Source organism: Mesorhizobium sp. CA8, assembly GCF_020164955.1.
Lineage (GTDB): Bacteria > Pseudomonadota > Alphaproteobacteria > Rhizobiales > Rhizobiaceae > Mesorhizobium.
This window is the reverse complement of sequence record NZ_JAIUHG010000017.1, coordinates 1-56,954: the sequence shown is the minus strand read 5'-3', so window position 1 is coordinate 56,954 and position 56,954 is coordinate 1. Positions and strand designations below refer to the sequence as shown.

General features: G+C 63.1%; 51 protein-coding genes and 5 pseudogenes (1 of these 56 running past the window's edge). 28 read left to right on the top strand and 28 right to left on the bottom strand.

From position 1 onward, the window contains the following. The 5 genes in view from LB553_RS18935 to LB553_RS18915 are tightly spaced (at most 50 nt apart) and all read right to left on the bottom strand, a layout consistent with a single transcriptional unit that may run on beyond the window. Positions 1-252, bottom strand: the 5' portion of a protein-coding gene (locus tag LB553_RS18935) for an acyl carrier protein (RefSeq protein WP_224515733.1). The gene continues 24 nt to the left of window position 1, outside the view; 252 of the gene's 276 nt are visible here — the first part of the coding sequence; its start codon is at positions 250-252; its stop codon lies off the left edge, out of view. A 50-nt stretch (positions 253-302) separates the two neighbouring features. Continuing rightward, a complete protein-coding gene (locus LB553_RS18930; RefSeq protein WP_224515732.1) occupies positions 303-1,856 on the bottom strand; it encodes a class I adenylate-forming enzyme family protein in 1,554 nt (517 codons plus the stop codon). Further along, positions 1,853-3,874: an asparagine synthase (glutamine-hydrolyzing) gene (gene asnB, locus LB553_RS18925; RefSeq protein WP_224515731.1), complete on the bottom strand. Its 2,022-nt coding sequence runs from the start codon at positions 3,872-3,874 to the stop codon at positions 1,853-1,855. The genes LB553_RS18930 and asnB overlap by 4 nt, the downstream gene beginning before the upstream one ends. 5 nt (positions 3,875-3,879) lie before the next feature. After that, the gene (nadE, locus tag LB553_RS18920) at positions 3,880-4,863 is read right to left on the bottom strand and encodes an NAD(+) synthase (RefSeq protein WP_224515730.1); all 984 of its coding nucleotides are present in this window, start codon (positions 4,861-4,863) and stop codon (positions 3,880-3,882) included. Then, positions 4,860-7,508, bottom strand: a complete 2,649-nt coding sequence (locus tag LB553_RS18915; RefSeq protein WP_318011511.1) for an AMP-binding protein — start codon at positions 7,506-7,508, stop codon at positions 4,860-4,862. The genes nadE and LB553_RS18915 overlap by 4 nt, the downstream gene beginning before the upstream one ends. 233 nt (positions 7,509-7,741) lie before the next feature. Between LB553_RS18915 and LB553_RS18910 the strand changes: the two genes are divergently transcribed. From LB553_RS18910 to LB553_RS18895, 4 genes and pseudogenes are all read left to right on the top strand, one after another. Further along, entirely contained in the window at positions 7,742-8,761 is a 1,020-nt protein-coding gene (locus LB553_RS18910) for an NAD-dependent epimerase (protein ID WP_224515728.1), read from the top strand. Positions 8,762-8,984: 223 nt separating this feature from the next. Then, a pseudogene (locus LB553_RS18905) lies at positions 8,985-9,098 on the top strand (FCD domain-containing protein); the annotation flags it as partial. Between the two features lie 82 nt (positions 9,099-9,180). After that, a complete protein-coding gene (locus tag LB553_RS18900; protein ID WP_224515725.1) occupies positions 9,181-9,453 on the top strand; it encodes a hypothetical protein in 273 nt (90 codons plus the stop codon). 12 nt (positions 9,454-9,465) lie between these two features. Next, positions 9,466-9,720: a hypothetical protein gene (locus LB553_RS18895; protein WP_224515723.1), complete on the top strand. Its 255-nt coding sequence runs from the start codon at positions 9,466-9,468 to the stop codon at positions 9,718-9,720. Positions 9,721-9,748: 28 nt separating this feature from the next. Here LB553_RS18895 and LB553_RS18890 read toward each other — a convergent pair whose 3' ends face one another. Then, positions 9,749-10,867: a P1 family peptidase gene (locus LB553_RS18890; RefSeq protein ID WP_224515721.1), complete on the bottom strand. Its 1,119-nt coding sequence runs from the start codon at positions 10,865-10,867 to the stop codon at positions 9,749-9,751. A 7-nt stretch (positions 10,868-10,874) separates the two neighbouring features. Next, positions 10,875-12,440: an exodeoxyribonuclease VII large subunit gene (xseA, locus tag LB553_RS18885; protein WP_224515719.1), complete on the bottom strand. Its 1,566-nt coding sequence runs from the start codon at positions 12,438-12,440 to the stop codon at positions 10,875-10,877. A gap of 72 nt (positions 12,441-12,512) precedes the next feature. Here xseA and LB553_RS30570 point away from each other — a divergent pair, with 72 nt between their 5' ends. Further along, on the top strand, positions 12,513-12,644 hold the full coding sequence (locus LB553_RS30570; RefSeq protein WP_263484127.1) for a hypothetical protein: 132 nt from the start codon (positions 12,513-12,515) through the stop codon (positions 12,642-12,644). A gap of 2 nt (positions 12,645-12,646) precedes the next feature. On the opposite strand, the gene LB553_RS18880 is transcribed toward LB553_RS30570, so the two are convergent. Then, positions 12,647-13,603 carry a LysR substrate-binding domain-containing protein gene (locus tag LB553_RS18880; protein WP_224515716.1) on the bottom strand — a complete coding sequence of 319 codons (957 nt, stop codon included), beginning with the start codon at positions 13,601-13,603 and terminating at the stop codon, positions 12,647-12,649. Positions 13,604-13,785: 182 nt separating this feature from the next. On the opposite strand from LB553_RS18880, the gene LB553_RS18875 reads away from it, so the two are divergent. Then, entirely contained in the window at positions 13,786-14,076 is a 291-nt protein-coding gene (locus tag LB553_RS18875; RefSeq protein WP_224515713.1) for a DUF1127 domain-containing protein, read from the top strand. Between the two features lie 266 nt (positions 14,077-14,342). Here LB553_RS18875 and LB553_RS18870 read toward each other — a convergent pair whose 3' ends face one another. From LB553_RS18870 to LB553_RS18845, 6 genes are all read right to left on the bottom strand, one after another. Beyond that, positions 14,343-14,567: a type II toxin-antitoxin system HicB family antitoxin gene (locus LB553_RS18870; RefSeq protein ID WP_224515710.1), complete on the bottom strand. Its 225-nt coding sequence runs from the start codon at positions 14,565-14,567 to the stop codon at positions 14,343-14,345. An 83-nt stretch (positions 14,568-14,650) separates the two neighbouring features. Beyond that, entirely contained in the window at positions 14,651-14,803 is a 153-nt protein-coding gene (locus LB553_RS18865) for a hypothetical protein (protein WP_224515708.1), read from the bottom strand. Between the two features lie 29 nt (positions 14,804-14,832). Next, positions 14,833-15,852, bottom strand: coding sequence for a DUF937 domain-containing protein (locus LB553_RS18860; RefSeq protein WP_224515706.1), 1,020 nt, complete (start codon positions 15,850-15,852; stop codon positions 14,833-14,835). A gap of 101 nt (positions 15,853-15,953) precedes the next feature. After that, the gene (locus LB553_RS18855; RefSeq protein WP_224515704.1) at positions 15,954-17,327 is read right to left on the bottom strand and encodes a glutamate--cysteine ligase; all 1,374 of its coding nucleotides are present in this window, start codon (positions 17,325-17,327) and stop codon (positions 15,954-15,956) included. Between the two features lie 207 nt (positions 17,328-17,534). After that, a complete protein-coding gene (locus tag LB553_RS18850; protein WP_224515702.1) occupies positions 17,535-18,269 on the bottom strand; it encodes a 16S rRNA (uracil(1498)-N(3))-methyltransferase in 735 nt (244 codons plus the stop codon). Positions 18,270-18,402: 133 nt separating this feature from the next. Then, positions 18,403-19,050 (bottom strand): hypothetical protein, encoded by a 648-nt coding sequence (locus LB553_RS18845; RefSeq protein WP_224515701.1) that lies wholly within the window; start codon positions 19,048-19,050, stop codon positions 18,403-18,405. Between the two features lie 86 nt (positions 19,051-19,136). Between LB553_RS18845 and LB553_RS18840 the strand changes: the two genes are divergently transcribed. Together LB553_RS18840 and LB553_RS30565 are read left to right on the top strand one after the other, a co-directional pair. Then, positions 19,137-19,835, top strand: coding sequence for a type 1 glutamine amidotransferase (locus LB553_RS18840; RefSeq protein WP_224515700.1), 699 nt, complete (start codon positions 19,137-19,139; stop codon positions 19,833-19,835). A gap of 292 nt (positions 19,836-20,127) precedes the next feature. Continuing rightward, on the top strand, positions 20,128-20,259 hold the full coding sequence (locus LB553_RS30565) for a hypothetical protein (protein ID WP_263484136.1): 132 nt from the start codon (positions 20,128-20,130) through the stop codon (positions 20,257-20,259). Between the two features lie 49 nt (positions 20,260-20,308). Here LB553_RS30565 and LB553_RS18835 read toward each other — a convergent pair whose 3' ends face one another. From LB553_RS18835 to LB553_RS18825, 3 genes are read right to left on the bottom strand one after another with little or no spacing between them, the layout of a single operon-like run. Then, positions 20,309-21,079 (bottom strand): metallophosphoesterase, encoded by a 771-nt coding sequence (locus tag LB553_RS18835; RefSeq protein WP_224515699.1) that lies wholly within the window; start codon positions 21,077-21,079, stop codon positions 20,309-20,311. Between the two features lie 59 nt (positions 21,080-21,138). Continuing rightward, the gene (locus tag LB553_RS18830; protein WP_224515698.1) at positions 21,139-22,275 is read right to left on the bottom strand and encodes an alpha-hydroxy acid oxidase; all 1,137 of its coding nucleotides are present in this window, start codon (positions 22,273-22,275) and stop codon (positions 21,139-21,141) included. A gap of 23 nt (positions 22,276-22,298) precedes the next feature. Continuing rightward, positions 22,299-23,102, bottom strand: coding sequence for a FadR/GntR family transcriptional regulator (locus tag LB553_RS18825; protein ID WP_224515697.1), 804 nt, complete (start codon positions 23,100-23,102; stop codon positions 22,299-22,301). 208 nt (positions 23,103-23,310) lie between these two features. On the opposite strand from LB553_RS18825, the gene LB553_RS18820 reads away from it, so the two are divergent. The 5 genes from LB553_RS18820 to glcF all read left to right on the top strand — a co-directional run bounded on the left by LB553_RS18820 (position 23,311) and on the right by glcF (position 29,695). Next, positions 23,311-24,633, top strand: a complete 1,323-nt coding sequence (locus tag LB553_RS18820; RefSeq protein ID WP_224515696.1) for a DUF3422 family protein — start codon at positions 23,311-23,313, stop codon at positions 24,631-24,633. Positions 24,634-24,900: 267 nt separating this feature from the next. After that, positions 24,901-26,397, top strand: coding sequence for an FAD-linked oxidase C-terminal domain-containing protein (locus tag LB553_RS18815; RefSeq protein ID WP_224515694.1), 1,497 nt, complete (start codon positions 24,901-24,903; stop codon positions 26,395-26,397). 47 nt (positions 26,398-26,444) lie between these two features. Further along, entirely contained in the window at positions 26,445-26,909 is a 465-nt protein-coding gene (locus tag LB553_RS18810; RefSeq protein WP_224515692.1) for an endonuclease domain-containing protein, read from the top strand. Positions 26,910-27,123: 214 nt separating this feature from the next. Continuing rightward, positions 27,124-28,341 carry an FAD-binding protein gene (locus tag LB553_RS18805; protein WP_224515690.1) on the top strand — a complete coding sequence of 406 codons (1,218 nt, stop codon included), beginning with the start codon at positions 27,124-27,126 and terminating at the stop codon, positions 28,339-28,341. Between the two features lie 64 nt (positions 28,342-28,405). Then, on the top strand, positions 28,406-29,695 hold the full coding sequence (gene glcF, locus LB553_RS18800; protein WP_224515688.1) for a glycolate oxidase subunit GlcF: 1,290 nt from the start codon (positions 28,406-28,408) through the stop codon (positions 29,693-29,695). 36 nt (positions 29,696-29,731) lie between these two features. On the opposite strand, the gene LB553_RS18795 is transcribed toward glcF, so the two are convergent. Beyond that, the gene (locus tag LB553_RS18795; protein WP_224515685.1) at positions 29,732-30,652 is read right to left on the bottom strand and encodes a bifunctional 5,10-methylenetetrahydrofolate dehydrogenase/5,10-methenyltetrahydrofolate cyclohydrolase; all 921 of its coding nucleotides are present in this window, start codon (positions 30,650-30,652) and stop codon (positions 29,732-29,734) included. A gap of 367 nt (positions 30,653-31,019) precedes the next feature. Then, a complete protein-coding gene (locus LB553_RS18790; protein WP_224515683.1) occupies positions 31,020-31,760 on the bottom strand; it encodes a L,D-transpeptidase in 741 nt (246 codons plus the stop codon). A 209-nt stretch (positions 31,761-31,969) separates the two neighbouring features. Here LB553_RS18790 and LB553_RS18785 point away from each other — a divergent pair, with 209 nt between their 5' ends. The 7 genes from LB553_RS18785 to LB553_RS18750 all read left to right on the top strand — a co-directional run bounded on the left by LB553_RS18785 (position 31,970) and on the right by LB553_RS18750 (position 40,358). Beyond that, complete coding sequence (locus LB553_RS18785) at positions 31,970-32,608, top strand: DNA-3-methyladenine glycosylase I (RefSeq protein WP_224515682.1); 639 nt, start codon at positions 31,970-31,972, stop codon at positions 32,606-32,608. A gap of 588 nt (positions 32,609-33,196) precedes the next feature. Beyond that, positions 33,197-34,699: a histidine--tRNA ligase gene (gene hisS, locus LB553_RS18775; RefSeq protein WP_224515680.1), complete on the top strand. Its 1,503-nt coding sequence runs from the start codon at positions 33,197-33,199 to the stop codon at positions 34,697-34,699. A gap of 174 nt (positions 34,700-34,873) precedes the next feature. Next, positions 34,874-35,992: an ATP phosphoribosyltransferase regulatory subunit gene (locus LB553_RS18770; protein ID WP_224515678.1), complete on the top strand. Its 1,119-nt coding sequence runs from the start codon at positions 34,874-34,876 to the stop codon at positions 35,990-35,992. Continuing rightward, a complete protein-coding gene (gene hisG, locus LB553_RS18765; RefSeq protein ID WP_224515676.1) occupies positions 35,989-36,690 on the top strand; it encodes an ATP phosphoribosyltransferase in 702 nt (233 codons plus the stop codon). The genes LB553_RS18770 and hisG overlap by 4 nt, the downstream gene beginning before the upstream one ends. An 85-nt stretch (positions 36,691-36,775) precedes the next feature. Continuing rightward, positions 36,776-38,536 carry an AMP-binding protein gene (locus LB553_RS18760; RefSeq protein WP_224515674.1) on the top strand — a complete coding sequence of 587 codons (1,761 nt, stop codon included), beginning with the start codon at positions 36,776-36,778 and terminating at the stop codon, positions 38,534-38,536. A 10-nt stretch (positions 38,537-38,546) separates the two neighbouring features. Then, the gene (locus tag LB553_RS18755) at positions 38,547-39,170 is read left to right on the top strand and encodes a poly-gamma-glutamate hydrolase family protein (protein WP_224515671.1); all 624 of its coding nucleotides are present in this window, start codon (positions 38,547-38,549) and stop codon (positions 39,168-39,170) included. An 84-nt stretch (positions 39,171-39,254) separates the two neighbouring features. Then, entirely contained in the window at positions 39,255-40,358 is a 1,104-nt protein-coding gene (locus tag LB553_RS18750; RefSeq protein WP_318011510.1) for a calcium:proton antiporter, read from the top strand. 176 nt (positions 40,359-40,534) lie between these two features. On the opposite strand, the gene LB553_RS18745 is transcribed toward LB553_RS18750, so the two are convergent. From LB553_RS18745 to LB553_RS18725, 5 genes are all read right to left on the bottom strand, one after another. Continuing rightward, a complete protein-coding gene (locus tag LB553_RS18745) occupies positions 40,535-41,368 on the bottom strand; it encodes a hypothetical protein (protein ID WP_224515667.1) in 834 nt (277 codons plus the stop codon). Between the two features lie 6 nt (positions 41,369-41,374). After that, positions 41,375-41,839 (bottom strand): AAA family ATPase, encoded by a 465-nt coding sequence (locus LB553_RS18740; RefSeq protein ID WP_224515665.1) that lies wholly within the window; start codon positions 41,837-41,839, stop codon positions 41,375-41,377. After that, the gene (locus LB553_RS18735; protein WP_224515663.1) at positions 41,824-42,297 is read right to left on the bottom strand and encodes a hypothetical protein; all 474 of its coding nucleotides are present in this window, start codon (positions 42,295-42,297) and stop codon (positions 41,824-41,826) included. Before LB553_RS18735 ends, LB553_RS18740 begins: the two co-directional genes overlap by 16 nt. Positions 42,298-42,472: 175 nt before the next feature. Further along, positions 42,473-42,925 carry a hypothetical protein gene (locus tag LB553_RS18730; protein ID WP_224515661.1) on the bottom strand — a complete coding sequence of 151 codons (453 nt, stop codon included), beginning with the start codon at positions 42,923-42,925 and terminating at the stop codon, positions 42,473-42,475. A gap of 197 nt (positions 42,926-43,122) precedes the next feature. After that, complete coding sequence (locus LB553_RS18725) at positions 43,123-44,031, bottom strand: hydrogen peroxide-inducible genes activator (RefSeq protein WP_224515659.1); 909 nt, start codon at positions 44,029-44,031, stop codon at positions 43,123-43,125. A 173-nt stretch (positions 44,032-44,204) separates the two neighbouring features. Between LB553_RS18725 and katG the strand changes: the two genes are divergently transcribed. Beyond that, on the top strand, positions 44,205-46,412 hold the full coding sequence (katG, locus tag LB553_RS18720; RefSeq protein ID WP_224515657.1) for a catalase/peroxidase HPI: 2,208 nt from the start codon (positions 44,205-44,207) through the stop codon (positions 46,410-46,412). A 66-nt stretch (positions 46,413-46,478) separates the two neighbouring features. On the opposite strand, the gene LB553_RS18715 is transcribed toward katG, so the two are convergent. Further along, positions 46,479-47,156: an MIP family channel protein gene (locus LB553_RS18715; RefSeq protein WP_224515654.1), complete on the bottom strand. Its 678-nt coding sequence runs from the start codon at positions 47,154-47,156 to the stop codon at positions 46,479-46,481. Between the two features lie 331 nt (positions 47,157-47,487). Here LB553_RS18715 and LB553_RS18710 point away from each other — a divergent pair, with 331 nt between their 5' ends. The 5 genes and pseudogenes from LB553_RS18710 to LB553_RS18690 all read left to right on the top strand — a co-directional run. Further along, a complete protein-coding gene (locus LB553_RS18710) occupies positions 47,488-48,780 on the top strand; it encodes an RsmB/NOP family class I SAM-dependent RNA methyltransferase (protein ID WP_224515652.1) in 1,293 nt (430 codons plus the stop codon). Positions 48,781-48,872: 92 nt separating this feature from the next. Then, positions 48,873-49,334, top strand: coding sequence for a PaaI family thioesterase (locus LB553_RS18705; RefSeq protein WP_140635058.1), 462 nt, complete (start codon positions 48,873-48,875; stop codon positions 49,332-49,334). Positions 49,335-49,337: 3 nt separating this feature from the next. Then, a complete protein-coding gene (locus LB553_RS18700) occupies positions 49,338-49,976 on the top strand; it encodes a 5'-methylthioadenosine/S-adenosylhomocysteine nucleosidase (protein WP_224515650.1) in 639 nt (212 codons plus the stop codon). Between the two features lie 70 nt (positions 49,977-50,046). After that, the gene (guaA, locus tag LB553_RS18695; RefSeq protein ID WP_224515648.1) at positions 50,047-51,612 is read left to right on the top strand and encodes a glutamine-hydrolyzing GMP synthase; all 1,566 of its coding nucleotides are present in this window, start codon (positions 50,047-50,049) and stop codon (positions 51,610-51,612) included. A gap of 294 nt (positions 51,613-51,906) precedes the next feature. After that, positions 51,907-52,670: pseudogene (locus LB553_RS18690) on the top strand (tyrosine-type recombinase/integrase); the annotation flags it as partial. On the opposite strand, the gene LB553_RS18685 reads toward LB553_RS18690, so the two are convergent. Beyond that, on the bottom strand, positions 52,598-53,521 hold the full coding sequence (locus tag LB553_RS18685; protein WP_224515646.1) for a site-specific integrase: 924 nt from the start codon (positions 53,519-53,521) through the stop codon (positions 52,598-52,600). The pseudogene LB553_RS18690 and the gene LB553_RS18685 overlap by 73 nt on opposite strands. 91 nt (positions 53,522-53,612) lie before the next feature. Beyond that, positions 53,613-53,861: pseudogene (locus LB553_RS18680) on the bottom strand (hypothetical protein). A 935-nt stretch (positions 53,862-54,796) separates the two neighbouring features. On the opposite strand from LB553_RS18680, the pseudogene LB553_RS18675 reads away from it, so the two are divergent. Both LB553_RS18675 and LB553_RS18670 read left to right on the top strand, forming a co-directional pair. Further along, positions 54,797-55,865 (top strand): annotated as a pseudogene (locus tag LB553_RS18675) (cyclic nucleotide-gated potassium channel). 87 nt (positions 55,866-55,952) lie between these two features. Then, positions 55,953-56,143: pseudogene (locus tag LB553_RS18670) on the top strand (magnesium chelatase domain-containing protein); the annotation flags it as partial. A 293-nt stretch (positions 56,144-56,436) separates the two neighbouring features. On the opposite strand, the gene LB553_RS18665 reads toward LB553_RS18670, so the two are convergent. Continuing rightward, positions 56,437-56,954 (bottom strand): transposase (locus LB553_RS18665; RefSeq protein ID WP_224515644.1); only part of this gene is annotated, 518 nt, incomplete at its 5' end.

Genomic DNA, 56,954 nt, shown 5'->3' with positions numbered 1-56,954 from the left:
CTGCGCTATTCCCTGGATGGAATCGAGGTTCTCCGGGAGGAGCTCGCTGTCTTCGACAATGACGCCAAAGGTCTCTTCGATGAAGCCGATGACCTCGAGCACGCCGGTGGAATCGACGATGCCCTGATCGAGCAGCGATTCCGTGGCGCTGAGCGATTTCACGTCGGCGATGTAGAAGTTCGAAGCCAGGAAATCGCGAATTTGCTTGATGTAAATGTCGCCCGCCGGGTTCGTTGCCAAGATCGTATCCATAACCCACCCTCCGATAAAAGCTAAATACTGTGCGCGCGGTCCAACAGGCGCTACGAAAGAGCCACCTTCTTGAGTTTTCCTGTATCGGTCCTCGGCAGGCTGGGCACGATGACGATGGACTTCGGGACCATGAAGTTTTCAAGCCGCTTCTGGCATTCCATCTGAAGCTGCCGCTCGCCGACGATGCGGCCTTGCTCGATCACGACGAAGGCCTTCACGGCCTGGCCGAGAAGCTCGTCAGGCACGCCGACCACCGCGGCCTCCTTGACGCCGGGGATATTCACCAGCACGTTTTCGACTTCCTTCGGCGCAACCTTCTCGCCCCGGGACTTTATGATCTCGTCGCCGCGGCCGATGAAGTAGAGATAGCCCTCCGCGTCCATTCGGCAGTAGTCGCCGGTGTAAAGCACCTGCTCGCCCGGCAAGGGGCCGGGCTTGAGCTTCCTGGCGGTCGCTTCCGGTTTGCCCCAGTAGCCCTTCATCACCGTCGCGCCACGGATGACGAGCTGGCCGACGGTCCCGGGCTTGACGCGTTGGTCATTGTCGTCGACGATCCACATCTCGGTGTTCGGGATCGCGATCCCCACGCTCAGCGGTTTTCGTTCGAGATCTTCCGGCGGCAGATAGGTGCAGCGCTTGCACTCGGTGAGGCCATACATCGAATAGATTTGGGCGCCCTTAAACAGATCCCTGAGCATGGTGATGTGCTTGAGCGGCAAGGCGGCGGCGGTGTTGGTGACATAGCGGATGCTCGAGAAGTCGTGATCCTTCAGCGACTTGAGCTCCGCCAGTGAGGCGAAGATGGTGGGCACGCCGGGAAAGCCTGTGATCCTCTCATCCTTGATGATTTGAAGGATTTGCGCCGGAAACGCGAACGAGCGTCCGAGAACCAGCCGGGCGCCGGTGCGGAACGCCATCAGCATCTGATAGAGACCGTAGTCGAAGGCGAGGGGCAGGACGTTGAGGATAACCTCGTCTTCCCGAAGCTCTAGATAGGACGCAATTGAGGTGCACGCCGCCATCATGTTGCGGTGTGTCAGCATCACGCCTTTGGGCTCGCCCGTGGATCCGGACGTGTAGATGATGGCGGCGAGATCGATGTCGATCGATTTGCGCGCAGGCGCAGCAGGATTTCTCACGGCGGCCGTTTCCCAGCGTATCGCGTGCGGCAGCCGGCTGAGCTCGTCGTCCTCCATCGGCCCTGACACGATCACCTGGCGTAGCGAATGACAATTTCGCGCCGGCTCGCCGAACACGGAGCGCAGATGCCGGTCGGTCATCAGTGCCGCCGGCCGGCAATCATTCAGCAGGTATTCGAGCTTCTCGCTTTTTGTGAGCGGGTTGACGATGCACACGACTGCGTTTGCCTTCAGCACCGCCCAGAAGCTGACAACCGTCTCGACCGTGTTGTCGGCGAAGATCATCACCCGATCGCCGCGTTGCACGCCGGCTGTTGCCAGACAGTGTGCGACCCCGTTGGAACGCTCGTCGATTTCGGCGTAGGTGACGCGTCGCCCGCTGCAGACCAACGCCACCTTGTCGCCGAGCCGGCCGGCTGAGTGGATCAGATAATCATGCAGGAGCGGTACGGCGCCGTGGATCATGCCAACTCCCTTTCGCGATGCTCATAATCGACATCGATGCTGAGATCCGGCTCTGTCACACCGGCAGGGCGGGTCGCGACAAACTGCTGATGGAGAAGCTGCGTCGAGAGCACCCCGACCAGGGCCATGTTGTCGGAATTCGACATGTCTCCCTCGCCGGTTCGAGCTCGGCACTTCCCGACCAGCCGGGTTACCGCTTGGGGATCGAAGACGCCGGCCGCCCGCACTGCCGTCTCCGACAAGGCATCACCAATGTAAGCCGGCGCGCCGTCGGCAAAGAAACTCATCGCATTCGGCGCCCGATAGGGCTGCTTCTTCCGGGCGACGACCTGCGGCGGCAGGATCGGCGCCGCGACGCGCTTCAGCACGTGCTTCTCGTCGAGGCCGCGCAGCTTGTAGGCATCCGGAAGCGCATTCGCCAAGGTAACGACGTTGTCGTCGAGGAAGGGAAAGCGGCCCTCGATCGAGTGAGCCATCAGCATCCTGTCGCCTTGCGAAGAGAGCAGATAGCTCGACATCAGAGTCCGGATCTCCAGATACTGGTCCTGGGCGAGGGGGCTCCAGCGTGGAAATTCGGCCGGCAGCGTCGAGATCAGTTCGCTCACCGCGTCGCGGTCTTCGGAGGCAGCCCGCATATCGGGGCAGAACAAGCGCTTGATCGCGCTGGTCGTGCGCCAGCGCGTGTCATGTGCAAATCCGGCCGCGGCGTGGGCCTCAATATTGCGGCCGAAGAACTGCCGGGCCAGTGCCTGCTGATGAACCGGTGAGCGCGAGAGGTAAGGATAGAGCCGCTCAAGCAAGCGGGCGCGCCTTGTCGACGCCGGCTGACGTCCCCAGAAGCGGCGTACCTTGCCCTCGCGGAACAGGTCATAACCGGCAAACATCTCGTCAGCGCCTTCGCCGGTCAGCACCACTTTGATGCCGCGTTCCCGCACGAGCCTCGACAGCAGGAAGAGCGGTGCCGGGGCGGTCCTGAGGATTGGCCGCTCGGTGTGGCGGATCACCTCGGGAAAGGCTGCGGCTATATCGCCGCGAGAAACGACTATCTCGTGGTGCTCGCTGCCAGTCGCGTCTGCGACGAGCCGTTGGAATTCGGTCTCGTCATATTCGGCGTCGGCAAAACGCAGCGAGAAGGTCTGGAAACGCTCGCCGGCGAAGCGCCTTCCGAGCGTGGCGACAAGGGAGCTGTCGAGCCCGCCTGACAGATAGCAGCCGACCGGCACATCGGCCTGCACGATTCGCAAGGCCGTGGCGCCTTCCAGCATCAGCCGCACTTCCTCCACAGCCTCGTCCAGGGAGCCGCTAAACCGGCCATGGTCCTGATCCTGGATTTCCGGAAAGCGCGGCTGCCAGAACGGGTATTCTCGCGCCGCGCCTTTCTCGTAAAGGCGCACGTGTCCGGGCGGGAGTTCCCGGATGCCCTGGAACACGTTCTGCGGAGCAACAGCCGTCCACAGGGTGAAGGTCTGATCGATGCCAGCCGGATCGAACGCGCGCGGGATAGCGGCCTCGGCCGCGAAAATCGCTTTGACTTCGCTCGCAAAGAACAGGCGGCCGCCATGCTCGCAAAAATGCAGCGGGCAAATGCCGTAGCGATCGCGCGACAGCACCAGCCGGCCTATAGCCGGATCCCAGATCGCCAGCGCCCATTGGCCGTTCATACGCTCGAAGGCTGCCTGACCCCACTCCCGATAGGCGTGCAGGACGACTTCGGTATCGCTGCGGGTGCGGAACCGATGGCCGAGGGCGAACAGCCTGTCGCGCAGCTCGAGGTAGTTGAAGATCTCGCCGTTGAAGACGATCCACGCCGGACTATCAGAGTCGGCGAGCGGCTGCTGCCCGTGTTGAACATCGACGACTGACAAGCGGGCATGCGCCAGACCGGCGCGTCTGTCGCGGTAAAGCCCCCGTTCGTCGGGGCCGCGATGCGCAAGCGCGCCAGCCATGCGCAATAACGCCTCGCGCGAAGGCGGTTCGGCGTTGGCGTTCAGCGCCAGTATCCCGGCGATTCCGCACATCGTCGTCAGTCCACATCCATCGGCACGGAGGGCAAGGGTCGCGCATGCAGATAGCGTGCTGCCCGACGCTTCGCTTCGATGTCCTTGAAGACCTTCTCGACCTGGCCGCCGGTGAGGCCCGCCGCAGCTGCGACCTCGTCGGCGCATAACCCATGGTTGACGCCATAGAGGCATAGATCCGTCAGGTGGTAAGGCAGCGCGAAGTAGAATTCCTCCTGGCTTTGCGCCATGGAGAATGTGTCGGTGGTCGGCGGCCTGCGGCGGATTTCTTCGTCCACCCCGAGATATTCAGCCAACTGATAGACCTGTGTTTTGTACAGGTGCACGATTGGCATGACGTCGGCGATGCCGTCGCCTTGCTTGACGAAGAAGCCCTGGTCATATTCGAGCCGGTTCGGCGTTCCGGCAACAGCGTAGCCGAGGCGATCCGCATGATAATATTCGGTCATCTTGCGGATGCGCTGCTTGTAATTGGTCGCGGCGACGATCTGCAGATAGGCCGTCAGGGGCAGCCGAACCGTGTTGACCTTGCCCTCCGGATCCTGAACCGTAAGACGGGTGATGTTGAGACCTTGGCTCTCCAGAACCGAGGTCAGCACCAGCTTGCATTTCCATCCTTCGTCATATTCTGGAACGACGGCGCGGATGGCCTCGATCTGCCGGCGATAGGCGCCGATGGCATCGAGCGCCGGGGCGATGTCTTCGACCAGAGTATCGATGCCGAGCTGGGCCGCAACGACACGTCCGAGCCTTAGCGAGTCTCCCGAGGAGTCCCGCTCCGGCATGAAGAGCCCTAGCACCTTATCTTTGCCGAAGGCGCGCACGCACAAGGATGCGACGACGGAACTGTCGATGCCGCCAGACAGTCCGACCACCACGCCGCGCCGCCGAAGCGTGACCAGGACCTGCTCGCGCGTCGATGACACGATGCGGTCCGCCTCCGCGGCTGCGTCCAATGCCAGCACTTCCCTGGTGAATCGCGAGATCACGCTGTTTGGCCCTCCAATTGCAAGGATTCGGCCCGCGTATACGTTTGCAGGACCGCCTTTTCGATCAGCGGACGGTTGGTCGCGACGTGGGGCTCCACGACGAGATCGATATGGGTGCCCACGATCGGGATCACCTGCAGGTCGCGAAACACCTGATCCCACCCGATGGCGCGGGACATGCCCGGGCGAGCGCAGCGAAACAGGGTCCCTTGGATCGGGAGCGCGACCTTGGGCTCCGCCAACCAGCGGAAAAACGCCTGCGCCCTCAACACTTCCTGCAATTCCAGCTTGACCCGGAAGCACGCCCCGTTGAACTGGCCTTCGGTGTAACGGTCGATGGCGCGCGCGAGACGGACTTCGCAACCCATTCTGACCGCGATCTTTGCCAGCGCGCGGCAGGCGACGCGCTGGAACGATATGCGGTTGGACCGGAGCCGGCGCATTGTGCGGGTGACCGTGTCCCACAGGCGGCTGCGCTCGCCCTCCAGGCTTGTGTCGAGGATGCCGATGAACTTGACCGACCGCCCGGCCTCGAGCAGGCGCACCGCGACCTCCAGCGCAACCGCGCCGCCGAGAGAGTGGCCCAGAAGCCTGACATGCCCGGACGGCTGAGCGCGGTTGATTTGCTGGACCGCGGCGTCTGCCATGCTCGCGAGATCGCTCTGTCCGCGCAGGATGAGCGCGAGGCTGGGATACCTGATTGGAACCACTTTCGCGGTTCTTCCCATGGCGGAGGAGAAGGCGGCAAGGCTTGGACCGTAGCCGACGGATCCGGGAAACAGGAAAAGCAGTGGCGGATTGTGCTCCGGAGCGGCTTTGCCGGATGCCGCTGCCTGCGCCGCGACGACAGCCTTCACCATCTCGGCCGCGCTCATTTCGACGGTGAAACTCTCAAGCCCGAGTTCCTGGCCGATGAGGTTCTCGATCTCCATCACGCAGTGCAGCAGCTTCAGCGAGTCTCCTCCGGCCTCGTCCCACCTGCCGGTGGCTGCTCTGGTGTTGAGAACCTTGCTCCATGCCTTCTCCACCACCTTGCCCACCGCCGAATCGGCATCCGAAACTGGCGGGTCGGCGACGGCAACCGGCCTCCTGGCGAGAAGATCCATTTTACTGAGTTTGACGAGGTCGATCTTTCCGCTATCGAGGTAGGGGATCTCGCTTACGCGGTGGAGCCGCAGGGGCCGCAACGCCGGGGGCAGCGTGTCGGCAATCAGCCGGCGCAGGTCCTCCACGAAGTCCGGACCCGCGGCCTCGCCCGGAATGGCGAATGCGACAAGTTCAGTTGCCTCCGTAACGATCGCTACGGCGTCCTGAACCGAGGGGGCGGATCGCAGCACTCTTTCGAGCTCAGCCGGCTCGATGCGTCGACCGTTGATCTTTATCTGGCGCCCCTTCCGGCCGATGATCCTCAACAGACCATCGCTGTCCAGGCGCACGAGATCGCCGGTCGGAAAAATCCGCGCATGCGGGTTGTCGGGGTCGGCGTCGACAGGGATGACGGCGCTATTTTCCCAATGTCCAAGCAGGACATAGGGGCTCTTGATCACGAGCTCTCCCGTTTCGCCGGGGGGAACGCTGTGTCCTTCCTCATCGACGATAGAGAACGCAATACCCGGCAAAAGGCGCCCAACCGGCACGTCGGGCTCGGTGTTCGGTGGTTCCGACGGCACGAACCACTGCGATCCTGTCGTTTCCGTGGACGAATAGCCTATCTGGATCAGGCAATGCGGCGGGACGGCTTTGCGCAGAAGGGCAATGTCGGTCCACAGCACTTTCTCGCCGCCGACGCGGACGACCCGGAGCGATCTGAACGTATCGGCGCAGTCATCCGCCATTAGCGTTCGAAGCAAGGCGGGCACAAGATAGGTGATGGTCGTGCCTTGGTCCTGCATTCGCGCGCGGACGCCGCGCAGCCCCACTGCCTCCAGTTCAACGAGTTGCAAGGTGGCCCCGGTGAGGACGGCCGCCAGGATCTCGCGGCAGCCGGCTATCGTGGCCAGGCCCGACAAGGGGAGAAAAATATCGTCCGAATTGATGTGACACGCCTCGACATATTGTTGCACGCGCCACAGCAAGCTGCGCTGACTGTTGACAATGCCCTTGGGGCGCCCTGTGCTGCCCGAGGTATAGAGAATTATGGCCGGCTTATCGACCGAAGGCTGCGGCAGGGGCTTCGCCAACAGGCCTTGCTGCGAGGCCGAACTTACGCCGACGTCGATCCATTGAATTTCCGGAGGCAGATCGCTGGGCCTGTCGCCGCTGCCCAGCATGGCCGAGAGCTTGGCCGCGGACACAATCTCGCTGATCCGGGGACCGGGATCTCTCGCGTTAAGCGGAATCGAGATCCGTCCGGCTGCCATCGTGGCGAGCATGGCGACAACGCTCCAGACGGAGCATGGCTGGCAGATTCCGACCGGCCTGCCTTCCGGAACGGCATCCGCAATGCGGCGCGATAAGATATCGACGGCGGCGCCAAGCGCCGAATAGGAGAGTTCGTCCGTGCCGTCATTGATGGCGATCCTATGCGGATGTCGCTCTACAACCGTTTCCAGAAGGGGACCGATCCCGATATCCGCGAAATCGGCTGGCAAAGGCCGATACGACCGCAGGGCAGGTCCGCCCTGGTCCAGAGCATAGTTACGCACCTCTACCCATCCGGGCGGGCTCTGCGGAAGAGGAGCCTCATCAAGATCCTGGTCCGCTGCTTGTGCCTTCACATATGCCGGGAGCATGGCGTGCCTGAGCTAGAGGTGAGGTTCAGTTATGGCTCCGCCGGGCAGATGTTTCATCGATCATTCTGATGATGCTTCCCGGGATAAAGGGAGGCGAGTGTGGAGGCGGGTGTGAATCTGGTCACAGCTAACATTAGGGACGTGCCGTGACGTCAAACAGGCCTGTTCTTGTCACCGGAGCAGCCGGGTTCATCGGCTTTCATCTATGCCGGAGACTGCTTTCCGACGGCTGGCAAATTGTCGGCCTCGATTCCATGAATGAATACTACGACGTTAATCTAAAGCGAGCCCGACTCGATCAGCTGGAAGAATTTCCGCATTTCCGGTTCGAGCATGTCGATCTGGCCGACCGGGACCGCGTTTCAGCGCTCTTCACCTCGGCCGATCCGGAAATCGTGGTGAATCTGGCGGCCCAAGCCGGCGTTCGTCATTCGCTGACCAATCCCTATCCCTACGGGGACAGCAATCTAAGCGGATTTCTCAATGTGCTGGAAGGATGCCGCCGCGCCCGCGTCGATCACCTGGTCTATGCATCCTCGAGCTCGATCTATGGCGGCAGCACGCGAATGCCGTTCTCCGTTCACGATTCCGCCGATCACCCGCTCAGCCTCTATGCCGCTAGCAAGAAGGCCAACGAGTTGATGGCGCATACTTACAGCCATCTTTTCCGACTGCCGACGACGGGATTGCGCTTCTTCACCGTTTACGGGCCATGGGGTCGGCCGGATATGGCCTTGTTCATCTTCACCAGGGCCATACTTGCAGGCGAGCCGATCGACGTTTTCAACCACGGCAACATGCAACGTGATTTCACCTATATCGATGACATCATCGAGGGCCTGGTCCGCATCATGCGACTGCCCGCAACGGCCAACAAGGAATGGAGCAGTGCCGCGCCTGACCCCGCGACCAGCAGCGCGCCGTTCAGGATCCATAACATCGGCGGCGGTTCGCCGGTTGAGCTGAACCACTTGATCGAACTGCTCGAAGACGCGCTGGGCAAAAAGGCGAAGCGCAACTACATGCCGCTCCAGCCGGGCGACGTGCCTGCGACCTGTGCCGATGTCAGCTCACTTGAGCAAGCGACCGGCTTCAGGCCGAGGATCCCGATCGAGATCGGGGTCCGGCGTTTCGTGGAATGGTATCGGGAATATTATCGGGTATGATCGGACTGCTCCGGTGTCCCGATATCGCAGTTCTCGACACCGGCCGAAGACCACGCCTTCCCAACCATCCCACGCGCGACAGAGACCTTCGCAGCTCGACATGGGCATCGTGACAAGCGGCGTCTTACGCCGAGCCGACGCTCAAATGGTCGGGGAATCCTGGCGATAGGATTGCCGCCCATTTTCTGAGCCTGCTTGCGGATCGACGCCTGGCGCCACCTATTGCAGCGAGCACCAACTCGTCCTGGATGCCCTGCTGGCGCGCGACTCCGAAGGCGCCAGCGATGCCATGCTGACGCATCTGAGGACCGTCGAGCGCAATCTTCTGGGGAGGTAGCCGCCCGGATGGCGGACCCCGAGTCGACATTGCATGAGGATGCCACTATATAGCGCCTGCTCCGGCTGAGGCCGGGGCAGCATTGGCCGGGAAGCTGCGATGCGGTTTTGATACGAATGCGCCGTCAAAGTTAGAAAAAGCAGGCAAAAACAACAACGGTTACCGTTTTTCCATCCCGACCAACGATCCCATCATTCTCAATGATCTGAACGTGCACCTCGAACCCTTCCATTCCTTCGGCTTCGCATTCCATTGGCAAGATGTCTTGCCGATCGAGGCCGACTCGGCTCGAATGGGCATGCATCCTCTGCAAGGGGTGCCGAGGTTCATGGCTACCAACCGGCTTGGCCGCTAGGGAAGAAGCAGTATGAGTGAACATGCGATCGAGTTTTTGCGCGGATGGATTGGCGAGAAAGTCCAATGCCAGCATTTGCCGATCAAGATCGACAAGCAGGCCGAGACCCTTGCCAAGGAATGCTGCGCCAAGGCCGCCGAGGCAGGCATTCTGCTGGAGGATATCCAGGAAGAGGTCGGCGATATCCAGGAACTGATCGCGTCGCGCCTCGAGGAAGCCGTTGAAGAGGGCAGCAGCGAAGCAAGGCCCGACAAGCCGGCGGAATAAATACCCGCTGGCATGGGCCGGCGGCGCTCTATCCGAATTTTTCCTTCAGCCATTCTTTGGGCAGCGTCGGCACGAAATTGCCGTCGCGTCCCGTCATGTCTTCATTGGCGGTGAGCGCGTTGAGGATCGCTTCCTCCACCGCTTGCACGACCGCGTCGAAGAATGGGTCAATGTCGACGTCCGGGATGAAATCCGCGTGGGCGATGCGGCCTGAAGGCGCCAGCGCGGCCTCGGCATTGGCGGTCGAGAAGGCGAGAAAAATATCGCCAGAACTATGGTAGCCATAGCCGCCGGTCATGGCGATGCCGAGCGGCACGCGCCGGGCGAGCCGCTTCATCTGATGCGGCAGCAATGGCGCGTCGGTGGCGACGACGGCGATGATCGATCCCTTTTCAGCCCGCGGCGTGCCCTCGCGGATGGCCGGCTGGGCCAATTCCGGGCCGACACGCCGGCCGCGAATGGTGAAATTGTGCCTTTTGCCGAAATTCGCCTGCACGAACACGCCGAGCACGTGGCGTTTGCCCTGCCATTCGACGATGCGCGAGGCGGTGCCGGACCCGGCCTTGAAGCCGAAGCTTATCATGCCGGTGCCGCCGCCGACGCTGCCTTCCTCGATGGCGCCGCCGCTGGCGCTGTCGAGTGCCGCGGTCACATGGTCGACGCTCACATGATGGCCGTTGATGTCGTTGAGGAAGCCGTCATAGGTCTCGGCCGCCACCGGCAGGCCCCAGCCTGTGTCGAGCGCGGCCGGCAACACTTTGTGCATCCAGCGCAGCGAGGCGTCGCGGGCGACGCCGCAGGAATGCGTGTTGGTGACGGTGACCGGGAAGTTGAAGGCACCGGTCTCCTCGATAATGTGCGTGCCCGTCAGCTCGCCATTGCCGTTCTGGCTGAACACGCCGGCGAAGACCGGCGTCGCGAGCTCTTGAACCGGCCTTGGCAGGATGGCGGTCACACCGGTGCGCACCGGGCCGTTGCCGACCTGCAGCGGGCCTTCGCCGGAAATCAAAGTCGTGTAGCCCACCGACACGCCCGGCACATCGGTGATGGCGTTGAAAGGGCCCGGCGTGCCGTCGAGCGCGATGCCGAAGGCGCGCAGGCGCGGCTTGCCCGACGGGGTGCGAAGATGCGGGTCGTGGTTGCTCATGCGATCCTTAGAACAACGAGCCCTGGTTGCCCGGCTCCTTGGCCTTGGCGGGCGATTTCGCGGCCAGCTTCGGCCGCGCGCCGCCGGAGGTCGCGATGGCCTCGGCAGTGCCGTCCGCGAATTCCAGCTGCAGCGCCGCGCCCGGCGCCAGCTCCGCGACCCCTTTGACGACGGCGCCTTCGGCATCCTTGACCAGCGCGAAGCCGCGCGCCAGCACGGCCTTGTGCGACAGCGTCGACAAGAGACGGTCGGCCTGGGTCAGCGCCGCGCGCAGCCGATCGAGACACCGCGCCAATGCCTGGTCCTGTCTGCGGCCCAGCCCGGTCAGCGTATCGGCCCGCAGCTTCTGCCGCCGGACGATCGGCCCCGGCGACAGGCGCATCGAATTGCGCTGGAAGCGCGCGCGCCGCTCGCGCACGATGGAGAAGAACGCCGCGCGGGCACGCGCGATGTCGCGGCCGGTCAGCGTGCGCGCCTCATTGAGGCGCCGCGACAGGGTCGCCGGCGTCAGCCTTTGCCGCTCCAGCGTCGCCCGCTTGCGCTCGATATTCACCGTCAGCCCGCGGCCGAGGCGGCTGGTCGCATCGTCGAAACGGCGGCGCGGCAGCGCCAGCAACTGGTCGGGCGAGGGGAGCGCGCGCGCCGCCGCGCGCACCGCCTGGCGCTTGCGCTCCAGGTGCCGCGAGGCGCAGGCGTTGAGCCGCGCGCCGAGGCTGGCCAAGGTTGCCTCCAAGTCCGCCCTGACCGGTACGGCGATCTCGGCTGCGCCCGTCGGGGTGGGCGCGCGCATATCGGCAACAAAGTCGATCAGAGTCGTATCGGTCTCGTGCCCGACGGCCGAGATCACCGGGATGGCGGACGCCGCAACGGCACGCGCCAGCCCTTCGTCGTTGAAGCCCCAGAGGTCCTCGAGGCTGCCGCCGCCGCGTGCCACGATCAACAGATCGGGCTGGCGGATGGGTCCGTCCCATGTCAACGCGTTGAAACCGTTGACGGCCGCGGTCACCTCCCTGGCCGTCGTGTCGCCCTGGACCCTCACCGGCCACACCAGCACATGGAGCGGAAACCGGTCCTTGATGCGATGGATGATGTCGCGGATCACCGAGCCGGTCGGCGAGGTGACGACGCCGATGACTTTGGGCATGAATGGCAGCCGCCGCTTGCGGCCTGCATCGAACAAGCCTTCGGCCTGCAGCCGGCGCTTGCGCTCTTCGAGCAGCGCCATCAGCGCGCCCGCGCCTGCCGGCTCCAGATTGTCGATGACGATCTGATAGTTGGATTTGCCGGGGTAGGTCGTCAGTCTGCCGCTGGCGATCACCTCCATACCTTCCTCGGGGCGGAATTTCAGCCGCGCCATGGCCGTCTTCCAGACAACCGCATCGATCCGCGCGCGGTCGTCCTTCAAGGCGAAGTAAGCGTGGCCGGAGGAATGCGGCCCGCGATAGCCGGAAATCTCGCCACGCACCCGCACATTGCCGAAAGCATCCTCGACAGTGCGCTTCAGCGCGCCGGAAATCTCGCTCACCGTGTATTCGGTGGCGTTGCTGCGTGATTCGGTTGCTGTTTCACTCATTTGGCGATTGGGGGACGCTTATCGGCCGGCGTCAAGCTGCGACAAACATCACTAATATTATACAGCAGCTCGTTGACGCGTCAGGTCACGCTGACCGTGCTGACGCTCGCCGCTTTGCTGTCGCCGCCGCTGGAGCCCGGCCAGTTGCTTGCGCTGCCGGGTGTCTCGTCAGCCGATCAGGAGCGCTCCGCCGCTCGGGCCTGACTTTACCATCCAGGCATGATCTGGTTTGCCTTGACCCGTTTCATCTTGGCAAAGGCGAGCGCGGCGAAGTCGAAGCTTCCCGCCTCTTCGCCGACCGGCACGGAAATGTTGTCGAGGCTTTCGGCGATGTGACGGGCCAAAGCGTCGACGATCTCCGGCTGCGAGGTCTGGCCGCGCATGATGCCGATGCGGCAATCCGGCAACTGGCCGAAGCCGTCGGCCTCGCCGAGCACGCGCATGCCGGGCCGAAGCGCGCATTCCGGCAGCACCGAGACCGCCAGGCCGGAAAGCACGGCCGCGGTAATGACGGTGGCCGAGAAGCTGGAAAACAGCACACGATACTCGCGGCTCTGGCGGTCGAGCACGTCGACCGCGGCGCGCCGCCAGATGCAGTTCGGCCGTCCGAACGCCATCGGCAGGATCTCCTGTTCATGCGTAGCGTGGTTGGCTGAGGTGACCCACAAAAGCGGCTCGCGCCGCACCACTTCCGACTGGCCGCGCGTGTCGTTATGCGTCACCAGCGCCAGGTCGAGATTGCCGCGCTTGATGTGCTCGACCAGCCCCGGCGTCGGCTCGCAGACGACCGTCAGCTCGACGCGCGGGTTGGAGCGCGAGAAGCGCGCCATGATCTCGGGCAGGAAGCGGTCGGCATAATCATCCGGCGTGCCGATGCGGATCGTGCCTTCCAACCGCTGGTCGTCGAAGGCGGCAAGCGTCTCGCGGTTGAGGTAGATCAGCCGCCGCGCATAGGAAAGCAGCCGGTCGCCCTCCTCGGTCAGCTTGTTGGTGCGGCCGTCTTTTTCGAACAGCGGCTTGCCGATGCGCTCCTCCAGCCGCCGCATCTGCATCGACACGGCTGACTGTGTCCGGTGCACCTCTTCGGCCGCGCGGGTGAAGCTCCCTGTGTCGGCGATCGAGATGAAGGTCTGCAACTGATCGAGGTCGAGCGGCGCTTTCATCGGTCCAACCTATCATTGATGTTGATGTTAGAGATTAAAAACATTCGTTGGATTAATCAATCGCGCGATGGCAAATTGGCATTGTCCACATGACAGCATGTGAATGGAAACCGGAACGGCGCTTCTCCCAAGGCGCCGATTGCCTGATTTCGTCCGCTCGACTCCTGGAAGGAGAGACTGACATGACCACGATTGAATTCGCTTCCGAGACCCCGCGCATCACCACGCGTCCGGCCGTTGCGACGCGTGTTCTCAATGCTCTCGCCAACGCCTATGTCGCGTGGAAAAACCGCCGCGCCTTCTATCGCCTGGGCGAGATGTCGGACGCCGAGCTTGCCGATATCGGCCTGACGCGCTCCGACCTTCATGTCGCCGTCGCCGTGCCCTTCGGTCGCGATCCGACGGTGAAGCTGCGCGCCATTGCCAGCGAGCGCGCCGACACGATCGAGGATCTTGCTCGTCAGGTAGCGTGAACGGTCTCGTCGAACCTTTTCACGGCTCGGCGCGACCAAGTTTCATGCAGGCTCCCACACTCCCTGCCGGTTCCCCGCCGGCCAGCCTGCACATTGCCCGGTTCCCCTCCAGGACCGGGCATTTTTTTGACCGCGCCTCTCTCCACACCGCCACCCTCAATTCCACCCCAAAGCCAAGACGGAGCGAGGCCTCGCGACTAAATCGCTCCGCGAGCCTGTCCTCGCTAACTGCGCAACAGGCCCTCTCTGGGAGGCGTCTCAGGGGATCAGGCGAAAGCCAATTTTCTCGACGGTCTTGGCACTGACCGGCCAAGTTCATGCGCAGCTTCTATCCAAGCCGCGATGGCATCCTGAACATTCGCGATGGACTCTTCGGGAGTTTCGCCATCGCTCACGCAGCCGGGAAGATCCGGGACATAAGCGGAGAACCCGCCACCGTCCTCAATCGAGAGTGGTGCGATGACGACAGGATATTCAAGCTTGTCCGTCATGCTTTTTTGCCTCGTCAATAAACGATACGAGTTTTCGGATATATACGGGCTTGATCGGGCGTATGAAAGACACCGTCAAAATGTCAGCCATTGTCGTGTGGTAGATTTTGTAATGCGAACCGCCCGATCTCGGCGGCACTCATTGAATGCCGGCCTTCGTCGCAAACTGCTTTAACATCTCGCATCGACCAGTCGCCGCGGGGATTGCGGCGCATTTGTTCGAGTCTCTTGCTCACGCAAGTCGTTCCGGGGGGCGTTCGACAACTCACCGCCGGTCCATGTCGCGCTTGAACTGGTCGAAGATCGTGCTGACGCTCTTCTCATATTCGTCGCGCTGCTGAGCGCCGGTCTCGAACATCTTGCCGAAGATGTCGTCGAACGGGTTTCGCGGCCGGCCGCTCGGGTTGGTCTGCGGCTGTTGCGGGGCGCTCTGTCGCGGCTGCGGTGCCGGCTGTCCCCCGGGCAGGCCGAAGCCGCCGCCGCCTTGGCGCAGCATCTCTTCGAAGATCTTGCCGAGCGGGTTGTCGCCATAGGGGCTTTGCGTCTGTGGCGGTTGAGTCTGCTGCGGCTGCTGCGTCGTACCGCCGCCGAACATATCCTGCAGCACCTTGCCGAGGGGATTTTCGCCATAGGGGTTGGGCGATTGCTGCGGTTGGGACTGGGACCCACCGCCGCCGAACATATCCTGCAGCACTTTGCCGAGCGGGTTCTCGCCATAGGGATTGGGCGCCGGCTGCGGCGCCTGGCGTTGCTGCGGCGCCGGCGCGACGCCGCTTTGCCGCATCATCTGCTCGATGATCTCGCCGAGCGGATTGTTGCCGCCACCGAAACCGCCGGCGGCCTGCATCTGCCCCCCACTCAATTGAGTGTTGGTCTGCTTGAACAGCCCGCCCATCATCATCGAGGCCATGGCCGGCAGCATCTGTTGCAGCACCTGCTGGCTCAATCCCGTCGCCTGCGCGGCCTGGCTCGCCACGGCGCGCGACAAATCCTTCGAGCCGAACAGGTGGCCGAGAATGCCGTTGCCCTCATCGATGCCTTGCGGCGAAAAGGCCCTGGTAGCGTCCTCGAAATACTTGGCGTGCTGGCCGCTTGCCATCGCCGTCATGAAGGCGCCGAGACCGTAAGGGTCGGCCGTGTTGCGCTGCAACCCTTGCGAGAAGGCGGGCAGAAGTGCCTGCACCGCGGCCTGCGTCTGCTGCATCGAAAGCGCGTATTGCTGTGCCAGCGCCTGCATGCCGGCGCCGTTCTGGGCCTGGGTGAAAATATCGAACAGGGAAGGCATTTGGGTTCTCCTCCGAGAATATCCTCGTGAGGAGCCTAGTTCGTTTCCATCACCGATTGAAGCGGCTTTCGGTGGCCAACTCCTCGGCGCATGCCTGACAGTTAATACGCATACTCCATGAACACCGGCTCGATCGAGCCGCCCCAGCGCGTGTGGTAGGCCGACAGCATCTCCTCGGCGCTGGTGGTGCCGCGCGCCACGACCTCGTCCAGCGTGTTCAGGAACGACGTCTCGTCATAGCCGTCGCGGTTCTTCTTGCCGCGGTTCTTGAGGCCCGTGCGGGAGATGGCCAGCACGTCTCGGGCGACGTCGCGCAAGGTGGCATTGCGGAACGGTGCGGAAATGCCGAGCTCCGGCACGGCGTTGCGCATTGCGAGCGCCTCTTCATAGGTCCAGCTCGAAGTCAGCGCCTCGGCGGCGTCCAGCGCCTGCTCGTCATAGAGCAGCCCGACCCAGAAGGCGGGCAGGGCGCAAATGCGCCGCCACGGCCCGCCGTCGGCGCCGCGCATTTCGAGGAAACGTTTCAGGCGCACGTCGGGGAACAAGGTCGAGAGATGGTTCGCCCAGTCGCCCATCGTCGGCAGGCCGTCGGGGATTTCATTGCGCGCAGCGCCCGCCATGAACTGGCGGAAGGTGTAGCGCGTCATGTCGTGATAATGGCCGTCGCGGATGACGAAATACATCGGCACGTCGAGCGCCCATTCGACATAGTCGGCAAATCCGAAATCGGGCGAGAAGCAGAATTCGAGCATGCCGGAGCGCTGGTTGTCGGTGTCGCGCCAGATATCGCCGCGCCAGCTCTGCAGCCCGTTCGGCCGGCTCTCGGTGAAGGGCGAGTTTGCAAACAGCGCCGTCGACAGCGGCTGCAGCTTCAGCGACACCTGCATCTTGCGGCGCATGTCGGTCTCGCTCTCGAAGTCGAGATTCACCTGGATCGTGCAGGTGCGGTACATCATGTCGAGGCCCTTGGTGCCGACCTTCGGCATGTAGCGCGTCATGATCTCGTAGCGCGACTTCGGCATTTTCGGCGTGTCGGCCAGCGACCATTTCGGGCTGCCGCCGAGGCCGAGAAAGCGGATGCCGAGCGGCTCGGCGATCTCGCGCACCTGCGCCAGATGCGCGTTGCCTTCGCGGCAGGTCTGGTGGATCGACTCCAGCGGCGCGCCGGAAAGCTCGAACTGACCACCGGGCTCCAGCGAGATCGCGCCCTGGCCGGTCGGCTCGACCAGGCCGATGATGCGCCCGGCATCCATGATCGGATCCCAGCCGAGCTTTTCCTGCATGCCTTCCAGGATGGCGCGGATGCCGCGCTCGCCTCCATAGGGCACCGGCGCGTTGCCGTCGATATAGAAGGGGAATTTCTCATGCTCGGTGCCGATGCGCCATTTTTCGCGCGGCTTGTTGCCGGCGGCCAGGTAGCCGACCAGTTCGTCGACGCCTTCGATGGGCTGGGTATCTGTTGTGTCGCGCGCCATCTAGCCCCTCCGTGCGCATGATCTCCGAAAACCGATACCGATTTCCGCTGGACGTCCTGCGCAAGTCTTTAAGTGTTACAGCGCCCTTTGCTCCAGGAAAAGGTGGCGCGGGTGCTGCAGAGGCCGGACGGCCGCCGGCGCTAGATGGACGAAATGTCAGTAGCCGATCAAGCAAAAAATCCTGAGCCAGGCCTCAACAGGATTTGATCACCAGTCGCCGATCGTCGCCTGGATCACCGCCAACGCCGCCACCGCTGCGGTGTCGGCGCGCAGGATGCGCGGCCCGAGCGGGATGGCGGTGACGAAAGGCAAGGCCCTCAGCATCTTGCGCTCGTCCTCGGAAAATCCACCTTCCGGGCCAACCAGAAGCGCAAGTTTCTTCTCACTGACCGCTTGCAGGGCCGGCAGCGGATTGTTGGTCGAGGCATCCTCGTCGCAGAAGATCAGCCGCCGCTCCTTGTCCCAATTGGCAAGCAACCGTTCCAGCTTCTCCGCTTCTCGCATTTTCGGCACCGCCAGGATGCCGCATTGCTCGGCCGCTTCAACCACATTGGCGCGCAGCCGATCGATGCCGGGCTTCGCCACCTGCGTGTGCTGGGTGATGACCGGCTGCAGGGTGCCGGCGCCCATCTCGACAGCCTTCTGCACGAGGTAGTCGAGCCGGCCCTGCTTCAGCGGTGCAAAGCAATAGACGAGATCGGGCAGCGGCGGCTGCGGCCGCTGCAGTTCGAGCACCCTCAGCCGGACCGCTTTTTTGGACTTCTCGGCGATCGACGCCGACCATTCGCCGTCGCGGCCGTTGAAAAGCAGGACTTCGGCGCCTTCGCCGAGCCGCAGCACATGGGCGAGATAATGGCTTTGCTGTTGCCCGGCATCGAATTCGAGACCCGAGCCCAGATCGTCCGGCACGAACAGCCGCTGCATTTTGTAGTTGGCGCGCATGGCTCAAGCAGGTTCCGCAAAAGTGTCCCGCGGTTTTGCGATCAGAACCTGCGAAAAACAAGGGAATCTAAGCAGATATTCGTGGGACATCCCACGGATATCCGCTTGGCAATGAGCGAGGCCGGCTGCGGCGTCAAGCATCGGCGGTTGGATGCCAGACCGGTGCAAAGCCTTGCCGCAGCACCGCGATGGTGGTCGCCGGCGTCAGCAGGCGCAACGGTCGGTCGTCCAGGCGATCGAAGGCAATTGGACTGGCGTAGCCCGCGAACGACCATTTGCGTGCCGTACCGGCACGCAGCACATAGGCAGCGTCGCCGTGCGCGATCATCGTTCCGTCCGGCAAGCCGCCGAGCTCCGGTGCGGCCACGGCAGGCGGGCATCCGCCTGAGGCCAGCCGCTCCTTGTGGAGCCTTTTATCGACCATCGGCGCGCGCGGCTCAGCAATGCCGAACGCCTCGCCGAAGCGCTTGACGAACTCGGTCGCTCGTTCGCGTTGGCAGAAGAAGCAGGGCCGGTGGCCGGCAGTCAAAGCCGTCACCTCGTCGAGGAAGAACAATTCGGTCCAGCCGGCTTTTCCTCCCGGCCTGTTGCGGCCCATCGGCTCGCGCCGCACGTTGCGGAACTGGCAGGCGCAGATGATCCAGGCCGGCAACGCCCAGCGCTTCCTCAGCAGCGTCTTGGTCTCGGGATCGTGGATGATGCCGCGGTTGCCGGTGAACAGGCCGCGTTCTGGCACGGCATGGATGGCGCCGAAGGGGTCGATCCGGTTCTGCAGTGGCATAGCTTTCTCTCCGGCACGTATCTTGGCTGAAATACAAGCTGCATGATATCGCTCGCCCCAGCGTTTTCATGTCAGCAGGATTCTAGATGCGCGTGCTGGTGGTCCAGAACTACGACAATACCGGCCTCGGTCAGGTCGGTGCCGCTCTGGCCGAAGCGGGCGCCGATCTCGACCTGCGGCGCCCCTACCAGGGCGATCCGTTGCCGGAGGATGCAGGCGGGCATGATGCGATGGTCTTGCTGGGCGGCGGGCAGAATGCGCTGGCCGACGAGGACTATCCCTATTTTCCGGCGCTTCTCGAGCTGACGCGCGATTTCGCGGACAAGGGCCGCTCGGTGCTCGGCATCTGTCTGGGAAGCCAGCTTCTTGCCCGCGCGTTCGGGGGCGACAACCACATCGGCGGCGCCACCGAGTTCGGCTGGCACAAAGTCTCGCTGACGCCGGCCGCCAAGTCGGACCCGGTGCTGGCGGCGCTGCCCGAGAAATTTCCGATCTTCGAATGGCATGACGACACCTTCGCGCTGCCGGAAAACGCCGTGCGGCTGGCCGGCAGCGAGGTGGCCGAAAACCAGGCCTTCCGCCTCGGCCGCGCTGTCTATGGCTTCCAGTTCCACTTCGAGGCGGATACGCCGATGGTGCGCGACTGGAGCACGTCCTTCGCGGCCACGATCGCCGAGCGCCATCCCGACTGGAACGATCGCCTCGGCGACGAGCTGGCCCGCAATGGCGCCGACGCGGACGCTGCCGGGCTGGCGATTGCCCGCGCCTGGGTCGCTACGATCTGATCATCCAGGCCGTCCTCGCCGGGCGTGGCATAATTGACACGCCCGGGGGCTTCCGCCTGGGGATAACATTCTTCTTTCTTGGTTTGTGTCCGGCCGCTCTTCTAAGAGGGCGCGCTTCGTATCGTCGGTGCAACCGCCATGAACCTTTTGTGTGATCCAGCCGACACACCGGTGATACAGAATCTGCTTAGAAGCGCGAAATCGTCGAAAGATTGAGACGCATTTTATCGTTTCAACGCATTGGTAACCGCCTCGTGCCCAGATGCAGAAACCTTAACCAGAGATGTCGTCCGTGAAAGCAGCTCTCCTGTCTTTTGTCATGCTGTCTGCCATCGTCGTGTGCGGCCTCGGCATTTATGCTGCCGATGCAGCCAACAATCACCAAGCCGTCGACGGCTACGGCGTCACCGTCGCGCTTCGCTAAAGCCTGATCCTTCCCGATCGACGGAAGCTGATCCCACGCCGGATCACGGCTAGAACGCCTTTCCTTCGGCTGTCAGGATACGCTTTTCCGCGCCGTTGACGACGAGCGCGCTCAGCGTTCCCGAATGCCAGGCGAGCGTGTCGACATTGACGCGGTTGGCCAACACTTCAGCCTCCGGCACCGGTGTGTGGCCGTGCACGATCACCTTCGGATAAAGGCCGGGGTGGTCATGGAAGGCGTCGCGGATCCAGATCAGGTCCTGCGGGCTCTGGCGGTCGAGCGGAATGCCGGGCCTGATGCCGGCATGGCAGAAGAAGAAGTCGCCGAAGGTCACCGAAAAGGACAGCGAGCGCAGGAAGTCGACATGGGCTTGCGGCACCGCTTCGACCAATGCCGCGTGTCCGCGCGCCAGCGCCTCGTCCGGCCTGCCGAACCAATTGCTGCCGGTCGAGAGCTTCACCCCGTATGACGCCGCGGTCTGGACCCCGCCATAGCGCATGAACAGCCCGTCCGGGTCCGGACGGTCGAGAAAATCGAGGAAGCCGATATCGTGATTGCCGGCAAGCATCAGGTTGCGCGGATCGCGCGCTCGCGCCTCGATCAGGAAGTCGATGACGCTTTTGGAGTCCGGTCCCCTGTCGGTATAGTCGCCGAGATGGATGATGCGCCAGTCGCTGGATGCTGCGTATTCCAGCTCGCTTTCGATACGGCGGTGCATGGCGGCGAGCAGGTCGTGGCGGCCATGCACGTCGCCAATCGCGTAGAGACGCATGCCGTCCGGCCCGCGCGCGTCGAGATAATGGATGCCGGTCTCAGTCAAGGCGAGCGTTTTCCCGTGTCGTTCATCACGGGAAACTAGGGCGGATCGGTGAACAAGGCCTAGCGCCGCAACTGGTCCTTGCCCATGTCGGTTACCAAACGCTTACCGCAGAGCGCCAGCGTGATGTCCATTTCCTTACGGATGATTTCGAGCGCCTTGGTGACGCCGTCCTTGCCCATCGCGCCGAGGCCGTAGAGGAACGGCCTGCCGATATAAGTGCCCTTGGCGCCGAGGCAGAGCGCCTTGAGCACGTCCTGACCGGAGCGGATGCCGCCGTCCATATGGACCTCGATCCGGTCGCCGACCGCATCGGCGATTTCTTCCAGCACCGAGATCGAGGAGGCGGCGCCGTCGAGCTGACGCCCGCCATGATTGGAGACCACGATCGCATCGGCACCGGTCTCGGCCGCCATCAGTGCGTCCTCCTTGTCGAGGATGCCCTTCAGGATCAGCTTGCCGCCCCAGCGCTCCTTGATCCAGGCGACGTCCTTCCACGACAGGTGCGGGTCGAACTGCTCATTCGTCCAGGACGACAGCGAAGAGACGTCGCCGACACCCTTGGCGTGGCCGACGATGTTGCGGAAGGTGCGGCGCGGCGTGCCGGCGATCCCCAGGCACCAGCGCGGCTTCAGCGCAAGGTCGATGATGTTGGCAAGCGTCATCTTCGGCGGCGCCGAAAGCCCGTTGCGGATATCCTTGTGGCGCTGTCCCAGGATCTGCAGATCGAGCGTCAGCACCAGCGCCGAGCACTTTGCCGCCTTGGCGCGGTCGATCAGGTTGAGCACGAAATCCTTGTCGCGCAGCACATATAGCTGGAACCAGAACGGCTTTTTGGTCGCCGAGGCGACATCCTCGATCGAGCAGATGCTCATGGTCGACAGCGTGAACGGTACGCCGAACGCTTCCGCCGCCTGCGCCGCCAGCATCTCGCCGTCGGCATGCTGCATGCCGGTCAGTCCGGTCGGCGCAAGCGCCACCGGCATCGCCACCTTCTCGCCGATCATGGTCGATTCCAGCGAGCGGTTGCTCATGTCGACCAGTACTCGCTGGCGGAATTTTATTTTGCCGAAGTCCTCTTCGTTGGCCCGGTAGGTGCTCTCCGTCCAGGCGCCGGAATCGGCATAGTCGAAGAACATCTTCGGTACCCTGCGGCGTGCCAGGTCCTTGAGGTCGGCGATGGTGAGGATGTCGCTCATGGTGGTCCCCGCTAAATCTGTGCTTAGGAGCGTTTGCGTGTAGGTTCGGTTTCGCCGGCTTCCGAGCGCTGTCTCAGCCTCAGCCGCGACACCCGCTGCCAATCGCCGCTGCGCTCGGCTTCAGCCATCGAGCGCTCGACAAAGGTGATGTGGTCCATCGCCGCCTTGCGCGCCGCGACCGGATCGCCGGCCTTGATCGCGGTATGGATCGCCCGGTGCTGCTCGAGCAGCGCCTCGCGCGCGCCGGGCACGCCGAACACCAGAAGCCGGTTCTGGAACACGCCCTCCGACAGCAGCCGGTAGCAGGAGCGCAGCGTGTGCAGCAGGATGATGTTGTGCGCGCATTCGCACACCGCATGATGGAACTCGACGTCGATTTCCGCCTCGTCGTCGAAATCGCCGGTCCGGTGCGCCTCGTCCATCCGCGCCATGATGCGGTCGAGCAGAGCCAGATCCTCTGGCGTCGCGCGGCGCGCCGCATATTCGGCCGCCACCGCCTCGATCTCGCGCCGGTATTCCAGATAATCCGTCACCGCCTTGCGGTGCGTGGAGATCAGGTCCGTCACCGGCTTGGTGAAGAGCTGGCCGATGACGTCGGCGACATGCGTGCCGCCGCCGGCCTTGGTCGTCAGCAGTCCGCGGCCTTCCAGCGCCTTCAGTGCATCGCGCAGGATCGGCCGCGATACGTCGAACTGGCGCGCCAGCTCGCGCTCGCCGGGCAGCCGGTCGCCGGTGCGCAGCACGCCTTCGAGGATCAGGCTTTCGATCTGCTGCACCACCTCGTCGGCGGTGCGCGAATGCTCGATCCTGGAGAAAATGTCGCTCAAAGGGGCGCCTGGAGAACGGGACGGAAGTAGCCCAGACTAAAGCGTCGGTGGCCAACTGGTCAAATTATTTATCCAATTTGTCTGGTCCGATCGGATCGCTTGCCGCGCCTCCCCATCCCGAAGCCCTGATATTTGCTGTTTACGCGTCCCGCCGATTACCGCAAGACGAGCGGATTGCACGATGGGTCGAAAATCAGGGGGACCAGCCGTGTCGGACGAGACGTCCAAGCTCGAATTCCAGCCGCGCGCGCAAGGCAGCGTGATGGGCTTCCCGGCGCATGAGGGGCGACCTGGCGCGCTGGGCGAGGTCCACGCCCGTCCGCACCCGCTGATCGAAAAACCGCGGGTGCTCATCCAGCTTTCTTTCATGACCGAGGGCGGCGCCGCGGTCGACCATGCTGTGCTCTCGGAACTGTCGCGGCGGCTGGGCATCGCCGCGCCCGAGCGCTATGCGCGCCATCATGCCATGAAATGGGGCAAGGGCACGCTGCGCTGGGAACGGCATACGGAATTCTCGACTTATCTCTGGGAGGGGCCGCTGGCCGAAAACGGCCGGGCCCAGGAGGATTCGCCCTTCGGCAATGGCTTCTCGCCGCCGGGCACCGTGATTTCCGGCATCCGCCTCGAGATCCGCAAATGGACACAGGCGAGTGAAAAGCTGATCGCCGGCTTTGACCCGACCAGCCTGGGCTATTCGCTGGTCGAGCGGGGCGCCGCCGCCATCATCACCGATTTCCGCCAGGACGGCGATGGCCTGACCCGCATGCTGGTGCTCGATCGCGGCCTGACGCCGGCCAGCACCGGCGCCTTGTCGCAGCGGCTGATCGACATCGAGACTTATCGGACGCTGGCCATGCTCGGCCTGCCGATGGCGTTGACGCTGTCCGGCCGCGCCCGTCGCATCGAGGACCGCCTCGCGCAGACGACGCTGGAAATGAAGGCGGTCGAGACCCGCGACAGCCAGACGCTACTCGCCGATCTCACCGAACTTGCCGCCGAGCTCGAGGCCGACGCCGCGTCCAGCCTCTACCGCTTCGGCGCCAGCCGCGCCTATGACGGTATCGTCACCGCGAGGCTCCAAGCGCTGGATGAAGAGCCGGTGCAAGGCTATGACACCTGGGCGGGCTTCCTGCTGCGGCGCATGGCGCCCGCCATGCGCACCTGCCGCTCGGTCGAGGAGCGCCAGGCCAACCTGTCGCGGAAACTCACCCGCGCCACCACGCTTCTGCGCACCTGGGTCGATGTCGATGTCGAGAAGCAGAACCGCGACCTGCTCGCCTCGATGAACAACCGCGCCCGGCTGCAACTGCGCCTGCAGCAGACAGTCGAAGGCCTGTCGGTCGCCGCCGTGTCCTATTACGTCGTCGGCCTCATCGGCTATGTGGCCAAGGGCGCCTCGATCTTCGGTCACGCTTTCGCGCCCGAAGTTGTCACCGCGGCCTCCGTCCCGGCCGCTATCCTGCTGGTCTGGTGGGGCGTGCGCCGCGTGCGGAAAATGCATTCCGAGCCGGCGAAGCATCCAGGCGAGTAAGCACCTCTTTTACCTCCCCCTTGTGGGGAGGGTCGATCCGCATAGCGGATCGGGGCGGGGGTGCTCGTAAAGCGCCTCGTGGCCCCCACCCCGCTCACTTCGTTCGCGACCCTCCCCGCAAGGGGGAGGGTAGAGCGCCAGCGGCAGATTGCCGCTGCGGAAGCTTGGCGTCACGCTCGCCGCCGAATGCAACCAAAGCAGCGTTTGCAACAAAACGGTCAAGCTGGTAAAAGATTTTGACCAGTCAAGCGAGATGAGGCCACCCCGATGTCCGGCCTAGCCATGCCCAAGCCAGATGCCGGCACGCTGCGCCGGCGCGCCGAGATCGTCACCGACATGCGCATCATCGTGCCGGGCGAGGGGGTCGTCGACGCGGCCAATGAAATGCGCGCCTTCGAAAGCGACGGCCTGACCGCCTACCGGCAGCTGCCGCTGATCGTGGTGCTGCCGGAAACGGTCGCGCAGGTCTCGCGCGTGCTGAAATACTGCAACGAACGCAACATCCGCGTCGTGCCGCGCGGCTCCGGCACTTCGCTGTCCGGCGGCGCACTGCCGCTCGAGGATGCGGTGCTGCTGGTTATGAGCCGCTTCAACCGCATTCTTCAGATCGATCATCCCAATCGCGTCGTTGTCGCCCAGCCGGGCGTCACCAACCTCGGCATCACCACCGCCGTCGAGCAGGAGGGCTTTTACTATGCCCCCGATCCATCCTCCCAGATCGCCTGCTCGATCGGCGGCAATGTCGCGGAAAATTCCGGCGGCGTGCACTGCCTGAAATACGGGCTCACCGCCAACAATGTGCTGGGCATCGAGATGGTGCTGATGAATGGCGAGGTGGTGCGCCTCGGCGGCAGCCATCTCGATCAGGAAGGCTACGATCTGCTCGGCGTGATGACCGGCTCGGAAGGCCTCCTCGGCGTCGTCACCGAGGTGACGGTGCGCATATTGAAGAAGCCGGAGACCGCGCGCGCTCTCTTGATCGGCTTTCCGACCAGCGAACAGGGCGGCCAATGCGTCGCCGACATCATAGGCGCCGGCATCATTCCCGGCGGCATGGAGATGATGGACCGTCCGGCGATCCACGCGGCCGAGGATTTCGTCCATGCCGGCTATCCGCTCGATGTCGAGGCGCTGTTGATCGTCGAGCTCGACGGACCGAGCGTCGAGGTCGATCACCTCATCGGCCTCGTCGAGGCGATCGCCTACAGGAACGGCTCGACCACCTGCCGCATCTCGCAATCGGAGCAGGAGCGCCTGAGCTTCTGGGCCGGCCGCAAGGCGGCCTTTCCGGCTGTCGGCCGCATCTCGCCGGACTATTACTGCATGGACGGCACCATCCCGCGCAAGGAGTTGCCGAGGGTGCTTGCCGGCATGCGCGACCTTTCCGAGAAATATGGTCTGGGCGTCGCCAATGTCTTCCACGCCGGCGACGGCAATCTGCACCCGCTGATCCTCTACGACGCCAATGTCCCGGGCGAGCTCGATAAGGCGGAAAGTTTTGGCGCCGACATCTTACGGCTTTGCGTCGAGGTCGGGGGCGTCCTGACCGGCGAACATGGCGTCGGCGTCGAGAAGCGCGACCTGATGCCAGAAATGTTCAACCAGATCGACCTCGACCAGCAGATGCGGGTGAAATGCGCGTTTGATCCCAACCACCTGCTCAACCCCGGCAAGGTGTTTCCGCAGCTTCGCCGCTGCGCGGAGCTGGGAAGAATGCATGTGCATCGCGGGCAGGTGGCCTTTCCGGACATTCCGAGGTTTTGATGGGGGCTCAGGATCAAAGTTCCTCGCCCCCGCAAAGCGGGGGAGAGGTGGCTCGGGCGAAGCCCGAGACGGAGAGGGGGGCGGCCTATCAGCCAAGCCGCCGCTCGCCCGAGAAAATTGCCCGCGCCCGCGCGCTTCGTAGCGGCGATAACCAGGCGGAAGCGATCCTTTGGAACGAACTGAAGGCAAGAAGGCTAGGCGGATACAAATTCGTTCGCCAGATGCCCATCGGTCCGTATTTCGCGGATTTTGCGTGCAGGAGCGAAAAGCTGATTGTGGAACTGGATGGCAGCCAGCACGCGGACAGCTCGTACGACAGGCGGCGGGATGAATTCATGCGAGGCGAGGGCTTCTCGGTTTTGCGGTTTTGGAGCTTCGATGTTTTGAAGAACAAGAGGAGCGTTTGCGAGACGATCTTTGCGGCGTTGGAAGGACGGCTTGCCGAAGACGCAGTTGCTGCCGACCTCAGGTTTGTTTTCGCAGCCAGGAAGACGGGAGACAGCGCTCTATGATGGCCCCCTCTCCGTCTCGGGCTTCGCCCGAGCCACCTCTCCCCCGCTTTGCGGGGGCGAGGAACCCAAGCTTTCCAAGGTCGCAACGTCGGTGGTCGGCGTTTCCTCTCCCCCATGAAATGGGGGAGAGGTGTCCGCGTAGCGGACGGAGAGGGGGCAGCGCTGCCGTATGCGATTGCCCTGGCCTCGCGGGGGCGAGGAACGGCGCCCGCTCATGACCACCTTCGCCCCCTCCACTGCCACCGAAACCCTCTCCACCATCCAATGGGCAGCCGCCGAAGAATCGCCGCTCGAAATCCTGGGCCACGGCTCCAAGCGCGGCATCGGTCGACCATTGCAGACTGAGCATACGCTCGACTTGTCGCACCTCACCGGCGTAACCCTCTACGAGCCGGCCGAACTGGTGCTCTCGGCCCGCGCCGGCACGCCGCTCGCCGAGATCGAAAAATTGCTTGCCGAAAACGGCCAGCAATTCGCGTTTGAGCCGATGGACTACGGCCCGTTGCTCGGCGGCGAGCCGGGCCAAGGGGACAAGAACGGCACGATCGGCGGCGTGCTGGCTTCGAACCTGTCCGGCCCCCGTCGTCTCAAGGCAGGTGCGGCGCGCGACCATATTCTCGGCGTCGCCGCTGTCTCCGGCCGCGGGGAGGCGTTCAAGTCGGGCGGGCGCGTGGTCAAGAACGTCACCGGCTACGACCTCTCCAAGCTGATGGCCAACAGCTGGGGCACGCTTGCCGTGCTGACCGACGTCACCTTCAAGGTCCTGCCGGCGGCCGAGACCGAAGTGACTCTGGCCATCCGCGGCCTGCTCGACGATGCCGCTGTCGCCTGCATGGCGCTGGCGCTTGGCTCCAGCGCTGAAGTGTCGAGCGCCGCGCATTTGCCGGAGCGCATCGCCGCGAGGGTCGCCGGCGGCAAGCATGGCAGCGATGCCGCCACGCTGCTGCGTGTCGAGGGATTCGGACCGTCGGTCGTCTATCGCATCGAGGCGCTGAAGCAACTGCTCGGCCAGGCCGGGCCGCTCGAGGAGATCGCCGGCGAGGCCTCGAAAACCCTCTGGCGCGACATTCGCGATTGCCGGCCTTTCGCCGATGGCGGCACGCGACCGGTCTGGCGCGTCTCGATGGCGCCGTCTGAGGCGCATCACATGGTGATGGCGCTGCGCATGCAGGCCGCGGTCGATGCCTTCTATGACTGGCAGGGCGGCCTGGTGTGGCTGTCGATGCGCGAGAACGACCCGGAGGCCGGGCTGCTGCGTGAACTGATCCGCAAGCATGGCGGCGGCCATGCGACGCTGGTGCGCGCATCCGCACCGCATCGCGCGGCGCTGCCGGTGTTCGAACCGCAGCCGCCGCATCTGGCCGCGCTTTCGGCGCGGCTCAAGGCCGAGTTCGATCCAAAGCAGGTTCTCAACCCCGGCCGCATGGCCTAAAGCAATTCCAGGAAAAGTGTGAAACGGTCTTCCGTCCGGAATTGCGTTTAACAGAGACGGCGATATGCAGACCAATTTCTCCGCCGCGCAGCTTGCCGAACCGCATGTCGCGGATTCGGAAAAGATCCTGCGCAAATGTGTGCATTGCGGCTTCTGCACCGCCACCTGTCCGACCTATGTGACGCTGGGCAACGAACTGGATTCCCCGCGCGGCCGCATTTACCTCATCAAGGACATGCTGGAGAACGGCCGGCCGGCCGACAAGGAGATCGTCACCCATATCGACCGCTGCCTGTCCTGCCTTGCCTGCATGACGACATGCCCCTCGGGCGTGAACTACATGCATCTGGTCGATCACGCCCGCGCCCATATCCAGGAGACCTATAAGCGCCCGCTGCTTGACCGGATGACGCGCGCCATGCTGGCCTTCGTGCTGCCTTACCCGAACCGCTTCCGCGCCGCGCTGAAGCTCGCCGGGCTTGGCCGGCCGTTCATCGGCCTGTTCGAAAGACTGCCGGCACTGAAGCCGGTCGCGGCCATGTTGAAGCTCGCGCCCACGTCGATCCCCCCGGCATCGTCGCTGGCGTCGCCCGGTACGCATGCCGGGAAAGGCGCAAGGCGCGGCCGCGTCGCGATCCTCACCGGCTGCGCGCAATCGGTCCTGGATCCGGCGATTAACGAGGCGACTATCTCTTTGCTGACTAGGCTCGGCGTCGAGGTCGTTGTGCCGGAAGGCGAGGGCTGCTGCGGCGCGCTCGTCCACCACATGGGACGCGAGGATCAGGCACTTGCCTCGGCGAGGCGGAATGTCGACGCCTGGACGCCTGCCATCGAGCAGGGCGGGCTCGACGCCATCATCATCACCGCGTCCGGCTGCGGCACGACCATCAAGGATTACGGTTTCATGCTGCGCCTCGATCCCGCCTATGCCGAAAAGGCGGCGCGCGTCTCGGCTCTGGCCAAGGACGTCACCGAATATCTCGCCGCTCTCGATTTGCCCGAGCCGGTGCGCAAGCCGGGCACGGTCGTCGCCTACCACTCGGCCTGTTCGATGCAGCATGGCCAGAAGGTCACGCGCCAGCCGAAGGAGCTTCTGGCCAAGGCGGGCTTCGTCGTGCGCGAGCCGCGCGAGGGGCATCTGTGCTGCGGCTCGGCCGGCACCTACAACATCCTGCAGCCCGAGATTTCGGCTAAATTGCGCGACCGTAAGGTGAAAAACATCGAGGCGACCGGCGCCGAAATCGTCGCCACCGGCAACATCGGCTGCATCACGCAGATCGCGTCCGCCGCCAAGCTGCCGGTCGTGCACACGATCAAGCTGCTCGACTGGGCCTATGGCGGCCCGAGGCCGTAAGGCGTTTCCGACAGCGGTTTGATCGCTGCCGAATAATTACTCCGCCGCGAGCTGGTCCGGCACGCCATAGGTCGCGCGATAAAGCGCGCGCTGACGATAGAGCGCGACCATGGTGTTGCGCAACAGGATCGCGACCGTGAGCGGGCCGACGCCGCCCGGCACCGGCGTGATCCAGGACGCCACTTCCTTGACGCTGTCGGTGTCGACGTCGCCGACGATGCGGGTTTCGCCGTCGGGCCCGACCTCGGAATTGATGCCGATGTCGATGACGGCAGCGCCCGGCTTCACCATGTCGGCCTTGATCAGCCGCGGCTTGCCGACCGCGACGAACAGCGCATCGGCGCGGCGCGCATGGGCGGCCAGCGATCGCGTCATGTGGTGGCACACCGTCACCGTCGCGCCCTCGCTCATCAGCAGGAAGGCGATCGGCTTGCCGACGATCTCCGAATGGCCGACGACGACAACTTCCAGCCCCTTGAGCTCGAGGCCGGTCTCCTTCAGCAATTCGACTGAGGCCGCCGCCGTGCAGGGCGCCAAATCGAGCTGGTTGTAGACGATGTTGCCGATCGAGGCCGGATGCATGCCCTCGACATCCTTCAGCGGATGCACCGCCGCCTGCAGCGTCTTGATCGGGATATGCGCCGGCACCGGTCGCTGGATGATGATCCCGGTGACGCGCGGGTCGGCATTGAGGCCGTGGATCGCCGCTTCCAGCTCGCCGGCGGTGATGTCGGCAGCGAAGCGCCGTTCCTCGAAGCTTATGCCGGCAAGGGCAGCCTTGGCGCGCTGGTTGCGCACATAGACATCGACCGCGGCTGTGTCGCCGACGGTGATCGAGACCAGCTTCGGCGGAAAACCTTCGGCCGTGGCGATCGCCGCGTCTTCGCGCACCGAAGCGATGATGCGCTGGGCAACCGGGCCGCCTTTCAGGTAGCGGCTGTCGTCGATTCGGGTCATGGCTGGCACCTTTGTCTTCTGGCGCAATTCGGACGACAAGCGCAACAGCGGCTTTCTGTCTGGAATTGCGCAACAACTGAGATTTTGTGCGCTGCAATAGCAAAACAGCGCCGGAAAATCAGCCCCGAAAGCGAAACCGCCTGCTTTGCGGGCGACTGCAGCGTCATGCATCGAAAAAACGCAAAAACGAAAAAGGCAGCGCGGTTTCCCTGCGCTGCCTTTTCGCGACTGGCCGTATCCCCACACGGCCCGTCCCCCGTAAACCCCTTCACTGGTTAAAGCACATCCCGCAGGATAGCACTATGACTTGGCTGCAACAGCATCGGACAAAAAGTGCTGCGCCGTCTAACCAGCTGATTCGCTGGGATTATATCACCTCGACCGTCGTTCCGACATTCACGCGCTCATAAAGGTCGACGACATCTTCGTTGCGCATGCGGATGCAGCCGGAAGACACCGCGCCGCCGATCGTCCAGGGCTGGTTGGTGCCGTGGATGCGGTATTCGGTGGTGCCGAGATAGAGCGCGCGCGCGCCGAGCGGGTTCTCGATACCGCCGGCAAGATAGGTTGGCAGGTAGCGGCCCTTGGCAGCTTCGCGCTTGATCATCTCCGCGGGCGGCCGCCAGTCCGGCCAGACCTTCTTGTTGGTGATCTTGTGCGTGCCGGACCATTCGAAGCCGGGTTTGCCGGTGCCGACGCCGTAGCGCCGCGCCTTACCGTTCTTCTCGACCAGATAGAGGAAATTCTGGTGCGTATCGATGACGATGGTGCCCGGCTTCGCAGGGCCGTCATAGGCGACTTCCTGCGGCATGTAGACCGGATTGATCTGCGGCCGCATCACCATGCGCTTGGCCGGCTGCTGCACGGCCGCCGTCTTCTGCCGGTCGGGCTGCGCCTGGAACAGGCGCTGCAGCGGCTGCTGTGCCGCCTGCCGGGCCGGCCGCACGATGCCCGGCGCGTGGCCAAGCTGCAGCACCCAGGGAGCCGAAAGGTCGGGGCTCACCATGACCGGCGGCACGTCGGCATAGCGGTCATTGGCAAGGGAAGTCGTGGCGCCAGCGGCAAGAATGGCCACCGCGCCGAGCAGGGAACAAAACGCTGTCTTCATCGGAACGCACCTTGATCGAACTCATCCGGGGCGAGGGCGCCCGCGGTTTCGCGATCCTTGGCGCGGAGCGGCAAGCAAAACATGAATCGGAATGTGTAAAATGCCGCTTTGTCAGTAAACCTTTTGGTGTGGTTACCGGCCGGTTCAGGAATCTGGTAAAGCCACGGTAAAACGGCGCTGACGCGCATTAACGAATGGATCCGCTAGCGATGGCGACTGAAAATGCCGGTATTCTCGACGGCCCCGACGGCAAGGCACGCTGCTTCTGGCACGGCAACCTGCCGGACTATCTTCATTACCACGACCATGAATGGGGCCGGCCGGTAACGGACGATCGTCGGCTGTTCGAAAAGATCTGCCTCGAAGGCTTCCAGTCGGGCCTGTCGTGGCTGACGATCCTGCGCAAGCGCGAGAATTTCCGCGAGGCCTTTGCCGGTTTCGACTTCGACAAGGTGGCGGCATTCACAGATAAGGACGTCGAGCGCCTGCTCGGCAATGCCGGCATCATCCGCCATCGCGGCAAGATAGTTTCGACCATCAACAACGCCAAACGCGCCCGAGAGATGGTGGACGAGTTCGGCTCGCTTGCCGCCTGGTTCTGGAACTTCGAGCCGGGTCCCGGCGAGCGGCCCGAAATCGTCGACCTGGCGCATCTGCGCGCCAATCCGACGACGGCGGTGTCGGTCAGGATATCGAAGGAATTGAAGAAGCGCGGCTGGAGCTTTGTCGGCCCGACGACGGTCTACGCCTTCATGCAGGCGATGGGCCTGGTCAACGACCATCTCGAAGGCTGCTACTGCCGCGCCGAGGTGGAGAAAGAGCGCAAGAAGCTGAAGCGACCGAAATAGGGGCGCCGGCAAGCGCGCACGCAAATCGCAACTGCTTGATGATCCCCCGATCGTTGAGTGAAAAGTCAGACCCTGCCCGCGCCGGCCAGGAACAGCCCGGCAATGATCGCCGCCACGGCAGCGAAGGCTGGATAGATGACCAGCAGGCCAGTCACCAGTGCGTCGCGCACGGTCGGCTTGCGCGCCTCGGCCGCGACCTCGAACGGCCCGGCCGGCTGCTGCGCTGGCCTGAGGGCGGCATTGCCGGCAGGTTTCAGCTTGGCCGATGTGCCGCTCTGGAGAATTGTCGTTAGCCGTCGTCATGGCCCGAACCCTTTGTTTCGGCGCGCTTTATGGTTGTCGATTGAGTCGGTAGCATGCCGCAGCGATGGCGGAATTGTTTCGTTTTTTGGCGCGGGTTTGTTTCGGATGCCGATGCGAGTTCCGAAGTATTGAGAAACGAAGGCTGACGTTAATCGCCGCTCGCGGTGCCTACAGGCTATCGAACTGTTCCCTGCAGTTCTGCAAACGCTTGCCGCACCACCTGGCATGGGTTAGGACACGCCCGCTCCAGATAAGTCAGTGTTTACTTAACGAAAAGACCGATCCATGGCCGACAAATCCGGAAAGACGAAAGCGCGTTTGCCGCGCGGTTTTGCCGACCGCAGCGCCGAAGACATTCGCGCCGTCGAGAAGATGATGGCGACCATCCGCTCGGTCTATGAGCTCTATGGTTTCGAGCCGGTCGACCAGCCGATGATCGAATACACCGATGCTTTGGGAAAATTCCTGCCCGATCAGGACCGGCCGAATGAAGGTGTCTTTTCTTTCCAGGATGACGACGACCAGTGGCTGTCGCTGCGTTACGACCTGACCGCCCCGACGGCCCGCTTCGTCGCCGAGAATTTTGACAAGCTGCCAAAACCCTATCGCAGCTATCGCTCCGGCTGGGTGTTCCGCAACGAAAAGCCCGGTCCCGGCCGCTTCCGCCAGTTCATGCAGTTCGACGCCGACACGATCGGCACGCCGGGCGTCGCCGCCGACGCCGAGATGGCGATGATGATGGCCGATGTCATGGAAGCCCTCGGCATCAAGCGCGGCGACTATGTCATCCGCGTCAACAACCGCAAGGTGCTGGATGGGGTGCTGGAAGCGATCGGGCTTGGCGGCGACCAGAATGCCGGCCGCCGGCTGACCGTGCTGCGCGCCATCGACAAGCTCGACAAGCTCGGGCCGGAAGGCGTCAGGCTCCTGCTTGGTCCCGGCCGTTGGGATGGCGGCAAGGAAGGCGAGGGCGACTTCGCCAAGGGCGCCCAATTGAACGACACGCAAAGTGAGGCGGTTCTTCTGGCAACGGCAAGGAACGGGCAGGCCGCCCAGGATGCAAGCGTCAATGCCAACGCTGTCTATCAGGAAGGCGTTGGCGAACTGGCAACGATCGAGGCGCTGGTTAGAGCCGCTGGCTATGGCGAAGACCGCATCGTGATGGATCGCTCCGTCGTGCGCGGGCTCGAATACTACACCGGCCCGGTCTTCGAGGCCGAGCTTCTTGCTGAAATCCCCAACGACGAAGGCCAGATCGTGCGCTTCGGCTCGGTCGGCGGCGGCGGGCGCTATGATGGGCTGGTCTCGCGCTTCCGCGGCGAGCCGGTGCCGGCGACCGGCTTCTCCATCGGCGTCTCGCGGCTGATGACGGCGCTGAAGAACCTCGGCAAGCTCGACTCCTCCGATGTCATCGCGCCCGTCGTGGTGCTGGTCATGGACAAGGATACGGAAAGCCTCGGCCGCTACCAGAAGATGGTCGCGGACCTGCGCGGCGCCGGCATCCGCTCCGAAATGTATCTCGGCGGCGCGGGCATGAAGGCGCAGCTGAAATATGCCGACCGCCGCGGCAGCCCGGTCGCCATCATCCAGGGCGGCGACGAGCGCGCCAGGGGCGAGGTGCAGATCAAAGATCTGATCGAGGGCGCCCGCCTGTCTGCCGAGATCACCGACAATGCCGAATGGCGCGCCGCGCGGCCTGCCCAGGTGACGGTGGCGGAGAGTGAGTTGGTTGGCGAGGTGAAGAAGATACTCGCCGCGCAGGCCGAGGAGCGGGCACGTGGCCGATAGGGCGCCGACCTCCCCTTCTCCCCTTGTGGGAGAAGGTGGCCGAGCGAAGCTCGGTCGGATGAGGGGTGTTCCAGGGAACGCCGGCGTCTCATTCCTTCCAACACCCCTCATCCGTCTCGGTGCTGCGCGCCGATCCACCTTCTCCCACCAGGGGAGAAGGGGAAGGGGCGCCGCATGACCACCCGTCCCGCCATCGCTGCCGACATCGTCAAACTCTTCGCCGCCCGCGACACCCACGCGGTGGAAGTCGCCGTGCTGCAGCCGGCCGACCCGTTCCTCGACATGGCCGGCGAAGACCTGCGCCGGCGCATCTTCCTGACGGAAAGCGAGACTGGCAAGACGCTGTGCCTGCGGCCCGAATTCACCATTCCCGTCTGTCTCGATCACATCGCCAGCCAGGCCGGAACGCCCCGCCGCTATTCCTATCTGGGCGAGGTGTTCCGCCAGCGCCGCGACGGCGGCAACGAGTTCTTTCAGGCCGGCATCGAGGATCTCGGCGACCGCGACACGGCCGCCGCCGATGCCCGTTCGCTGGCCGACGCGCATGCGCTGCTGTCGCTGGTGCTGCCCGGCCGGGAGCTCGCCATCACCCTCGGCGACCAGACGCTGTTCGAAGCGGTGCTGGCGGCGCTCGGCCTGCCGCGCGGTTGGCGAATGCGCCTTGCGCGTGCCTTCGGCTCGGCGCCGATGCTGGAGGCAGCCCTTGCCGATCTCGCCAATCCGCCGCGCAACAGCCAGCTCTCTGGTCCGGTAGCCCTGCTGGCGCTCGACGGCGATGCGGAAGACCTTGCCGCGCATATTGCCGAAGGCATGGAGGAAGCCGGATTGTCGGCGTCGTCCGGCCGTGCCCCGGCCGATATCGCGCGCCGGCTGATCGAGAAAGCGCAACTGCGCAGCGTGCGGCTGTCCGATGAGGCCTTCTCGGCGCTCAAGGGCTTCCTCGAGATCGACGTCGCGCTCGACGGCGCGACCGCGGCGCTGGAAAAATTCGCCGCCGATGCCGGCCTGTCGCTGGGATCGGCGCTGGAGAACTTCGCCGCCCGCGCCAAGGCGATCGAGGCGCATGGGCTGTCGGCGGCAGAAATCCGCTATGACGCCGCCTTCGGCCGCCCGCTCGATTACTACACGGGCCTTGTCTTCGAGATCGCGGCGGCGGATGGCGATCGCCCGCTGGTCGGGGGCGGTCGCTACGACCGGCTGCTGACGCTGCTGGGAGCAAAAAAGCCGATCCCAGGCGTCGGCTTCTCGGTTTGGCTCGATCGCATCGAAGCCTTGCGGGAGAACGCCAAATGATCACGCTGGCGATCCCGTCGAAAGGCCGTCTCAAGGAGCAGTCGCTCGAAGTGCTGGCCAGGGCCGGCCTGGCTGTCGCCTTGCCAGAGGACGACCGTAAATACCGCGCCCGCATCGACGGTCTCGACAATGTCGAGGTGGCCTTCCTGTCCGCGTCCGAGATCGCCGGCGAGATCGGCCAGGGCGCAGTCGATCTCGGCATCACCGGCGAGGACCTTTTGCGCGAGAACCTCGCCGACTGGGAGGCGCGCGCCGAGATCGTTGCGCGCCTCGGCTTCGGCCATGCCGATGTCGTGGTCGCGGTGCCGGACATCTGGCTGGACGTCGACAGCATGGCCGACCTCGATGACGTCGCCGCCGATTTCCGCCAGCGCCACGGCCGGAGGCTCAGGATCGCCACTAAATACTGGCGGCTGACGCAGCAGTTCTTTTCGCTCAAGCACGGCATCCAGGTCTACCGCATCGTCGAAAGCCTCGGCGCCACCGAAGGCGCGCCGGCGGCGGGGCTGGCCGACGTCATCGTCGACATCACCACCACCGGCTCGACGCTGCGCGCCAACCACCTCAAAGTGCTGGGCGACGGCGTGATCCTGAAGTCGCAGGCTTGTCTGGTTGCTTCGAAGAAGCAGCGCGATGCGGCCGACGAAGCGGTCTTGCGCGACATCGCCGCTAAGATGAGCGTCCTGCCTCACCCTTGAGCGCCCTCAAGGGGAGGGGGACCTTTGACGGATTTCCACCGCCCTCATCGGCTGATAGGCTGGCTTATCCCGGGAGGTGACGGCGATGCCGATCAAACTCGACGAGCTCATGAACGCCACCAATCTGCGCAAAACGCGCAACAGCTTCATTGCTCCGGTTGGCGGCAAGGCGCATGTGTCGGGCGACCGCTCGGTGCCCCTGCTCGACAAGACCACCCCTGAATTGTTTTCCGAAACGGTGAGCAGATACGCGACGCTCGACGCTGCCGTCTTCGTCGGCCAGGACAAGCGCTTCACGTGGAGCGAGCTGTCGGATGCGGTCGACGCCTTGGCCGCCGGTTTCCTGGCGCTTGGGCTGGAAAAGGGCGACCGCGTCGGCATCTGGTCGCCAAACCGCTGGGAATGGCTGGTGACGCAGTTCGCCACCGCCCGCATCGGCTTGATCCTGGTCAACATCAACCCGGCCTATCGGCTGACCGAGCTCGAATACGCATTGAACAAAGTCAGCTGCAAGGCGCTGGTTACCGCCGCTCAGTTCAAGACCTCCGACTACCTCGGCATGATCGAGACATTGGCGCCTGAACTAGCCAGGGCCGAGCCCGGCAAGCTCAAGGCGAAGAAACTGCCGGCGCTCAAGATCGTCATCCGCATGGGCGACGACAACTCGCCCGGCATGTTCAATTTCGGTGACGTGCTCGCCATGGCCGGCCGCGACGAGCATGACAGCCTCGACCGCATCTCCGAAGGCCTGAAGCCCGGCGAGGCCATCAACATCCAGTTCACCTCCGGCACCACCGGCGCGCCGAAGGGCGCGACGCTGACGCATTCCAACATCGTCAACAACGGCAATTTCGTCACCTCGGCGATAAAGCTCACCGTCGACGATCGGCTCTGCATCCCGGTGCCGCTCTATCACTGCTTCGGCATGTCGATGGGCACGATGGGCTGTGTGTCGAAAGGCGCGACAATGGTCTTCCCGGGCGAGGGTTTTGACCCCGGCGCGACGCTCAAGGCGGTCGCGCAGGAACGCTGCACCGGCCTCTACGGCGTGCCGACCATGTTCGTCGCCATGCTCGACCATGCGGATTTTTCGAGCTTCGACCTCTCCAGCCTGCGCACCGGCATCATGGCCGGCTCGCCATGCCCGATCGAGGTGATGAAGAAGGTGGTGTCGCTGATGCATATGAGCCAGGTGACCATCGCCTATGGCATGACCGAGACCAGTCCTGTCTCCTTCCAAAGCAGCGTCGACGATCCGCTGGAAAAGCGCGTCTCCACCGTCGGCCGCATCCACCCGCATGTCGAGGTCAAGGCGATCGGCGCCGACGGCGCCACCGTCGCGGTCGGCGAGCCGGGCGAGCTCTGCACGCGCGGCTATTCGGTGATGAAGGGCTATTGGGACGACGCCGAAAAGACCCGCGAGGCGATCGACGCCGACGGCTGGATGCACACCGGCGACCTCGCCACCATCGACGCCGAGGGCTATTGCAACATCGTCGGCCGGGTGAAGGACATGGTCATCCGCGGCGGCGAGAACGTCTATCCGCGCGAGGTCGAGGAATTCCTTTATCGCCATCCCAAGATCAAGGAAGTGCAGGTCTTCGGCATCCCGGACGACAAATATGGCGAGGAGCTCTGCGCCTGGATCGTGCTGAAGCCCGACCAGATCGCCACCGCCGAGGAGATCAAGGCCTTCTGCGCCGGCCAGATCGCGCATTACAAGGTGCCGCGCTACATCCGCTTCCGCACCGAGCTGCCGATGACGGTGACCGGCAAGCCGCAGAAGTTCCTGATGCGCGAGGCGATGGTGGAGGAACTGGGACTGGTGGCGCAGAAGACGGCGTGAAACGGCATCCATGGACAACGAGTTTCCAAATTTCGCGGCGCTCAAAGCCGCCAAAATCGAAAACATAGATTATCGCATCATCGTCCGGCGTGGCGCGCGAACCGGCGGTGCGATCGTCATGGCTCCGCATGGCGGCAAAATCGAGCCTCGCACCTCGCTGATCACCGAGACGATAGCAGGGGCCGATCTCGATATGTATTGCTTTGAAGGGCTGATGCCGGAAAGCAACAGGGAACTGCATATAACGTCCAGGAACTTTGACGAGGCAACCGCGCTCGAACTGTTGCGGACGAAGTCCACCGTCGTCGCTATCCACGGCCGTCAGGATCGCGACGATTTCTCGACAGTCTACCTGGGCGGCAAGGACGCCGCGCTGGTTTCAGAGTTAGCCGGGCGTCTGCAAGAGGCCGGTTTCCAGACAAAAAGGGACAACCATCCCTTTCCCGGTCTCCAGGATACCAACATCGTCAACCGCGGGCTAACCGGGAAAGGAGCGCAACTGGAAGTGCCCTTCTCGCTGCGCCGCCGATTGGGGACCGAGCCGGAACTTCTGCAAAAATTCTGTGGGGCGGTTCGCAAGGCCATCGAGACGTTCGACGCCATAAACGGCGCCCGGTCCCCAATCATGTTTTGAAATGCTGCAAGGATGCCCATGAGAGGTGCTCCCCACGCGTTTTTCCGCTAAGCTCGCGCAAACGCCTGGCGTTCGGGGGCTTCGATGACTGGTTACGGGCGATCGGTGGTTTCCTACACGATGCCGCTGGTTGCGCTCGCGATGGCTCTCGCGGTCAGGGCCAGCGGTCTTTCGGTCGACGAAGGATCGCTGAATACCAGGATCCTCGTCGGAGCGCTGTCGAGCGCCATCATGTTCACCACCATTTTCGTCGTGCTCGACCACGCCGAGGCAGTCGCCTTGCGCGTGGGCGAGCCCTATGGAACTTTGGTGCTGACTTTTGCGGTGACGGCAATCGAAGTGTCGATCATCGTCTCCATGATGCTGCATGGAGAAAACAACCCGACGCTGGCGCGGGAGTCCGTTTTCTCGACGGTCATGATCACCTCCACCGGCGTCGTCGGCATCTGTCTCACGCTTGGCGGCTGGCGCTACCGCAAGCAGGCGATCCTCCGGCAAGGCACCAACGCATACCTGTCGGTTCTGATCGCGCTGACCGTGATGACGCTCATTCTTCCGACCTACACCCAGGCTACGGATCCCGGCACGTTTTCGGCGGCTCAGCTTGGTTTCGTCAGCGTCCTCTCGGTGTTGCTCTATGCGAGCTTCGTGTTTGCCCAGACCGTCCGGCACCGGGAGGACTTCGTCCAGGGGCAGGCGCACGACGCTCCGATGCGGACCGCCTCCCACAAAAGCATTTTCGTCAGCGCCCTGCTGCTGTTGAGCGGGCTCATCGGCATTGTCCTGCTCGCCGAGCAGGTCGCCGCGAGCGTGGAGGATGCGCTCGCGGCCTATAAGGTGACCCAGGCCGACAGCATCGTGGGAGCAATGATCGCGGCACTGGTTTTGATGCCGGAGGCGATCTCGGCGATCCGCGCCGCCTTCAAGAATGAGCTGCAGCGCAGCCTGAACGTCGCGATGGGCTCAGCCTGCGCCACGATCGGTTTGACAATACCGGCGGTCGCGGCCGCCAGCCTGCTGACGGGCAGGGGGCTGACCCTGGGGCTCCCGGCGTCCGATGCCGTGCTTCTGGTGCTGGCGCTTTTCATCTGCAGCGTCAGCTTCAGCACCGAAAGAACGACGTTCCTGACCGGCATGGTCCATGTCGTGGTGTTTTTCACCTATGTGTTTCTGATCTTTGTGCCGTGAGAACTGGCCGCGATCGGATGAGTGGCGGGTAGCGGTCCACAAGCCATCCTTGCTATCGCCGTCCACTCCGCATGCCCGACCGCTTCCGCGCCAAGACTCGCCATCCGCGGCGGCGAAGACGTTTATTCGTCCGAGATGAAAAGATTTCTCTATTGGCCCCAATGGGCGGCATGGACTTATCCGTATCCGCCCCCGCAAAACCAGTCCGAATTGGCCAGCGCAATATACATCGCGGTTTGCCAGGAATTAATGTTAGCTGCCCAGCTACTTTCCGCCCGCCGTATAAGCTCGGCTCGAATATCATCCGTTGTACCGCGCTCTGCGATACGCTGCAGTCCGTATCGAATGTTTGTAAGTTCCACGGCAGAGTGTGAGGCATACAAAGCGCCCAATCCAAATTTCTGGAAATGTAAACGCAGTCGCTTTTTCATCGTCTCTGGCCAATGAGGCGGCGGATCGGGCGTGTACAGAAGCGCGGCAGGGCTGCGTTCTTCAACAATTGCACAAAGCCAAAGTTCATCATCCACGTTGTCGAAATAAGGATGCAGCGTTTGCTGGTCCGCGCCCGTAGGCTGCGCATCAAGCTTCGCCTTGTTGCAGTCCCCGCAAGCGGGGACCAAATTCGCAGGCGTGATCACGAATGCGGCATGATGCGATTGTGCGAGGTAGTGATCGAGTGTCCTCACCGTTCGTTGACCGCACATAGGACAGATATCATTTGGTGGAAGCTTTTTGATAGCATCATAGATGTAGCGCGTGCCTTTGCTCTTCACAAAGGTCCCTTTATATACCCGCTTCATATCTTCTATAGTCACAGCCCCAACGCTGGTTGACTGAGCTATGGTGAAAAGCGTCTCGGCTGTTCCATGTTGCTTATAAGTTATCTCGGCTTTTTCAATTTGCTCACCGATGTGTTCAAGGCGAGCTGAGAGGTCTTTATCCTGGATGCTCTTGGCGCATTGATTGACGACATTGCGAGCTGAATATGCAGGAAGTATGAGTCGACGCATAGATTGCTATATTCCGGCGTCGCGCTCGGCTACGAGGGCCTGGACTATCGCCCGCGCCTCGGCGCCGAGTTGCCCTCCAAAATGTTCTAAGACTGCATCATACCCAAGACCTCGTTGGTTAACTGCAGAGTCAAGCATCTGGTGAAAGCCAGATTTCGTAACCTCGAATCCAAACACTTCGCGTGTCAGAATGCCAACATTTTCGCCAAAGGTCTCGATTGATGGGCGCTCAGCCACCGAAACGCGCCCGGAACGACGGAGTTTCCATGCGCAAGACTGCGGCACTTCTTGCAGAACTACCGGGGAGTGAGTGGCAACTATGGCTACTCCGTTTCGCTTAACTAAAAGGTCAGATAACGCGCGGATAAAAGCAGATAGCAAAGGCGGGTGAAGGTGACCCTCCGGTTCGTCGAGTAGTACAAGTGTTCGCTCATCTACGAGCTCGACCAAGCGAGTTATAGTGAGTAGCACGATCGCATGGCCGAGCTCAGTCTTTTGTATAATAGAACTGCCTCTTCGCCCCAATTTTCATCGTCCAAATCCAGGAGCGTCGCAACGTTTCCCTCGGCAAAAAGATCGTCTGTTTCAAGCGTTTCTACCGCTGCGCGCCAGCGCATTGATCGTAGTCCCTGACGGCAGGAGGCAAAGCTCTCTTGAAAGTCCATCGCGAGATCAGCTGGAGTTTTTCGCGTCATGAACTCTGTATCGTTTTCGTCGGTTTGCCATTGGAGGAGGCCAACCTGACTTGAGCGGATCAAGTCATTCGCAAGCGGGCGAAGATCAAAGTCATCGAATGCACTGAATGAAATCATAACTAAGCCCGAGAAAGACCATTCCTCCCCCTCAGCGGCGACGACAGCAATATCACCGATTGACTCATCGTCTTCTTCCAGTTTTCGATCAAGCAATGCGGTCGCGATCCCTCGCATGCATCGAGTCTTGCCAACACCATTGCGCCCAATAAGAACGTGGACATTTGTCGGTGGCTCCGTCTCAGGTATAATGTTAAACCCGATGACGGTGGGGTAACGTCGTCACCTATATAGGGAAATTGATATTCAAAGTTAAATTCTGTTAGCGTGGCATCTCCGCGAGAGAGTCTATTTAAGCGGCCACGAATATTACGTGTGTCAACGCTACGAGCAACGAGCGTTGCATAACCTGTTGGTTACGAGCTGAGTTGAAAATATCCAAGTCAAACGCACAATCGCGCAAGCCTAGAAGTACCAGATCTCGCTGAGAGATAGACAAGCTATTCAGAGTTTCATAGTAGTTCTCGTCTTGCCCCAGCGAGAAGAACCGATCGTCAAGGCTATCGAAAGTGTTATCTAATTCCGGCGAGCGAGCACCTGGGCCCACTGCCCCTGACGGTCGCAAACCATCTTGACCAATTTTTACAGAGCCAACCCGATGTCGGGTTCCTTGCTCATCAAATACCCAAAGGGTGAACATGGTTCGATAGCTGAACCAGTCATCCCAATTGTCTACGACGAGAAATGCTGCGTCATACGCTTCGGTGGGCACCTCAGTGAAGTTATTTGCAACGGTGAAGAACATTCTCGTCTATTACCTGACGCTTCTTCGCAAGCCAAGGGGACGTAAACATTCGTCGTTCTGCAACGGATCTCGGTACAAAATACGTTGCCCTACAAAGTGTTTGGTGCTGAGAAAGTGCTAAAACGGGAGGCGCGCGAGACCATGGCGCCTGCGAACGATCGGGCGATCCAAGGCGACTCTTAAATTATCTCTGACAGTCACGCCGCAAGCACCGCACGGTCCAGCCTGCGTATGATCCGCGCCAGTTCAACGCACTCGTCCTGCCTTACCTTGTTGCGGCGCCAGGCCATGCAGATCATGCGCTGCGGCATCGGCTCTTGGAACGGCACGATCCTCAGATCCGGCATGACGCCGGCCGCACTTGTCGCCATTTCCGGCACCAGCGTGACGCCGAGCCCATGCGCCACCATCTGCAGGAGCGTCGTCAGGCTTGTCGCGCCATAGCTTGCCATCGCCACCGGCCGCACATTGCCGCAGATGGCCAGGGCCTGCTCGCGCAGGCAGTGGCCTTCCTCCAGAAGCATCAGCCGCTCCAGCGCCGGGCTTTCGGGCGGCACCGGCGGTGAGGCGAAGGCCGGATCTCCGGCGGGAACGGCGAGGAAGAAGCGGTCGGGGAAAAGCGCTTCGGTGACGATCGCCGGCTGATCGAGCGGCAAGGCCGCGATGAAGGCGTCGAGCCGGCCGGTGGCCGCGTCCTCGACCAGCGACGCGGTCACCGCCTCGCGCAATTCGAGCTGCAGGAAAGGATAGTGCCTTTTCAGCTCCGGGAGCACATGCGGCAGGAGATAGGGCGCGACCGTCGGAATGATGCCCAGCCGGAAGCGTCCTTGCATGGTCGGGCGGCCGCGCCGGGCAGTCGTCTCGACGTCACGTATATCGGCCAGAATGCGCTCGATTCGCGGCTGCAGGGCAAGCGCCTCGTCGGTCATGCGCACCGCCTTGCCGCCGCGCTCGAACAACAGGCAGTTCAGGCGCCCTTCCATCTCGGCGATCTGCGCGGAAAGGGCCGGCTGACTGACGCCGGCAAGCTTCGCCGCGCGGCCGAAATGCAGCGTCTGCGCCAGCGCGTCGAAATACTGCATTTGCCGGACGGTGAGGCCAATCATAAGAAAATCCTATCAAACGAAACAGGAAAGGCAATTTGTCTTTATCGGCAGGCCGGCCTAGTCTGGAATCATTCCAGGTTGGCGTGGCCAGCGGCTGCCCCCGAAATTTCGGGAAAAATCAACCTCGGCAAAATGCAACCACGGCAAAACCTCGGCAGAATCGGGAGACTAAGATGGACGCGAAAACCGACGACAATAGCGCTGGCAAATGCCCGGTGGCGCACGGATCCAGACGGAGCAACCGTGACTGGTGGCCGAACCAGCTCGACCTTGCTGTCCTGCATCAGCAATCGAACCTCTCGGACCCGATGGACGAAGATTTCGACTACGCCAAGGAGTTCGCGAGCCTCGACCTCGATGCGGTGATCGCAGACCTGCACAAGGTCATGACGGATTCGCAGGACTGGTGGCCGGCCGACTTCGGCCATTACGGGCCGCTCTTCATCCGCATGGCCTGGCACAGCGCCGGCACCTATCGCATCGGCGACGGCCGCGGCGGCGCCGGCGCCGGTCAGCAGCGCTTCGCGCCGCTGAACAGCTGGCCGGACAACGCCAACCTCGACAAGGCGCGCCGGCTGCTGTGGCCGGTCAAGCAGAAATACGGCCGCAAGATCTCCTGGGCCGACCTTCTGATCCTCACCGGCAACGTCGCGCTGGAATCGATGGGCTTCAAGACCTTCGGCTTTGCCGGTGGCCGCGCCGATGTGTGGGAGCCGGAGCAGGACGTGGATTGGGGCTCCGAAACCAAGTGGCTCGGCGACGAGCGCTATTCTGGCGACCGTGAGCTTCGCGGCCATCTCGGCGCCGTCCAGATGGGCCTGATCTACGTCAACCCGGAAGGCCCGAACGGCAAGCCGGATCCGGTCGCCGCCGCGCGCGACATCCGCGAGACCTTCGGCCGCATGGCCATGAACGACGAGGAAACCGTGGCACTGATCGCTGGCGGCCACACCTTCGGCAAGACGCATGGCGCCGGCGACGCCTCGCTGGTGGGCGCCGAGCCGGAAGGCGCCGGCATCGAAGCGCAGGGCCTCGGCTGGTCGAGCAAATATGCCTCCGGCATTGCCGGCGACGCCATCACCTCGGGCCTCGAGGTCACCTGGACGACGACGCCGACCAAATGGAGCAACAATTTCTTCGACAATCTCTTCAACTATGAATGGGAGCTGACGAAGAGCCCGGCCGGCGCCCATCAGTGGACGCCGAAAGGCGGCGCCGGCGCCGGTACCGTTCCGGACGCCCACAATCCCTCCAAGCGTCGCGCGCCGGCCATGCTCACCACCGACCTCGCGCTGCGTTTCGACCCGGCCTACGAGAAGATCTCGCGCCGCTTCCACCAGAACCCGGACCAGTTCGCCGACGCCTTCGCCCGCGCCTGGTTCAAGCTCACTCATCGCGACATGGGCCCGGTCGTGCGCTATCTCGGCCCGCTCGTGCCCAAGGAAGAGCTGATCTGGCAGGATCCGATCCCGGCCATCGACCATGAGCTGGTAAGCGAGTCCGACATCGCTGCGCTCAAGGCCAAGATCCTGGCCTCCGGCCTGTCGGTGTCGGAGCTGGTCTCGACCGCCTGGGCCTCGGCCTCGACCTTCCGCGGCTCGGACAAGCGCGGCGGCGCCAATGGCGGCCGCATCCGTCTGGCGCCCCAGAAGGATTGGGAGGTCAACGAGCCGGCCCAGCTCGCCAAGGTGCTGGCCAAGCTGGAAGCCATCCAGAAGGAGTTCAACGCAGCCCAGACCGGCGACAAGAAGGTCTCGCTCGCCGATCTGATCGTGCTTGGCGGCGTCGCCGCGGTCGAGAAGGCGGCGAAGGACGGCGGCAACGAGGTCAAGGTGCCCTTCACGCCGGGCCGCATGGATGCTTCGCAAGAGCAGACGGACGTCGCCTCCTTCGCGGCGCTGGAGCCGAAGGTCGACGGCTTCCGCAACTATGCCCGCGGTACGTTGCCGATGTCGGTCGAAGCGATGCTGGTTGATCGCGCCCAGTTGCTGACGCTGACGGCGCCGGAGATGACGGTGCTTGTCGGCGGCTTGCGCGTGCTCGGCGCCAATGCCGGCGGCTCGAAGCACGGCGTCTTCACCGACAGGCCGGGCACGCTCACCAACGACTTCTTTGTCAACCTGCTCTCGATGGCGACCGTCTGGGACCCGGCGGCCGGCTCCGAGCCCGGTTCGGACGAGGTCTACGAAGCGCGCGACCGCAAGACCAAAGAGGTGAAGTGGACCGGCACCCGTGCCGACTTGATCTTCGGCTCGCACGCGCAGCTGCGCGCGCTTTCAGAAGTCTACGCCTCGGCCGACGCCAAGGCCAAGTTCGTCAAGAATTTCGTCAAGGCCTGGACGAAGGTGATGAACGCCGACCGCTTCGACATCGCGAAATAAGGTCGTAACCTCCCAAGCAAAAGGCGCGGGGTCATGCCCGCGCCTTTCACTTTCATCGAACTGCGGTCAGTCCTTTTCGAACATGCCGGCCTTGGCGACGACACCGGCGACCGCCCCGCCGATCAGCGGCGCGACGATGAACAGCCAGAGCTGGCTGAGCGCAGCACCACCCGAAAACAGCGCCGGGCCGATCGAGCGGGCCGGATTGACCGAGGTACCGGTCACCGGGATCATGGCGAAGTGGATGCCCGCCAGCGTCAGGCCGATGACCAGGCCGGCAAAGGCGGTGGTATGCTTGGCGTTGGTGACGCCGAGGATCACCGTGACGAAGGTGAAGGTGCCGATCAGCTCCCACAGGAAGGCCGAGCTCATGCCCCATTTCGTTTCGTCCCAGCCATTGGCGCCGAAGCCGCCGGTGTGGCCGCCGGCCTGGCCGGAAACGATGATCCACAGCGCCAGCGAGGCGATGATGGCGCCGATGATCTGCGCGATCCAGTAGGGGACGACGTCCTTGGCCGGCATCCGTCCCGCCAGGAACACGCCCAGCGTCACCGCCGGATTGAGATGCGCGCCCGAGATCGGGCCGATCGCATAGGCCGCGGCAATCAGGCCGATGCCGAATGCCAGGCCGATGCCTTCCTGTCCGAGCGGCAGCGCGCCGCCGAAACCGCCCGTGACCACGGAGGCGGTGCCGATGAACACCAACAAAAACGTGCCGAGAACTTCTGCCAGATAAGTCTTCATTGCCCTCTCCTCATAGGATCCGCCAAACCGCGTTTCCTGCGTCGCGAATCACTGCCGGAAGAGTATTCCTGCGGACAACACTTGGAAAGATGACAGGTTAAGCCTGTGGGCTTCCTTACAGACGTCAATCAAAACATTAGAAGTCTTTCATATTCTGTTCGATTGTTCTGTTTCCTGGCTGCGCCGCTCATGGTGGAAAAACCGTTCGGCCAAATCGCCCGGTCCTGAAACATCATTTTCATCGGCAAGCCGAACGGAACTGTTTCAATCCCGGCCTGAAAGGCTTTATGAGCGGGCTGGAACCGATTTGTAACAGCTACGGAAAACGGGGATGCGACTGGGCGGAAGGCTGGCGGCGGCCATAGAGGTCCTTGAAGACATCGGCCGGCGGCACCGGCCGGTGGCCGACGCACTGCGCGACTGGGGCCTGTCGCATCGCTTCGCCGGCGGCGGCGATCGCGCGGCGATCGGCAACATCGTCTATGACGCGCTGCGCCGCAGGCGCTCGGCCGGCTGGCTGTTCGGCGAGGACACGCCGCGCGCCATCGGCTTCGGCGCGCTTCTGTTGGAGTGGGGGCAGACGGCGCAGTCGCTCAACGACGCGCTGGACGGCGATAAATTCGCGCCGCCGCTGCTCAGCGCGTCCGAGTTGAAGGCGGCGGCCGAGCGCAGGCTTGGCGACGCGCCCGATGCTGTGCGCGCCGACGTCCCGGACTGGTGCGCGCCGTTGCTCGAGCAGGCCTATGGCGACGCCTGGGTCGAGGAAGGCGCCGCTCTCGCGCAGCGCCCGCCGCTGGACCTGAGGGTCAACACGCTCCAGGCCGATCGCGCCAAGGTGCTGGCCGAGCTCCAGGGCACCGGTGCCGCGCCTACGGCGATCGCGCCGCATGGCATCCGCATCCCGCCGATCGACAGCGACGGCAGACATCCGAACGTGCAGGCCGAGCCCGCCTTCCAGAAAGGCTGGTTCGAAGTGCAGGATGAAGGCTCGCAGCTTGCCGCGGCGCTCGCGGGGGCTGCGCCCGGCATGCAGGTGCTCGACTATTGCGCCGGCGCCGGCGGCAAGACGCTGGCGCTGTCGGCCGAGATGGGCAATACAGGCCAGCTCTTTGCCCATGACGCGGAAAAGGTGCGGCTGGCGCCGATCTTCGAGCGCATCCGTCGCTCGCACAACCGCAACGTCCAGGTCGTCAGCAAGCCGGCGGAGCTTGCACCACTCACCGGGCATATGGACCTCGTGCTGATCGACGCGCCCTGCACCGGCAGCGGCACCTGGCGGCGCCGTCCCGACGCCAAATGGCGGCTGACCGAGCGTCAGCTCGATGCCCGCAAGGGTGAGCAGCAGGCGATCCTCGACACCGCGCAAGCTTTCGTCAAGCCGGGCGGCCTGCTGGTCTACATCACCTGTTCGGTGTTCGACGCCGAGAACGGCGAGCAGGTCGCGGCGTTCCGCGAACGCCATGAAGGCTTCGCGCCGGTCGATCACCGCCAGCTCTGGGACAGCCGCTTCCCGGGCCATGAAGGAGCCGCGCGCATTGCCGATAGCGGCGGTATCTCGCTGTCGCCGGCGCTCAGCGGCACCGACGGGTTCTACCTCCACGCCCTGCGCAGGAGTGCTTCTTGAAGACAGCCGACTTTTGCTGCGCTGCAGCATAAAAGATTGCCTGTCTTGCCCGGCTCTGCAATAACTTCGCCAGCAATATGAGGCAAAGCGCCATGGCAGCAGCCAAGATCGTACCCGCTCCGGATTTCGAGGAACGCGTCAGAGCGTCCTTTGCCCGCCAGGAGGCGATGGCGACGATCGGCGCCGAGCTGACGCTGGTGACGCCCGGCATCATCGAGATCGAAATGCCGTATTCAGCTTCGCTCACCCAGCAGCACGGTTTCCTGCATGCCGGCGTCATCTCCACCGCGTTGGACTCCGCCTGTGGCTACGCGGCCTTTTCGCTGATGCCGGAGAATTCCGGCGTGCTGACCATCGAGTTCAAGGTGAACCTGCTCGCGCCGGGCAGGGGCGAGCGGTTCCTGTTCCGCGGCTCCGTGACGAAGCCCGGCCGCACCATCATCGTCGCCGATGGCCAGGCCTACGCCTTCGCAGCCGACGGCGAGGCCAAGCTGATCGCCACCATGACCGGCACGATGATGACGGTGGTCGGCCGCGACGGAATTGAAGGTTGAACCATGGCGGGTGCAGTTCAGATCGCTGGCAAGGCTGTTCTCTTCGTCATAGCGGCGGAGGCCGAATACGGCCCACACCTCAAAAATCTGTTCACGCCGCTGATGACCGGGGTCGGTCCGGTCGAAGCCGGTGTCAGGTTGGGCGCCGAGCTGGCCGCATTGAAGGCCGAGGGAGCACTGCCGGACTTGGTCGTCTCGCTGGGCTCGGCCGGCAGCCGCAAGCTGGAACAGACCGAAATCTACCAGGCCGTGTCGGTGAACTATCGCGACATGGACGCTTCGCCACTCGGCTTCGAGAAGGGCGCGACGCCTTTCCTCGACCTGCCGGTGACGGTGCCGCTGCCTTTCATCATCCCGGGCATCAAGACCGCCTCGCTTTCGACCGGCGGCGCGATCATTTCCGGCGCCGCCTATGACGCTATCGATGCCGACATGGTCGACATGGAGACCTTCGCCTGCCTGCGCGCCTGCCATCTGTTCGGCGTGCCGCTGATTGGGCTCCGCGGCATTTCCGACGGCGCGGCCGATCTGCGCCACGTCAATGATTGGACGGAATATCTGCATGTGATCGATGAGAAGCTCGCTGCGGCCGTCGGCTTGCTGGAGCAAGCGATCGAAACCGGCGTGATCCGCCTGGGTTAGGCCCAAAAGGGACTGAAAGCCGCAGCGCTGAGCCATTGCGCCGACTCGTTTCTTTCTCTAAAGGCTCGCCATGACGACGACAGCCAATCATCCCGACACCGTTCTGATTGTCGATTTCGGCAGCCAGTTCACGCAGCTCATCGCCCGCCGCATCCGCGAGGCCGGCGTCTTTTCCGAGATCGTGCCGTTCCAGTCGGCCGAAGCGGCCTTCAAGCGCATCAAGCCGAAAGCGGTGATCCTGTCGGGCGGCCCGGCCTCGACCACCGACATCGGCAGCCCGCGCGCGCCGCAGATCGTCTTCGACGCCGGCGTGCCGGTGCTCGGCATCTGCTATGGCCAGATGGCGCTCTGCGTGCAGATGGGCGGCGTCGCCGAAAGCTCCAATCATCGCGAGTTCGGCCGCGCCTTCGTCGAGATCGAGAAGGAGAGCCCGCTGTTCGAAGGCCTGTGGGCGCCCGGCCAGCGTCATCAGGTGTGGATGAGCCACGGCGACCGCGTCATCGAACTGCCGCCGGGCTTCAAGGTGCTCGGCAAGTCGGAAAGCTCGCCCTTCGCGATCTTCGGCGATATCGAGCGCAAGATGTACGGCATCATGTTCCATCCTGAAGTGGTGCACACGCCGGACGGCGCAAGGCTGCTCAGGAACTTCGTCCACAACATCGCCGGCATCGAGGGCGACTGGACGATGCGCACCTATCGCGAGCACGCGGTGGAGACGATCCGTAAGCAGGTCGGCAAGGGCAAGGTCATCTGCGCGCTTTCGGGCGGCGTCGACTCCTCCGTCGCGGCGCTTCTCATACACGAGGCGATCGGCGATCAGCTGACCTGCATCCTCGTCGACCACGGCCTGATGCGCAAGGACGAGGCCAAGGGCGTGGTGGAGATGTTCCGCCAGCACTATAACCTGCCGCTGATCCTGGTCGATGCTTCCGACCGTTTCATCTCGGCGCTGGAAGGCGAGGCCGACCCCGAAAAGAAGCGCAAGACCATCGGCCGGCTGTTCATCGAGGTGTTCGAGGAAGAGGCGAAGAAGCTCGGCGGCGCCGATTTCCTGGCCCAGGGCACGCTCTATCCCGACGTCATCGAGAGCGTCTCCTTCTCCGGCGGCCCGTCGGTGACGATCAAGTCGCACCACAATGTCGGCGGCCTGCCCGAGCGCATGAACATGAAGCTGGTCGAGCCGCTGCGCGAACTCTTCAAGGACGAGGTGAGGGCGCTCGGCAAGGAGCTCGGCCTGCCCGAGAGCTTCATCGGCCGCCATCCCTTCCCAGGCCCCGGCCTCGCCATCCGCTGCCCGGGCGGTATCACGCGCGAGAAGCTGGAAATCCTGCGCGAAGCCGACGCCATCTATCTCGACGAGATCCGCAAGGCCGGCCTCTACGACGCCATCTGGCAGGCCTTCGCGGTCCTGCTCCCGGTGCAGACGGTCGGCGTGATGGGTGACGGCCGCACCTATGAATTCGTCTGCGCATTGCGCGCCGTCACCTCCGTCGACGGCATGACGGCCGACTTCTACCACTACGACATGAACTTTCTCGCCGCCGCCGCCACCCGCATCATCAACGAGGTGCGCGGCATCAACCGGGTGGTGTATGACGTGACGTCGAAACCGCCGGGGACGATCGAGTGGGAATGATTCAGACCCACTCCAACGTCGCAGGAAACACGCCAATCTGCGACGGAAGGCATTGAAAACAAAAATAAATCCCTCCGCGGACAATCGACCACAATCGGTGCGCAGAGATTGGCCGTGGCGGACCGCCTGACGGCCCTTCCGCGTATTGCTCGCTCGGATTTTCCAAAGTACCGTCTGTCCCGATGAGGCTCGTGACGGTACTTTTTTGCTTGTAAAGCATTGAAAATAAAGGAGAGTTCCTGCCACGCAGCCCCGAAATTGTACTGACGGTACTTTTTTCAGGAGGCAATGGGAATGCTGACGGATGCCGCTCTTAAGGCTCTGAAACCAAGAGAGAAAATGTACAAAATTGCGGACCGTGACGGCATGTATGTTCGCGTCATGCCCAGTGGCGCAATCTCGTTTCGACTGGACTACAGGCTCAACGGACGCCGCGAGACGGTCTATTTAGGCAGATATGGACGGGACGGAATCTCGCTTTCTCTGGCCCGAGAGAGGTGCCTCGACGCGAAGCGCGCCGTTAGGGAGGGACGATCGCCGGCAATCGAGAAGCAGCGCGCGAAACGTCGTCTCAAGGAGGCGAAGAGTTTTGGGGAGTTCGGCGAGAAATGGCTCAGTGCCGCTCCAATGGCCGACAGCACCCGAGCCATGCGCCGTTCCATCTTCGATCGCGAGCTTCTTCCGGTCTGGCGCAATCGCCTCCTGACGGAGATCACCCCGGACGATTTACGCGCCCACTGTGGTAGCATCGTTGAACGCGGCGCGCCGGCGACCGCCATCCATGTACGGGACATCCTGAAGCAGATTTACAGTTTCGCGATCCTGCACGGAGAGAAGGTGGCTACCCAGCCGCTGAAGTTGGGCCCGCATCGATTGCCACGTTCGTACCTAAAGACCGCTCGCTTTCACCCTCGGAAATTCGCGTGATGCTGAAACAGCTCGAGCACATCGCCACACTTCCCACGATCCGTTTGGGCATGCGGCTCTACCTGCTTACGATGGTGCGGAAGAGCGAGTTGCAGGACGCGGTTTGGGATGAGGTCGGCGACTTTCTCAATCCATGCAGGGTCAGGCCCTTCGGCAGGCCGGCAAGCTTGCACCGATGCGCCATTATGCCAGTCAGCGACTTGGCGGAGAACGGCTCACCATAGCCATTGACCAGGACGGTCTCGCCGCGCCTGTCGGCCGCATCCAGGATATCAGACAGCATCAGTGTGATCGGCACAAAAAGCCGCTTGCCGCCAGTTCGTCCCTTGTTCTTGGCTTGAACGATATCAAACCAGTCGAAGTGGCGCTCGACGCCATCGATGAAGAAACGGGTGCCCCTCTGGTCCCAGCGCAGGCCCGCAACGTCGCCGCGGCGGTTGCCGAGCCAAAGCGCCAAACCATAACAAGTGCATGCTGCGATGCCGAGCTGCCAACGGTTTTCGAATTGCGCCATCGCGTCGCGCGACCAAGCCTTCCAGCCAGCATAGGCGGGGCGCCACTCCACCGCTGCTGTGGGGTCGATTTCGATCCAATCTTGCCGCAGTGCGACATAGACCAGCTTGCGAATGCCCACCAACAGGTGCTTGGCCTTATGGGCCGTGGCGATGAACCGGCCAAGGAGTTCTTCGACATGGATGCGTCTGAGGTTCTTAACCGGAACGTTGCGCCAGATGAGCGGGTGGTCAGGGACCACCCGCAGTTCTAAAAACTGTTCGATCAGCCAAGTGTTCTTGCGTTTGCTGGCCTCATCAAGCGCCAGCCACTTGACCGAGATCTTCAGCCGTTGAAAGGCGGCTCCAAACGTGCCGGGCAGCTCCGGGCATTTGGACGACGGGGGCCTTAGGGACTTTCCGGCCCTCGGCCGCCGCTTGGTATGCCTCCTTGAAACCGGGTTGATTGGGTGCGGGCAGGCTAACCACACGCTCCTTCGTCCGATAGCGCCAGCGAAGTTTCCCATGGCGATCGGTGTAGGAGGAGAGGCCGGGATATTTGTCGGTCAGGGCAGAATGAATCTATTCCCTGCGATGATTCCCTTGCAACGGGACGTCGACGATATTTTCTTCATCGTCTCCAGGTAGTTCGCCAAAGGCCGCTTCGAGTTTGAGCCGATCCCAAATCACGCGACCGTCAACTTTCTTCGGCTTCGGCATGCGGCGGTCAGCAACCATCTGGTCGAATTCGGGTTATGCCACGCCAACATATCGGGCGGCTTCTTCGCGTGAGAGGCCGCGAGGAGGATAGGAGAGGGTGTCGCTTTTCATGACCTCGCCGCCGGCATATGTCCGCCTAGTGCACGGACTTCCATTCAGAGATCAGGATCTAGATCGTATCAGCCACCGTCGGAAGGGCACCGATCAAGCTGTGCGGTAAATTGCGGTCAAGACGTATAAATAGGATGGTTGTGTGAGTTCAGGGGGTCGAGTCGGAAGAGCGCTACAAGCGTTCCCCACATTCGGAACCGGTCCCCTTTGCATATCGTGTGGCATCATAGCTATACGGTCAATTTGGTATCCGAACCGAATGCAGAAGAGCTAATAGGGAACTCTAACGGATTGATGGCGACTACCATGACTAAATGGTTGATAAGGCAACGTTATCATTCGTTTTTTGCTGGCCGACAGGCTGTGCGTTTTGGTGCGAAATTAATGGCAGAAAGCGAACGCGCGCTTTACCCTCGAACACATGGTTCGCTTCGATCCCGCGACCGCCAGCCCCGCCGCCCACCGTTCCGGCCTGGGACCGGCAACTCTATTTCCCCAAAGACGCGGCCTGTTCCAGGCCGATTTTTATGTTTCGGCGACCCTCTATAATCGCTTATCGCTATCAATCCAGCAGACTTTAAGTCTCTGGCCTGTTGCACCAACGGGAGAATCGTTCATCGAAGGAGCCAGCTGCTAGCTTTCTCAAATGAGGTCCGCTAACTGCGCCGTTGCCTGGCGCCTCACCATACGGCTTCGGATGCTTCGCTGTCTGCCGCTTAGGTTGGGATTTGATCTGGTGTTGAGCAGCGTTACACCGGTGCTGGCTCAGTCGGGACCAAGCCTTTAGATGGCACTTCGATTTAGCCATGCGGCCGACGCCCATGTCGATTTGCTAATGCCCGCTAGCGCTGCGCAGTCGCAGCGACCACAGGCACCTTTGCGCTTGCCTCGAAGGCATTCTATTTTTGCAAATTATAGCCGCTCGTGGGTATCGTATGTCGGTACTGCCTATCTTACGAATTTACGCGCCGCTCAACGCGGTGCTGGCCGCGCCTGGACTTCTGGCGGTGGCAGCGCTCACGGTACCGGACATGTCCGAACGAACCAGAGTGGCTCTGGCTGCCCTGCTCGCCGTCATTTGGGGCGCCTATCTCCTCCAAATGGTCGCGACGCTGCTCAAGCGCCGGGAAGGAGACGTTCGGGATAGGACGCCGGCAATCGCCATCGATGTGCTCGCGGTTTTGATTCCACTCGCGGCATTTTTTGCTCGTCGGCACACCGGACCGGAGCCTCTACTGTGCTGTCTGGCTGCTGAAACCGCTGCGCGACTCGACTTTCTTCCCAGTGCTGGGCAGAGTCCTGGCCAAGGAAGCGCGCAATCTGATCGGCGTCACCACGCTCTTCGGTGTCGTTCTGTTCGGCGTCGCGCTCGCGGGCTATGTCATCGAACGCGGCATCCAGCCGGAAAAGTTCGGCAGCATCCCCCAGGCAATCTGGTGGGCGGTGGTCACGCTGTCTACTACCGGCTATGGTGACGCTATTCCGCAAAGCTTCGCCGGCCGCGTCCTTTCCGGGGCGGTCATGATGAGTGGCATCGGCATCTTCGCGCTCTGGGCCGGCATTCTTGCCACCGGCTTCTATCAAGAAGTCCGTCGCGGCGATTTCGTCCGGAATTGGCAATTGGTCGCTGCCGTACCGTTGTTTCAGAAGCTCGGCCCGGCCGTGCTGGTCGAGATCGTGCGCGCGTTAAGACCCCGCACGGTGCCGGCGGGCGCGGTGGTCTGCCGTATTGGCGAGCCTGGTGATCAGATGTTCTTTGTCGTGGAGGGCCGCGTCAGCGTCGCGACGCCGAACCCGGTGGAGCTTGGCCCCGGCGCCTTCTTCGGCGAGATGGCGCTGATCACCGGCGAACCGCGTATGGCGACCGTCAGCGCCGCAACGGTGGTCTCACTCCTGTCGCTGCACTCGGCGGATTTCCAGATGCTATGCGGCAGCAGCCCGGAAATCGCGGAAATCATCCGCAACACCGCCCTAGAGCGGCGCGGCACGGCACCGATGGCTTGACCATACTGGGCGCGCGGTTCCGGACTGTGTATCATCTCTGCCTAAGATCGCGATCAGACGGCGCCCCCTTCTCGTAATGTTCTTGCGATCGAGGCCGTGCCGGTCGATGTCCAGGTGATGATCGCGCCGGGCAAGGTCGCCATGCAGACCGTCAGCCTGCAGACAAGGCGCTGGCCGAAAGCCGCGAGCGCGTGCAGGCAGCACTCCATGCCTCGGGCCTATCGATGCCGTCGAAGAAGGTGACGGTCAACCTCGCGCCAGCGGATCTGCCCAAGGATCGCAAGGCCAAAAGGCAACAAGATTGAAGGCAAGAAGGCTCGCCTGCTTGGCAGGTTTGCCATGCAGTCGGATCGGCTGAAGCTGCACAGGGCTGGGGGTGGAGCTCAGAGACGACGGTTGATCAGACTCTCATCCGCGGGTTGGGTACCGGCCTTCCGTGTCTTCGTCTCGGGGCTGTCCTCGGTCTAGAGGGCGGGCGTCGGGCGCATCGGCTCGGCCACATAACTAGCGACGGGAGTTCCCCACCGTGGCCCCACCCCCAGCACTGTGCAGCGGGTTGGGTCGAGACCGGCTATGACGGCGCGACCTCCCGGCCGATGGCCCATAAGAAGGCGGCCATCTCGCGTGCGATCGCAGCCACGACCACCGGCGGCTTCTTGCCGGCGGCGCTGAGGCGACGATAGCGGGCGCAGAGCCGGACCTGCCCCTTCCAGGCAATATCGCGGACAGCCTTGGGCAACCCCTCGAGCCGCACCCTCAGGGCCTCGCTGACCCTGGCGGGGTAGCGGTAAGTCCATGCCGCTTCGACCAAGGCGCGACGGGCGCGTCGATTGCCGGCGAGTGTAAGGCTCGACCGGCGAACCGTGTCGCCGGTCGAGCGCTCCCCCGGGACGAGGCCGAGAAAGGCCATCAACTGCGGCGGCGTATCGAAGCGACGCACATCCCCAATTTCGGCCGCGAAGATCACTGCGACCAGGAACGAGGCGCCGCGCATGGCCTGATAGGCCTCGACGACCCGCGCCATGGACCAGGTTGGCACGACGGCGCGCAACTGCTCGTCCAGGCGGTGTAGTCGCTGAGCCGCGTCCT

What these genes read in the sequence shown, in the direction of transcription:
- LB553_RS18890 (WP_224515721.1), bottom strand. Translation starts at nt 10,867, where the DNA reads ATGAGCAACCACGACCCGCATCTTCGCACCCCGTCGGGCAAGCCGCGC.
- LB553_RS18710 (WP_224515652.1), top strand. Translation starts at nt 47,488, where the DNA reads ATGCGACTGGGCGGAAGGCTGGCGGCGGCCATAGAGGTCCTTGAAGAC.
- LB553_RS18770 (WP_224515678.1), top strand. Translation starts at nt 34,874, where the DNA reads ATGACCACCCGTCCCGCCATCGCTGCCGACATCGTCAAACTCTTCGCC.
- LB553_RS18930 (WP_224515732.1), bottom strand. Translation starts at nt 1,856, where the DNA reads ATGATCCACGGCGCCGTACCGCTCCTGCATGATTATCTGATCCACTCA.
- hisG (WP_224515676.1), top strand. Translation starts at nt 35,989, where the DNA reads ATGATCACGCTGGCGATCCCGTCGAAAGGCCGTCTCAAGGAGCAGTCG.
- LB553_RS18745 (WP_224515667.1), bottom strand. Translation starts at nt 41,368, where the DNA reads ATGCGTCGACTCATACTTCCTGCATATTCAGCTCGCAATGTCGTCAAT.
- LB553_RS18750 (WP_318011510.1), top strand. Translation starts at nt 39,255, where the DNA reads ATGACTGGTTACGGGCGATCGGTGGTTTCCTACACGATGCCGCTGGTT.
- LB553_RS18895 (WP_224515723.1), top strand. Translation starts at nt 9,466, where the DNA reads ATGAGTGAACATGCGATCGAGTTTTTGCGCGGATGGATTGGCGAGAAA.
- LB553_RS18845 (WP_224515701.1), bottom strand. Translation starts at nt 19,050, where the DNA reads ATGCCACTGCAGAACCGGATCGACCCCTTCGGCGCCATCCATGCCGTG.
- asnB (WP_224515731.1), bottom strand. Translation starts at nt 3,874, where the DNA reads ATGTGCGGAATCGCCGGGATACTGGCGCTGAACGCCAACGCCGAACCG.
- LB553_RS18850 (WP_224515702.1), bottom strand. Translation starts at nt 18,269, where the DNA reads ATGCGCGCCAACTACAAAATGCAGCGGCTGTTCGTGCCGGACGATCTG.
- LB553_RS18870 (WP_224515710.1), bottom strand. Translation starts at nt 14,567, where the DNA reads ATGACGGACAAGCTTGAATATCCTGTCGTCATCGCACCACTCTCGATT.
- LB553_RS18875 (WP_224515713.1), top strand. Translation starts at nt 13,786, where the DNA reads ATGACCACGATTGAATTCGCTTCCGAGACCCCGCGCATCACCACGCGT.
- LB553_RS18715 (WP_224515654.1), bottom strand. Translation starts at nt 47,156, where the DNA reads ATGAAGACTTATCTGGCAGAAGTTCTCGGCACGTTTTTGTTGGTGTTC.
- LB553_RS18700 (WP_224515650.1), top strand. Translation starts at nt 49,338, where the DNA reads ATGGCGGGTGCAGTTCAGATCGCTGGCAAGGCTGTTCTCTTCGTCATA.
- LB553_RS18855 (WP_224515704.1), bottom strand. Translation starts at nt 17,327, where the DNA reads ATGGCGCGCGACACAACAGATACCCAGCCCATCGAAGGCGTCGACGAA.
- LB553_RS18830 (WP_224515698.1), bottom strand. Translation starts at nt 22,275, where the DNA reads ATGAGCGACATCCTCACCATCGCCGACCTCAAGGACCTGGCACGCCGC.
- xseA (WP_224515719.1), bottom strand. Translation starts at nt 12,440, where the DNA reads ATGAGTGAAACAGCAACCGAATCACGCAGCAACGCCACCGAATACACG.
- LB553_RS18805 (WP_224515690.1), top strand. Translation starts at nt 27,124, where the DNA reads ATGACCACCTTCGCCCCCTCCACTGCCACCGAAACCCTCTCCACCATC.
- LB553_RS18840 (WP_224515700.1), top strand. Translation starts at nt 19,137, where the DNA reads ATGCGCGTGCTGGTGGTCCAGAACTACGACAATACCGGCCTCGGTCAG.
- LB553_RS18730 (WP_224515661.1), bottom strand. Translation starts at nt 42,925, where the DNA reads ATGTTCTTCACCGTTGCAAATAACTTCACTGAGGTGCCCACCGAAGCG.
- glcF (WP_224515688.1), top strand. Translation starts at nt 28,406, where the DNA reads ATGCAGACCAATTTCTCCGCCGCGCAGCTTGCCGAACCGCATGTCGCG.
- LB553_RS18785 (WP_224515682.1), top strand. Translation starts at nt 31,970, where the DNA reads ATGGCGACTGAAAATGCCGGTATTCTCGACGGCCCCGACGGCAAGGCA.
- hisS (WP_224515680.1), top strand. Translation starts at nt 33,197, where the DNA reads ATGGCCGACAAATCCGGAAAGACGAAAGCGCGTTTGCCGCGCGGTTTT.
- LB553_RS18790 (WP_224515683.1), bottom strand. Translation starts at nt 31,760, where the DNA reads ATGAAGACAGCGTTTTGTTCCCTGCTCGGCGCGGTGGCCATTCTTGCC.
- LB553_RS18880 (WP_224515716.1), bottom strand. Translation starts at nt 13,603, where the DNA reads ATGAAAGCGCCGCTCGACCTCGATCAGTTGCAGACCTTCATCTCGATC.
- LB553_RS18760 (WP_224515674.1), top strand. Translation starts at nt 36,776, where the DNA reads ATGCCGATCAAACTCGACGAGCTCATGAACGCCACCAATCTGCGCAAA.
- LB553_RS18705 (WP_140635058.1), top strand. Translation starts at nt 48,873, where the DNA reads ATGGCAGCAGCCAAGATCGTACCCGCTCCGGATTTCGAGGAACGCGTC.
- LB553_RS18795 (WP_224515685.1), bottom strand. Translation starts at nt 30,652, where the DNA reads ATGACCCGAATCGACGACAGCCGCTACCTGAAAGGCGGCCCGGTTGCC.
- LB553_RS18735 (WP_224515663.1), bottom strand. Translation starts at nt 42,297, where the DNA reads ATGCGAGGGATCGCGACCGCATTGCTTGATCGAAAACTGGAAGAAGAC.
- katG (WP_224515657.1), top strand. Translation starts at nt 44,205, where the DNA reads ATGGACGCGAAAACCGACGACAATAGCGCTGGCAAATGCCCGGTGGCG.
- LB553_RS18815 (WP_224515694.1), top strand. Translation starts at nt 24,901, where the DNA reads ATGTCCGGCCTAGCCATGCCCAAGCCAGATGCCGGCACGCTGCGCCGG.
- LB553_RS18725 (WP_224515659.1), bottom strand. Translation starts at nt 44,031, where the DNA reads ATGATTGGCCTCACCGTCCGGCAAATGCAGTATTTCGACGCGCTGGCG.
- guaA (WP_224515648.1), top strand. Translation starts at nt 50,047, where the DNA reads ATGACGACGACAGCCAATCATCCCGACACCGTTCTGATTGTCGATTTC.
- LB553_RS18860 (WP_224515706.1), bottom strand. Translation starts at nt 15,852, where the DNA reads ATGCCTTCCCTGTTCGATATTTTCACCCAGGCCCAGAACGGCGCCGGC.
- LB553_RS18755 (WP_224515671.1), top strand. Translation starts at nt 38,547, where the DNA reads ATGGACAACGAGTTTCCAAATTTCGCGGCGCTCAAAGCCGCCAAAATC.